At 71.6% G+C, this 55069-nt stretch carries 59 protein-coding genes and 1 pseudogene (1 of these 60 cut by a window edge); 27 read left to right on the top strand and 33 right to left on the bottom strand.

The window, feature by feature from the left end:
• A pseudogene (locus NE234_RS26485) lies at positions 1-953 on the top strand (ISAzo13 family transposase); the annotation flags it as partial.
• A 144-nt stretch (positions 954-1097) separates the two neighbouring features.
• Here the strand turns inward: NE234_RS26485 and NE234_RS26490 are convergent.
• The 4 genes from NE234_RS26490 to NE234_RS26505 all read right to left on the bottom strand — a co-directional run bounded on the left by NE234_RS26490 (position 1098) and on the right by NE234_RS26505 (position 4203).
• The gene (locus NE234_RS26490; protein ID WP_252783360.1) at positions 1098-2333 is read right to left on the bottom strand and encodes an RNA polymerase sigma factor; all 1236 of its coding nucleotides are present in this window, start codon (positions 2331-2333) and stop codon (positions 1098-1100) included.
• Positions 2330-2653 carry a YciI family protein gene (locus tag NE234_RS26495; protein ID WP_252783361.1) on the bottom strand — a complete coding sequence of 108 codons (324 nt, stop codon included), beginning with the start codon at positions 2651-2653 and terminating at the stop codon, positions 2330-2332. Before NE234_RS26495 ends, NE234_RS26490 begins: the two co-directional genes overlap by 4 nt.
• A 50-nt stretch (positions 2654-2703) precedes the next feature.
• Complete coding sequence (locus tag NE234_RS26500; protein WP_252783362.1) at positions 2704-3327, bottom strand: dihydrofolate reductase family protein; 624 nt, start codon at positions 3325-3327, stop codon at positions 2704-2706.
• Positions 3328-3519: 192 nt separating this feature from the next.
• A complete protein-coding gene (locus NE234_RS26505; RefSeq protein ID WP_252783363.1) occupies positions 3520-4203 on the bottom strand; it encodes a TioE family transcriptional regulator in 684 nt (227 codons plus the stop codon).
• 90 nt (positions 4204-4293) lie between these two features.
• Between NE234_RS26505 and NE234_RS26510 the strand changes: the two genes are divergently transcribed.
• Positions 4294-5469: an erythromycin esterase family protein gene (locus tag NE234_RS26510; RefSeq protein ID WP_252783364.1), complete on the top strand. Its 1176-nt coding sequence runs from the start codon at positions 4294-4296 to the stop codon at positions 5467-5469.
• A 168-nt stretch (positions 5470-5637) separates the two neighbouring features.
• On the opposite strand, the gene NE234_RS26515 is transcribed toward NE234_RS26510, so the two are convergent.
• The gene (locus tag NE234_RS26515) at positions 5638-6273 is read right to left on the bottom strand and encodes a TetR/AcrR family transcriptional regulator (RefSeq protein WP_252783365.1); all 636 of its coding nucleotides are present in this window, start codon (positions 6271-6273) and stop codon (positions 5638-5640) included.
• A gap of 144 nt (positions 6274-6417) precedes the next feature.
• Here NE234_RS26515 and NE234_RS26520 point away from each other — a divergent pair, with 144 nt between their 5' ends.
• The gene (locus NE234_RS26520) at positions 6418-7152 is read left to right on the top strand and encodes an SDR family NAD(P)-dependent oxidoreductase (protein ID WP_252783366.1); all 735 of its coding nucleotides are present in this window, start codon (positions 6418-6420) and stop codon (positions 7150-7152) included.
• A 17-nt stretch (positions 7153-7169) separates the two neighbouring features.
• Complete coding sequence (locus NE234_RS26525) at positions 7170-7793, top strand: NADPH-dependent F420 reductase (RefSeq protein ID WP_252783367.1); 624 nt, start codon at positions 7170-7172, stop codon at positions 7791-7793.
• Positions 7794-7809: 16 nt separating this feature from the next.
• Here NE234_RS26525 and NE234_RS26530 read toward each other — a convergent pair whose 3' ends face one another.
• The 4 genes from NE234_RS26530 to NE234_RS26545 form a co-directional block, all read right to left on the bottom strand.
• Positions 7810-7986, bottom strand: coding sequence for a hypothetical protein (locus tag NE234_RS26530; RefSeq protein ID WP_252783368.1), 177 nt, complete (start codon positions 7984-7986; stop codon positions 7810-7812).
• A 330-nt stretch (positions 7987-8316) separates the two neighbouring features.
• On the bottom strand, positions 8317-10707 hold the full coding sequence (locus NE234_RS26535; RefSeq protein WP_252783369.1) for an ATP-binding cassette domain-containing protein: 2391 nt from the start codon (positions 10705-10707) through the stop codon (positions 8317-8319).
• Between the two features lie 242 nt (positions 10708-10949).
• Positions 10950-11402, bottom strand: a complete 453-nt coding sequence (locus NE234_RS26540; RefSeq protein WP_252783370.1) for a pyridoxamine 5'-phosphate oxidase family protein — start codon at positions 11400-11402, stop codon at positions 10950-10952.
• A gap of 131 nt (positions 11403-11533) precedes the next feature.
• Complete coding sequence (locus NE234_RS26545; protein ID WP_252783371.1) at positions 11534-11944, bottom strand: VOC family protein; 411 nt, start codon at positions 11942-11944, stop codon at positions 11534-11536.
• A 146-nt stretch (positions 11945-12090) separates the two neighbouring features.
• Here NE234_RS26545 and NE234_RS26550 point away from each other — a divergent pair, with 146 nt between their 5' ends.
• On the top strand, positions 12091-13164 hold the full coding sequence (locus NE234_RS26550; RefSeq protein ID WP_252783372.1) for a tyrosine-type recombinase/integrase: 1074 nt from the start codon (positions 12091-12093) through the stop codon (positions 13162-13164).
• A gap of 73 nt (positions 13165-13237) precedes the next feature.
• Here the strand turns inward: NE234_RS26550 and NE234_RS26555 are convergent, their stop codons facing one another.
• On the bottom strand, positions 13238-14161 hold the full coding sequence (locus NE234_RS26555) for an alpha/beta hydrolase (RefSeq protein ID WP_252783373.1): 924 nt from the start codon (positions 14159-14161) through the stop codon (positions 13238-13240).
• 54 nt (positions 14162-14215) lie between these two features.
• Between NE234_RS26555 and NE234_RS26560 the strand changes: the two genes are divergently transcribed.
• Positions 14216-14677 carry a MarR family winged helix-turn-helix transcriptional regulator gene (locus tag NE234_RS26560; RefSeq protein ID WP_252783374.1) on the top strand — a complete coding sequence of 154 codons (462 nt, stop codon included), beginning with the start codon at positions 14216-14218 and terminating at the stop codon, positions 14675-14677.
• A gap of 34 nt (positions 14678-14711) precedes the next feature.
• On the opposite strand, the gene NE234_RS26565 is transcribed toward NE234_RS26560, so the two are convergent.
• The 4 genes from NE234_RS26565 to NE234_RS26580 form a co-directional block, all read right to left on the bottom strand.
• Positions 14712-15437 carry a DUF3159 domain-containing protein gene (locus NE234_RS26565; RefSeq protein WP_252783375.1) on the bottom strand — a complete coding sequence of 242 codons (726 nt, stop codon included), beginning with the start codon at positions 15435-15437 and terminating at the stop codon, positions 14712-14714.
• A complete protein-coding gene (locus NE234_RS26570; RefSeq protein ID WP_252783376.1) occupies positions 15434-15685 on the bottom strand; it encodes a hypothetical protein in 252 nt (83 codons plus the stop codon). The genes NE234_RS26565 and NE234_RS26570 overlap by 4 nt, the downstream gene beginning before the upstream one ends.
• A gap of 112 nt (positions 15686-15797) precedes the next feature.
• Positions 15798-16283, bottom strand: coding sequence for a hypothetical protein (locus tag NE234_RS26575; RefSeq protein ID WP_252783377.1), 486 nt, complete (start codon positions 16281-16283; stop codon positions 15798-15800).
• Between the two features lie 38 nt (positions 16284-16321).
• Positions 16322-16993: a DJ-1/PfpI family protein gene (locus NE234_RS26580; RefSeq protein ID WP_252783378.1), complete on the bottom strand. Its 672-nt coding sequence runs from the start codon at positions 16991-16993 to the stop codon at positions 16322-16324.
• Positions 16994-17179: 186 nt separating this feature from the next.
• On the opposite strand from NE234_RS26580, the gene NE234_RS26585 reads away from it, so the two are divergent.
• Positions 17180-18127, top strand: a complete 948-nt coding sequence (locus NE234_RS26585; protein WP_252783379.1) for a GlxA family transcriptional regulator — start codon at positions 17180-17182, stop codon at positions 18125-18127.
• A 223-nt stretch (positions 18128-18350) separates the two neighbouring features.
• Here NE234_RS26585 and NE234_RS26590 read toward each other — a convergent pair whose 3' ends face one another.
• A complete protein-coding gene (locus tag NE234_RS26590) occupies positions 18351-18683 on the bottom strand; it encodes an ArsR/SmtB family transcription factor (protein ID WP_252783380.1) in 333 nt (110 codons plus the stop codon).
• Between the two features lie 99 nt (positions 18684-18782).
• Between NE234_RS26590 and NE234_RS26595 the strand changes: the two genes are divergently transcribed.
• Entirely contained in the window at positions 18783-19517 is a 735-nt protein-coding gene (locus NE234_RS26595) for an SDR family oxidoreductase (RefSeq protein WP_252783381.1), read from the top strand.
• Positions 19518-19601: 84 nt separating this feature from the next.
• On the opposite strand, the gene pdxR is transcribed toward NE234_RS26595, so the two are convergent.
• Positions 19602-21092 carry a MocR-like pyridoxine biosynthesis transcription factor PdxR gene (gene pdxR / locus NE234_RS26600; protein ID WP_252783382.1) on the bottom strand — a complete coding sequence of 497 codons (1491 nt, stop codon included), beginning with the start codon at positions 21090-21092 and terminating at the stop codon, positions 19602-19604.
• Between the two features lie 69 nt (positions 21093-21161).
• On the opposite strand from pdxR, the gene NE234_RS26605 reads away from it, so the two are divergent.
• Both NE234_RS26605 and NE234_RS26610 read left to right on the top strand, forming a co-directional pair.
• On the top strand, positions 21162-21773 hold the full coding sequence (locus NE234_RS26605; protein ID WP_252783383.1) for a LysE family translocator: 612 nt from the start codon (positions 21162-21164) through the stop codon (positions 21771-21773).
• Positions 21770-22531 carry a B3/B4 domain-containing protein gene (locus NE234_RS26610; RefSeq protein ID WP_252783384.1) on the top strand — a complete coding sequence of 254 codons (762 nt, stop codon included), beginning with the start codon at positions 21770-21772 and terminating at the stop codon, positions 22529-22531. Before NE234_RS26605 ends, NE234_RS26610 begins: the two co-directional genes overlap by 4 nt.
• Positions 22532-22579: 48 nt before the next feature.
• Here NE234_RS26610 and NE234_RS26615 read toward each other — a convergent pair whose 3' ends face one another.
• From NE234_RS26615 to NE234_RS26645, 7 genes are all read right to left on the bottom strand, one after another.
• Positions 22580-23212 carry an ABATE domain-containing protein gene (locus NE234_RS26615; RefSeq protein ID WP_252783385.1) on the bottom strand — a complete coding sequence of 211 codons (633 nt, stop codon included), beginning with the start codon at positions 23210-23212 and terminating at the stop codon, positions 22580-22582.
• Between the two features lie 69 nt (positions 23213-23281).
• Positions 23282-24679 (bottom strand): NAD(P)/FAD-dependent oxidoreductase, encoded by a 1398-nt coding sequence (locus NE234_RS26620; protein WP_252783386.1) that lies wholly within the window; start codon positions 24677-24679, stop codon positions 23282-23284.
• A gap of 7 nt (positions 24680-24686) precedes the next feature.
• The gene (locus NE234_RS26625; RefSeq protein WP_252783387.1) at positions 24687-25520 is read right to left on the bottom strand and encodes an ABC transporter permease; all 834 of its coding nucleotides are present in this window, start codon (positions 25518-25520) and stop codon (positions 24687-24689) included.
• On the bottom strand, positions 25517-26371 hold the full coding sequence (locus NE234_RS26630; protein ID WP_252783388.1) for an ABC transporter permease: 855 nt from the start codon (positions 26369-26371) through the stop codon (positions 25517-25519). Before NE234_RS26630 ends, NE234_RS26625 begins: the two co-directional genes overlap by 4 nt.
• A gap of 3 nt (positions 26372-26374) precedes the next feature.
• The gene (locus NE234_RS26635; protein ID WP_252783389.1) at positions 26375-27598 is read right to left on the bottom strand and encodes a polyamine ABC transporter substrate-binding protein; all 1224 of its coding nucleotides are present in this window, start codon (positions 27596-27598) and stop codon (positions 26375-26377) included.
• Complete coding sequence (locus NE234_RS26640) at positions 27595-28728, bottom strand: ABC transporter ATP-binding protein (RefSeq protein WP_252783390.1); 1134 nt, start codon at positions 28726-28728, stop codon at positions 27595-27597. The genes NE234_RS26635 and NE234_RS26640 overlap by 4 nt, the downstream gene beginning before the upstream one ends.
• Positions 28725-30155 carry a gamma-aminobutyraldehyde dehydrogenase gene (locus NE234_RS26645; protein WP_252783391.1) on the bottom strand — a complete coding sequence of 477 codons (1431 nt, stop codon included), beginning with the start codon at positions 30153-30155 and terminating at the stop codon, positions 28725-28727. The genes NE234_RS26640 and NE234_RS26645 overlap by 4 nt, the downstream gene beginning before the upstream one ends.
• Before the next feature lie 153 nt (positions 30156-30308).
• Between NE234_RS26645 and NE234_RS26650 the strand changes: the two genes are divergently transcribed.
• Together NE234_RS26650 and NE234_RS26655 are read left to right on the top strand one after the other, a co-directional pair.
• On the top strand, positions 30309-30812 hold the full coding sequence (locus tag NE234_RS26650; protein WP_252783392.1) for an Lrp/AsnC family transcriptional regulator: 504 nt from the start codon (positions 30309-30311) through the stop codon (positions 30810-30812).
• A gap of 14 nt (positions 30813-30826) precedes the next feature.
• On the top strand, positions 30827-32182 hold the full coding sequence (locus NE234_RS26655; RefSeq protein WP_252783393.1) for an aspartate aminotransferase family protein: 1356 nt from the start codon (positions 30827-30829) through the stop codon (positions 32180-32182).
• A 139-nt stretch (positions 32183-32321) separates the two neighbouring features.
• Here NE234_RS26655 and NE234_RS26660 read toward each other — a convergent pair whose 3' ends face one another.
• The 3 genes from NE234_RS26660 to NE234_RS26670 form a co-directional block, all read right to left on the bottom strand.
• Positions 32322-32840 carry a GNAT family N-acetyltransferase gene (locus tag NE234_RS26660; protein WP_252783394.1) on the bottom strand — a complete coding sequence of 173 codons (519 nt, stop codon included), beginning with the start codon at positions 32838-32840 and terminating at the stop codon, positions 32322-32324.
• A gap of 92 nt (positions 32841-32932) precedes the next feature.
• Complete coding sequence (locus NE234_RS26665) at positions 32933-33535, bottom strand: helix-turn-helix domain-containing protein (RefSeq protein WP_252783395.1); 603 nt, start codon at positions 33533-33535, stop codon at positions 32933-32935.
• Positions 33536-33719: 184 nt separating this feature from the next.
• The gene (locus tag NE234_RS26670) at positions 33720-34676 is read right to left on the bottom strand and encodes a DMT family transporter (RefSeq protein WP_252783396.1); all 957 of its coding nucleotides are present in this window, start codon (positions 34674-34676) and stop codon (positions 33720-33722) included.
• A 553-nt stretch (positions 34677-35229) separates the two neighbouring features.
• Between NE234_RS26670 and NE234_RS26675 the strand changes: the two genes are divergently transcribed.
• The 5 genes from NE234_RS26675 to NE234_RS26695 all read left to right on the top strand — a co-directional run bounded on the left by NE234_RS26675 (position 35230) and on the right by NE234_RS26695 (position 39453).
• On the top strand, positions 35230-35688 hold the full coding sequence (locus tag NE234_RS26675; protein ID WP_252783397.1) for a PaaI family thioesterase: 459 nt from the start codon (positions 35230-35232) through the stop codon (positions 35686-35688).
• A 70-nt stretch (positions 35689-35758) separates the two neighbouring features.
• Positions 35759-36421, top strand: a complete 663-nt coding sequence (locus NE234_RS26680; protein WP_252783398.1) for a TenA family transcriptional regulator — start codon at positions 35759-35761, stop codon at positions 36419-36421.
• Positions 36422-37147 carry a hypothetical protein gene (locus NE234_RS26685; protein WP_252783399.1) on the top strand — a complete coding sequence of 242 codons (726 nt, stop codon included), beginning with the start codon at positions 36422-36424 and terminating at the stop codon, positions 37145-37147. It begins immediately after the preceding gene.
• Between the two features lies 1 nt (position 37148).
• Complete coding sequence (locus NE234_RS26690; RefSeq protein WP_252783400.1) at positions 37149-38234, top strand: methyltransferase; 1086 nt, start codon at positions 37149-37151, stop codon at positions 38232-38234.
• A gap of 13 nt (positions 38235-38247) precedes the next feature.
• The gene (locus NE234_RS26695; RefSeq protein ID WP_252783401.1) at positions 38248-39453 is read left to right on the top strand and encodes an acyl-CoA dehydrogenase family protein; all 1206 of its coding nucleotides are present in this window, start codon (positions 38248-38250) and stop codon (positions 39451-39453) included.
• A gap of 93 nt (positions 39454-39546) precedes the next feature.
• On the opposite strand, the gene NE234_RS26700 is transcribed toward NE234_RS26695, so the two are convergent.
• The 3 genes from NE234_RS26700 to NE234_RS26710 all read right to left on the bottom strand — a co-directional run bounded on the left by NE234_RS26700 (position 39547) and on the right by NE234_RS26710 (position 42514).
• Positions 39547-40287: a hypothetical protein gene (locus NE234_RS26700; protein ID WP_252783402.1), complete on the bottom strand. Its 741-nt coding sequence runs from the start codon at positions 40285-40287 to the stop codon at positions 39547-39549.
• An 87-nt stretch (positions 40288-40374) separates the two neighbouring features.
• A complete protein-coding gene (locus NE234_RS26705) occupies positions 40375-41208 on the bottom strand; it encodes a pentapeptide repeat-containing protein (RefSeq protein WP_252783612.1) in 834 nt (277 codons plus the stop codon).
• A 112-nt stretch (positions 41209-41320) separates the two neighbouring features.
• Positions 41321-42514 carry a thiolase family protein gene (locus tag NE234_RS26710; protein WP_252783403.1) on the bottom strand — a complete coding sequence of 398 codons (1194 nt, stop codon included), beginning with the start codon at positions 42512-42514 and terminating at the stop codon, positions 41321-41323.
• 158 nt (positions 42515-42672) lie between these two features.
• On the opposite strand from NE234_RS26710, the gene NE234_RS26715 reads away from it, so the two are divergent.
• The 3 genes from NE234_RS26715 to NE234_RS26725 all read left to right on the top strand — a co-directional run bounded on the left by NE234_RS26715 (position 42673) and on the right by NE234_RS26725 (position 45006).
• Positions 42673-43110, top strand: coding sequence for a winged helix-turn-helix transcriptional regulator (locus NE234_RS26715; RefSeq protein WP_252783404.1), 438 nt, complete (start codon positions 42673-42675; stop codon positions 43108-43110).
• 70 nt (positions 43111-43180) lie between these two features.
• Positions 43181-44281, top strand: a complete 1101-nt coding sequence (locus NE234_RS26720; protein ID WP_252783405.1) for an LLM class flavin-dependent oxidoreductase — start codon at positions 43181-43183, stop codon at positions 44279-44281.
• Between the two features lie 104 nt (positions 44282-44385).
• Complete coding sequence (locus NE234_RS26725) at positions 44386-45006, top strand: FMN reductase (protein WP_252783613.1); 621 nt, start codon at positions 44386-44388, stop codon at positions 45004-45006.
• 1 nt (position 45007) lies between these two features.
• Here the strand turns inward: NE234_RS26725 and glgC are convergent, their stop codons facing one another.
• The gene (gene glgC, locus NE234_RS26730) at positions 45008-46243 is read right to left on the bottom strand and encodes a glucose-1-phosphate adenylyltransferase (protein WP_252783406.1); all 1236 of its coding nucleotides are present in this window, start codon (positions 46241-46243) and stop codon (positions 45008-45010) included.
• A 71-nt stretch (positions 46244-46314) separates the two neighbouring features.
• Between glgC and glgA the strand changes: the two genes are divergently transcribed.
• The 3 genes from glgA (at position 46315) to NE234_RS26745 (ending at position 48841) form a co-directional block, all read left to right on the top strand.
• Positions 46315-47496, top strand: coding sequence for a glycogen synthase (gene glgA, locus NE234_RS26735; RefSeq protein WP_252783407.1), 1182 nt, complete (start codon positions 46315-46317; stop codon positions 47494-47496).
• A 155-nt stretch (positions 47497-47651) separates the two neighbouring features.
• Positions 47652-48446, top strand: coding sequence for an AraC family transcriptional regulator (locus NE234_RS26740; RefSeq protein WP_252783408.1), 795 nt, complete (start codon positions 47652-47654; stop codon positions 48444-48446).
• Positions 48447-48553: 107 nt separating this feature from the next.
• Positions 48554-48841, top strand: coding sequence for a hypothetical protein (locus tag NE234_RS26745; RefSeq protein ID WP_252783409.1), 288 nt, complete (start codon positions 48554-48556; stop codon positions 48839-48841).
• 98 nt (positions 48842-48939) lie between these two features.
• Here the strand turns inward: NE234_RS26745 and NE234_RS26750 are convergent, their stop codons facing one another.
• Positions 48940-50250: an MFS transporter gene (locus tag NE234_RS26750; RefSeq protein ID WP_252783410.1), complete on the bottom strand. Its 1311-nt coding sequence runs from the start codon at positions 50248-50250 to the stop codon at positions 48940-48942.
• Positions 50251-50334: 84 nt separating this feature from the next.
• On the opposite strand from NE234_RS26750, the gene NE234_RS26755 reads away from it, so the two are divergent.
• The 3 genes from NE234_RS26755 to NE234_RS26765 all read left to right on the top strand — a co-directional run bounded on the left by NE234_RS26755 (position 50335) and on the right by NE234_RS26765 (position 51663).
• Positions 50335-50667 carry an ArsR/SmtB family transcription factor gene (locus NE234_RS26755; RefSeq protein WP_252783411.1) on the top strand — a complete coding sequence of 111 codons (333 nt, stop codon included), beginning with the start codon at positions 50335-50337 and terminating at the stop codon, positions 50665-50667.
• 107 nt (positions 50668-50774) lie between these two features.
• Positions 50775-51206, top strand: coding sequence for a VOC family protein (locus tag NE234_RS26760; RefSeq protein ID WP_252783412.1), 432 nt, complete (start codon positions 50775-50777; stop codon positions 51204-51206).
• A 43-nt stretch (positions 51207-51249) separates the two neighbouring features.
• On the top strand, positions 51250-51663 hold the full coding sequence (locus NE234_RS26765; protein ID WP_252783413.1) for a MerR family transcriptional regulator: 414 nt from the start codon (positions 51250-51252) through the stop codon (positions 51661-51663).
• Positions 51664-51677: 14 nt separating this feature from the next.
• Here the strand turns inward: NE234_RS26765 and NE234_RS26770 are convergent, their stop codons facing one another.
• Positions 51678-52976 carry an alpha-amylase family protein gene (locus NE234_RS26770; protein ID WP_252783414.1) on the bottom strand — a complete coding sequence of 433 codons (1299 nt, stop codon included), beginning with the start codon at positions 52974-52976 and terminating at the stop codon, positions 51678-51680.
• Positions 52977-52987: 11 nt separating this feature from the next.
• Complete coding sequence (locus NE234_RS26775; protein WP_252783415.1) at positions 52988-53470, bottom strand: MarR family winged helix-turn-helix transcriptional regulator; 483 nt, start codon at positions 53468-53470, stop codon at positions 52988-52990.
• 29 nt (positions 53471-53499) lie between these two features.
• Here NE234_RS26775 and NE234_RS26780 point away from each other — a divergent pair, with 29 nt between their 5' ends.
• On the top strand, positions 53500-55069 hold the 5' portion of the coding sequence (locus tag NE234_RS26780; RefSeq protein ID WP_252783416.1) for an FUSC family protein. The gene runs 41 nt beyond the window's last position; 1570 of the gene's 1611 nt are visible here — the first part of the coding sequence; its start codon is at positions 53500-53502; the stop codon falls past the right edge of the window.

Below are 55069 nucleotides of genomic sequence, written 5' to 3' on the forward strand. Positions count from 1 at the left end.
AGGCCCTGCCGATCACCGCGCATACCGAACACGGAGCCTGGAACTACAGCATCGCCCCCGAAGGCGGCACCGCAGCCCCACCGCGCGCAGACCAGCGAGCCGCGGCTCGCGCCCAAACCCTCGCGATCCTCGCCGACCCCCGCCTGACCGGCATGAGCAGCGACGACCTCCACGCGCTGCGCTCACGGCTCGCCCCGGCCCAGGAGGCTCGGGCCGAGCAACACCGCTACGTACTGCGCGGCGGCCGACGCGTCGCCACCACCGGCCGCAGCCGAGCCCTGCTCTCGAACTCCGACGAGGTCCTGATCACCGTCATCTACCTGCGGCAGCTCTGCCCGCAGAAGGTGCTGTGTGACCTGCTCGGGATCAACCCGGTCACGATCGGCCAGGCGATCAAAGCCACCCGCCAGCTCCTGGACGAGGAGAAGATCAGCATCACCCCGACAGTCGTCCGCTACTTCACCCGAGCAGACGACCTACGCGCCTGGGGCGCCGGCACCAACCCTGTCGCGCACGTCCCGGCGCACCCGACCCGCCATGCCTTGACCGACCCACGTCTGACCGGCATGAGCCGCGACGCACTGGACACCCTGCTCGAGAAACTGATCGTGCCCTACGCCGCAGCGATCGAACAGCGCCGCCACCGCCAACGCGGCGGAAACCGACGCCCCGGCACCCGCGGCGGAGTCTTCCGCCAGAAGATCACCGACGGCGACCGGATCCTCGCCACCATCCTCTACCAACGCCGAATCTGCACGCTCGACACCCTCGCCGAACTGTTCGACATCTGCAAAAGCACCCTCTGGAACGCGATCAAAGACGTCCTGCCCGTCCTCGACAGCCACCACCCCGCCATCACCCCCGCCGACCACCGCTACGCCTCGGCCGCCGACCTCCTCGCCTCGACCGACACACCACCAGAGCATCCCGGCCCCGGAAAACCAGCATGTTGATTCTTGGCGGCCACGATGGACGATGCAGGTCTGCACCAGCGCCTGCGGCCAGACGTGGGAGACCGCGTCCGGCAGGTCGGAAAGCCCGTCACAGACGGCAGAAGGGGACCGTCGGCTGAGCGTTTTGACCAGGACCGGTGGGCGCTACCGCAGTTGATCGCGGCGGCGGGTCAGGTAGGCGGTCTCGGCGGTGTTGCCGGCCAGCTCGATGGCTTTGTCGTAGGCCGCGCGCGATTCATGACCGCGGCCCAGCCGGCGCAGCAGGTCGGCGCGGGTGGCGTGATAGGCGTGATAGCCGGGCAACCTGTGCTCAAGACGGTCGACGGCCGCCAGTGCCACCTCCGGACCGTCGAGTTCGGCGACCGCGATGGCCCTGTTGAGGGCGATGATCGGCGAGGGCTCTAGGCGGAGGAGCTGGTCGTAGAGGGCGAGGATCTGCGACCAGTCGGTGTCGCGTATGTCGCGGGCGGAGGTGTGCACGGCGTTGATCGCCGCGAGAATCTGGTAGCGGCCCGGAGCCACCCCGGCGGCGGCAGCGACGAGGCGCTCGCGCACCAGCCGATGGCCCTCGGCGATCAGCGCCGCGTCCCAGGCCCCACGGTCCTGCTCGTCGAGAGCGACCAGTTCGCCGCCGGCCGAGACCCGGGCGGGGCGGCGGGCCTCGATGAGGAGCATAAGCGCCAGCAGCCCGGCCACCTCACCGTCGTCCGGCAGGAGGGCACGGATCAGGCGAGTGAGCCGGATCGCCTCGGCGGTCAGGCCGGGACGTACCGGATCGGTGTCGGGGCCGGTCGCCAGGTAGCCCTCGTTGAACACCAGGTACAGGACGGCGAGTACGCCGGAGACACGCGTCGGCAGATCCTCGGCGGACGGCACCCGATAGGGGATGCGCGCCGCCCTGATCTTGGCCTTCGCGCGGGTGATCCGCTGCCCCATGGCACTCTCGGCCACCAGGAAGGCGCGGGCGATCTCGGGCACTGTCAGACCACCGACCATGCGCAGCGTCAGCGCCAAACGGGCTTCCATCGCGAGCGCCGGGTGACAGCAGGTGAAGATCAGCCGGAGCCGGTCGTCGTCGATGACGCCGACAGGCTCGGGCGGGTCGGCGTCGTACACCATCCGAGCCTCCTTGTGCTTGTCGTCGCGCTTGTTCTCGCGCCGGAGCCGGTCGATGGCCTTGCGGTTGGCGGTGGTGGTCAGCCACGCGCCGGGATTGGGCGGTACGCCGTCGGCCGGCCACCGCTCGACGGCGGTCGCGAACGCCTCGGCGGCCGCCTCTTCGGCGATGTCGAGGTCACCGAAGCGCCTGGTCAGGGCGGCGGTCACCCGGGCCCACTCCTCGCGGTGGGCCCGGGTGACCGCCTCCTCGACATCGCTCACAGGAACGGCCGCACCTCGATCTTCCGATCGCAGACCTTCGACGCCTCGGCGGCGAGCTTGAGCGCCACATCCAGATCGGGGGCCTCCCACACCCAGACGCCGGCGAGGTACTCCTTCGACTCCACGAAAGGCCCGTCGCTGATCACCGCCTGCTCGCCCCGGTTGTCGATGACCGTGGCCGTGTCGGTGTCCGCGAGTCCGCCCGCGAAGACCCAGTAGCCCTCGGCGATCAGTCGTTCGTTGAACGCGCTGATGGCAGGCTGCCTGTCGGTGCTGCCGGGATTGCTCTTGTCGTCGATCACGGAAACCAGGTACTGCATCTGAATCCTCCTGTGGTGCAAAGACAGCGTGGTCCGGTGGTCAGGGGACTTCAAGCCGTTGCCGCATGGCTCGGGCGCCCGGCCGGCCGGTAGACCTGGATCGTCACGCCCTTGGAGTCGACTCGCGACTCGACCAGGTCGAGCGTGCGATCCGGGCCCGCGTCGGGGAACAGCCGCGCGCCCTGGCCGACGACCACCGGGATGGTGATCAGAGTCATCTCGTCGACCAGATCGTTCTCCAGCAACCACCGGGTCAGGATGCCACTGCCGTGCACCTGCAGCTCGCCCCCCGGCTCGGCCTTCAGTTCTCGGAGGGCGTCCGCGACGTCTCCGGACAGGACGGTCGTGCCCGACCACACCGGATCGGTGAGCGTGCTCGACGCCACGTACTTGGGTCGTGTGTTCAACGCCTCCACGACGGACTCCCAGCCAGGGGCATCCCGGGCCGTAAGGGTCCCCCATGAACCGGCGAACAGCTCGTAGGTCCGTCGGCCGAACAGGAACGCGTCGGCGTGCCGGTAGGTCTGGTTGATGAACGCGTGGGTCTCGTTGTCGCCCTTCCCCAGAGCCCATCCGCCGCGCTCGAATCCGTTCCTGCGGTCCTCATCCGACGCGTGGCCGTTTCCCTGCATCACTCCATCGACGGTGACCTGGGTCATGGTCGTCAGCTTCATGGTCGCGGTTCCTTCACGTTGGCGCCGCCCCTTGTGGAGGGCCTCACCCCTGCTACGAACACCACCGCCCCGATCCGACACCGCCTCCCGGATTTCTTTGAAGAACTTCCTGAAGCCAATGCCCCCAGGCGACTGACCGACCCCAGCCGGCGCCCGGGTACGGCGCGTACCGCTTGCGACGATCTGCCGGCCTCAGGATTCGCGGACGCGAAGGTACGCGTCCAGGTCGGCGGCGCCCTTGAGCATGGCGCGGCCCCGGGCGGACAGGCGGGCCTGCCAGTCGCGCAGCGTCGACTCCAGCGGGGCGACGCCTCCGGCGGAGCGGACCTGGGCGATCAGCGGGGCGATCTGCTCGAGCAGGTAGCCGCCCCGTCTGAGCTGGTGGGCCAGCCGGACGTCCCGTACATCGGCCGCGCTGTAGATCCGGTAGCCCGTCTGCGGATCACGGCGCGGCCGGACCAGCCCGGCGTTCTCCCATTTGCGCAGAGTGGCAGGGCGCAGGCCGAGTCGCTTGGCCAGCGGGCCGATGAACGTGTCGCCGCGTTCCTGCGGTACGGGGGCCAGATCGCGGAGTGCGGCTTCGACGGCCTGGAGGGTGCGGCGGTCGTCGAGGAGCTGGCCGTGGCTCTCGTCGATGAGCCGCAGCGCGTCCTCGATGGCACCACGGTTGACCGCCTGCATGATCGACGTGGCCGTCTGGTGACCGTGCCCGCGTACGAGGGCGAGGAACGCCCGCAGGGCGTGCGCGTGCAGGGGCGTGTAGGTGCGGTAGCCGTGGGTGGTGCGCTCGGCGGCGGGCAGGATGCCGGCGTCCTCGTAGTTCCTGATCGCCTGGGTGGACAGGCCGTGCTCGCGCGCCAGGTCCACTGGCCTCATGGATGCACCACCGATTGAAGGTTCATGGCGTCTGACGGCGAATCTCGGCGGGAAAGTCTACACCGAATGTTCAACGATACCGTTGAGGGAATGGACATCAAGGACACGGCCCGGCCGCTGGACGGCGCGGGCGTCTCGGCGTTCCTGCGGTCGCTTCCCGCCAAGCCCCTGCTGCTCGGCCTGGGCGAGGCCAGGCACTTCGTGGGGGAGCTGGGGGAGGTGCGCAACGAGATCTTCCGGCACCTGGTCGAGCACGAGGGCTACCGGTCATTCGCCATCGAGAGCGACTGTCTCATGGGCCTCGTGGTGGACGACTACATCACGACGGGCGCCGGCACGCTCGACGACGTCATGGAACGCGGCTTCAGCCACGACTTCGGCACCTCCCCGGCCAACCGCGACCTCGTGCGGTGGATGCGGGCGTACAACGAAGAACATGACGAAAAGCTGCGGTTCTTCGGGTTCGACGGCCCGCTGGAGTATTGGGCGGCGAGCCCGCGCCAGGCGCTCACGGCCCTCTACGCCCTCCTCGACGGTCCACTGCCCCGCACTGTGGTGACCAGGGAGACCCTCGACGCGCTGCTCGGCCCGGACGACCGCTGGTCGAACGAGGCCACGGCGATGGATCCGTCCCAGTCGATCGGCCGGTCCGCCGACGCGCAGCGGCTGCGGCTCATCACCGACGACCTGGTGGCGCTGCTCGAAACGCAGGCGCCGCAGCTGAGCCCGGAGGCCAGGGCGCGGGCGGCGCTGTACGCGCGAACCGCCACCGGTCTGCTCCGCTACCACTACTGGATGGCCGACGCGTCCCCGGCGCGGTGGACCCGGCTGTCGGCCCTGCGGGCCGCGATGATGGCCGCCAACCTGCGTGCCGTCGCCGAGAACGGCCCGGCCCTGGTCTTCTCCTCCAACCTCCACCTGCAGCGGACCAAGAGCGTCATGCCCTTCGGTGACCAGCGGCTGGAGTGGTGGAGCGCAGGGGCGATCATCGGAACGCGGATGGGCGACCGGTACGCCTTCCTGGCCTCGGCCCTCGGCACGGCCGGCGACGACACCCCTTCCCCGGACACCATCGAGGGCATCCTGTCCACGCTTCCGTGGGACCACGCTCTCATCGACACCCGCCGCCTGGCCGAGACCATCACGAGGCCCGCCCCGCGCGTCTCCCGCGATTTCGCCTATTTCCCGCTGGATCCGGCGCAACTCGACATGATCGACGGCATCGTCTTCCTCAAGCAGGCCGTCAGGCTGCGCCCGCTGGGCTGACAGGCGTGCGTGGGAAGCCGACCCGCAGGCCGGCGTCGCCAGGCGACCGAGGAGCGGGGAGCGGGCCGTGCCGAGGACGTCGACGTCCTCGGCACGGCCCGTCGGCCACGCCACAGGTCAGCTGCCGCGCATGCGTCCCGATACGGCGCGGAACGCGACCGGGACGCGTCAAGTCAGGGGGCCAGCGCCGGCTACCTGCTCGCCGTGGCGGCGCTGCTGGTCATCGCCGACTGCGGCGGGGATGGCGTTGTCGATGAGGACGGCGGCGATGGCGGCGGCGGTGGGGAAGGCGTCGGTGTTGAGGACCCGGGTGCGGGCCGCGGCGCCGTCGATGAGCAGGGCGAGCTGCTCGCCGAGCTGTTCGGGGTCGGCGGCGCCGGCTTCGCGGGCGGTGTCGGCGAGCCGCGCGGCGACGGCTTTCTTGTAGTCGCGTGCGTACTGGGACGCGGGGTGCTGGGGGTCGTGGAGTTCGACGGCGGCGGCGATGTAGGGGCACAGGGGGGTGGTGGGGGGGACGTCGAAGGCGGCGAGGAGCCGTTCGCGGGGCGTGAGGTCGGTGCGGTCGAACACGCTGGACAGAACGGAGGGGTCGAACCGGCGCAGGTACTCGGCGACGATTTCGTCCTTGCTGGTGAAGTGCTGGTAGGCCGTGCGCTTGGACACCTCGGCCGCCGCGCAGAGCTCGTTCATGCCGGTGCGGTTGATGCCCTGCTCGCGGAACAGCTGCTGGGACGCACTGAGGATGCGCTCGCGGGCGCCCCGGCCGCGACGGCGGCCCTTGGGGCCCTTCTCCAACTCCGTCATGGGTCCATCGTACGCCGACTGGGTAACGACCGGTGTACATAGTTTGCGCCCCGGTCGCCCACCCCGTACGGTAAGCACACAGATCGGTGTACATAACACCGTCACCCCTGGTGCGCACGGCACCACCGACCCAAGGGAGCGACTATGGGAAAGCTCGACGGCAAGGTCGCGGTCATCACCGGCGGCACCAGCGGCATGGCGCTGGCCGGCGCGAAGCTGTTCGTCGATGAGGGAGCACACGTCTTCATCACCGGCCGCCGGCAGGAGGCCCTGGACGAGGCCGTGGAGCAGATCGGCCGCAACGTCACCGGCGCCCGGGGCGACGCTGCCGACCTGGACGACCTGGACCGCCTGTACGACACCGTCAAGCGGGAGAAGGGAAGCCTCGACGTGCTGTGGGCCAGCGCCGGAGGGGGCGAGCCCGCCCCGCTCGGCGAGATCACCGAGGCTCAGTTCGACACCTGGTTCGGGCTCAACGCCCGCGGCACCCTGTTCACCGTCCAGAAGGCCCTCCCGCTCTTCAACGACGGCGGCTCCATCCTCATGACCGGCTCCAACGCCTCCCTCGGCGCCTTCCCCGGCTGGAGCGTCTACGCCGGCAGCAAGGCCGTCCAGCAGGCATGGGCCCGCGTCTGGCTCAACGAGCTCAAGGACCGCCGCATCCGCGTCAACGTCCTGACCCCCGGCCAGGTCGCCACTGCCAAGCAGGAAGAACTCTTCGACGAGGCCACCAAGCGCCAGTTCGAGTCCCTCATTCCCCGCGGCCAGATGGGCCGCCCCGACGAAATCGCCAACGTCGCCCTCTTCCTCGCCTCCGACGACTCCAGCTACGTCAACGGCATGGAACTCGTCGCCGACGGCGGCACCACCGCCATCTGAACCGAACAGGACATGTCATGAGCAACATCAGCATCATCGGCACCGGGAACATGGCCCGTACCATCGGCGCGCGGGCGCTAGCGGGCGGCAACACCGTCGAGGTCATGGGCCGCGATCAGTCCAAGGCCGATGGCCTGGCCAAGGCTCTCGGCGGCGGCGCCACGACGGGAGAATGGGGCACCGCCCCGACGGGGGACATCGTCATCGTGGCCCTGTTGTACAACAGTGTCGTGCCGGTCGTCGCCCAATACGGAGACGCTCTCGCGGGCAAGGTCATCGTCGACATCAGCAATCCCTTCAATTCCACGTTCGACGGGCTAGCCCACCGCGAGGAGACCTCGATCGCGCAGGAAGTCGCCAAGGCGGCCCCGGCCAGCGCCAGCGTGGTGAAGGCGTTCAACACCGTCTTCCGTCATGTCCTGGAGAAGGGGCGGCCCGACGTCTTCATCGCCGGCGACAATGCGCAGGCCAAGGCAAGTGTGGAGGCGTTCATCGAGAGCCTCGGGCTGCGCCCGCTGGACGTCGGCGGCCTGAAAATGGCGCACTGGCTGGAAGGAGCGGGCGTGGTCACCGTGGGCCTCGCCAACCACGGGGTGGGGAACTTGGACTTCGCCCTCAGCATCACCGAACTTGCCGTCTGAGCAAACGGTTGACGGATCAGGGGTCCTGGCCGGGGTCCGGGGCCTTCCGGCCGCGCGGCCCCGCGACCGTGGCGTGTAGCCGCGTTTCCGCGACCTTTCGCGCCTCCGACACCTGCCTGGCCGGCACCGACACCCCGGGCAGCAGCACCCGGTGACGGCGCAGCCAACCCACCGCCTGGTTGAACAGCGCCACCGGCCCCTCGGCATGCGTCCAGGCCCGCCCGCGCAGGAAGGTGCGGAACCGCCGCGACCACTGTCACCTGTGCTGGACCCCATGATCACCGGCTTAGCGTTGACCGCTGTACCGACGTTCCCCGAGGCCGTATGTGGTCGATGACGTCTGGCGTGAGGTGCGCGTCGACGACGGGGCTAGAGGTCTGCGCCACGTGGCCGGGTCGGCGAGGCATCGGGCGGCTCTGCTCGGCCCGATGACGAAGTCGTCCGGCGCGCCCGCCGGCTGAGCGCGCCCGTCCGGCTCGGCCCGGTCGCCGGAGCGAGCCGGACGGAGCCGGACGGGCGTCGATCAGGCGCCGACGTAGGCCGCGAGGTGCTCGCCGGTGAGGGTGGAACGGGCGGCGACGAGGTCGGCGGGTGTGCCCTCGAAGACGATCCGGCCGCCGTCGTGACCGGCGCCGGGGCCGAGGTCGATGATCCAGTCGGCGTGCGCCATGACCGCCTGATGGTGCTCGATGACGATCACCGACTTGCCCGAGTCGACGAGCCGGTCGAGCAGGCCGAGCAGTTGCTCGACGTCAGCGAGGTGGAGCCCGGTGGTCGGCTCGTCCAGGACGTACAGCCCGCCCTTCTCGGCCATGTGGGTGGCCAGCTTGAGACGCTGCCGCTCGCCGCCGGACAGTGTCGTCAGCGGCTGGCCGATGACGAGGTAGCCGAGCCCGACGTCGGCGAGCCGGTCGAGGATGGCGTGTGCGGCCGGTGTGCGCGCCTCGCCCGTGCCGAAGAACTCCCTGGCCTCGGCGACCGACATCGCGAGCACCTCGCTGATGTCGCGGCCGCCGAAGTGGTACTCCAGCACCGCCGCCTGGAACCGCTTGCCCTCGCACTCCTCGCAGGTGGTGGCGACGCCGGCCATGATCGCCAGGTCGGTGTAGATGACGCCGGCGCCGTTGCAGTTCGGGCAGGCACCCTCGGAGTTGGCGCTGAACAGCGCCGGCTTCACGCCGTTGGCCTTCGCGAACGCCTTGCGGATCGGGTCGAGCAGTCCGGTGTAGGTCGCCGGGTTGCTCCGGCGTGAACCACGGATCGCGCTCTGGTCGATCGAGACCACGCCCGCCCCGGCGGGGATCGACTCGTGCACGAGCGAGCTCTTGCCGGAGCCGGCGACGCCGGTGATGACGGTGAGCACCCCGAGCGGGATGTCGACGTCGACGTCGCGGAGGTTGTTCGCCGTCGCTCCGCGGATCTTCAGGGTGTCGGTGGGCTTCCGCACCGTGTCCTTGAGGGCGGCCCGGTCGTCGTAGTGGCGGCCGGTGATGGTGTCGCTGGCCCGCAGCTCATCGACGGTGCCCTGGAAGCAGACGGTGCCGCCCCCCGTACCGGCGCCGGGCCCGAGGTCGACGATGTGGTCGGCGATCGCGATGACCTCGGGCTTGTGCTCCACGACGAGCACCGTGTTGCCCTTGTCCCGCAGCCGGAGCAGCAGTTCGTTCATCCGCTGGATGTCGTGGGGGTGCAGGCCGGCGGTGGGCTCGTCGAAGACGTAGGTCACGTCGGTGAGTGAGGAGCCGAGGTGGCGGATCATCTTGACGCGCTGGGCCTCGCCGCCCGACAGCGTCCCCGACGCCCGGTCGAGCGAGAGGTAGCCCAGGCCGATCTCGACGAACGAGTCGAGGGTCTCCCGCAGGGAGGTCAGCAGCGGAGCCACCGACGGCTCGTCGAGGCCGTGGACCCATTCGGCCAGGTCGCTGATCTGCATCGCGCAGGCCTCGGCGATGTTGACGCCCTTGATCCGCGAGGACCGGGCCGTCTCGCTGAGCCGGGAGCCGCCGCACTCGGGGCAGGCGGTGAAGGTGACCGCCCGGTCCACGAACGCCCGGATGTGCGGCTGCATCGCCTCCTTGTCCTTGGACAGGATCGACTTCTGGACCCGGGGGATCAGCCCCTCGTAGGTCATGTTGACGCCTTCCATCTTGATCCGGGTCTGCTCCCGGTAGAGGAAGTCGTGCAGCTCTTTCTTGGTGTAGTCGCGGATCGGCTTGTCCGGGTCGAGGTAGCCCGAGGCGGTGAAGAGCTTGTAGCTCCAGCCGCCGGCCTTGTAGCCCGGGACGGTGATCGCGCCCTCGTTGAGCGACTTGGAATCGTCGAAGAGCTCGGACAGGTCGATGTCGGAGACCTTGCCCCGTCCTTCGCAGCGTGGGCACATGCCGCCGGTGATGGTGAAGCTGCGGTCCTCCTTCCCGTCTTTTCCGGAGCGCTCGGAGGTGACCGAGGCCGTTCCGCTGACCGACGCGACGTTGAACGAGAACGCCTGCGGCGAGCCGATGTGCGGCTTCCCGAGCCGGCTGTACAGGATGCGCAGCAGCGCGTAGGCGTCGGTCGCGGTGCCGACCGTGGAGCGGGGATCGGTGCCCATCCGCTGCTGGTCGACGATGATCGCGGTCGTGATCCCGTCGAGTACGTCGACGTCGGGCCGCGCCAGCGTCGGCATGAAGTACTGCACGAAGGAGCTGTAGGTCTCGTTGATCAGCCGCTGCGACTCCGCGGCGATCGTGCCGAACACCAGCGAGCTCTTGCCCGAGCCGGACACGCCGGTGAACACCGTCAGCCGGCGCTTCGGGATCTCGACGCTGATGTCCTTGAGGTTGTTCACGCGCGCGCCGTGCACCCGGATCAGGTCGTGGCTGTCGGCCACGTGGGACGCAGGCGCCTGTGTGTCCGTCCTCGTGGCAATGCTCATCGTGTCTCCATCCATCGGGCGGGCCGCCTCCGGGGTCGCCGTCGGCGTCGCCTGGCTCAGTCTGACCGGCTTCGAGTCGTAGGTTCGGTTCTGTCCTTGCCGGCGTGGTCGCGGCGATGGCCACCGCCGGCCGGGCCGGGGCGGCGCCCGTACGGCCGACGCCGACGCACGCGACCGAGCATCCCACGCGGTCTCGTCGGGAAGGAGGTGAGCGCGGCCACGCGGCGCGCCCGGCCGAGGCGTCAGACCAACCAGCGGCCGTCGCGCATCAGTTCGCGGTCGTCCAGTTCGTTCTCCTCGCGCCACGCCTGGATCCGGCGCGGGAGGACGCGGAACCAGCGGTACGGCGTGGTCAGCGTACGTGGGTCGAAGCCGGTGCGGGCGGCGAACCGGTCACCCCGCTCCTGCGGCAGCGCGTCGAGCTCGAGGATCTCGACCTCGCCCTCGATCATGGACACGTCGCGGGTGGGGCCCAGCCCCAGCCGAGTGGACCGGGCGGCGGCCAGGTTCCTTCCGGTCCGGCTGTCCGTCGGCGTGGCGAGCAGCAGCGCCTCGCCGTCCCAGTCGAAGGACAGCGGAACGAGATACGGGGCACCGTCCGCGGAGGCACTGGCCACCCAGATGTCCGTGTCGTTGGCGAGCCGGTGCTCGGTGTCGCGACGACGTTGGGCGCGGGAGCGAGGGTCGGCAGTCATGGGTCCTGAGATAGGTCGGGGACGTTGCGGTCGGGAACGGTGGACGTGGCCGTGCGGCCGCCACCGGCGTCGGGCGCCGGCTCCGTCACGGCGCCCTCCATGCCGGCATGACCGGTACGGAGGGCGGTGGCTCAGCGGATCTCGTTGATGCGGATCATGTTGCCCGCGGGGTCGCGGAAGGCGCAGTCACGGATCCCGTACGGCTGCTCGGTCGGCTCCTGGACGACCTCGGCGTCACCGGCCTGGAGCCGCTCGAACGTGCCGTCGAGGTCGTCCGTGGCCAGGACGATGATGCCGTAGGTCCCCTTGGCCATCATCTCGCTGATCGTGCGGCGCTCGTCCTCGGTGATGCCGGGGTCGGCGGCCGGCGGGTGCAGCACGATGGACGTGCCGGCCTGGCCCTTGGGGCCCACCGTGATCCAGCGCATCGTGCCGTGGCCGACGTCGTTGCGGACCTCGAAGCCGAGCGTGTCGCGGTAGAAGGCCAGGGAGGCGTCCGGGTCATCGTGAGGCAGGAAGGTGTTGTGAATCGTGAGGTCCATGGCCGTAAGGCTAGGTGCGGTCGGCGACCCCGCGCTTCTCGATTCCTGATCGGTCTGGTCACCTGGTACGAGGCGTAGGAGGGGGTCACCGCGGTCGTACGCGCCGGTCGAAGGAGGTGGCCATCGGATGACAAGATGGTCCGCCGATGGCTGAAGACGAATCTCAGGGGACGGCGCCGAGCCCCGACCGGATCCGCGGAGGCGGCGTGCCGGCCCGGCCGGCGTCGGCCGCCGGGGGCGCGCTGCGCGACTGGGGGAGTCCGGGCCTGCCGTCGGCGTATGACCCGGAGCGCGACCCGTACCGCGTCTATCTGGACCGGCTGGACAGCGAGCAGTCGCGGCGGACGATGCGCGGCTGTCTTGACCGTATCGCCCGGATCGTCGCCATGGACGAGAACGTGACCGGGGCCGGGCGCCCGTGGTGGTTGCTCCGCTATGAGCACACGACGCGTATCCGCGCCGAACTGCGCGCCAGAACGGGGGAGGACGGGCGGCCGGCCTACTCCCCGTCCTCGATCAACAAGCATCTCGTCGCGCTGCGGCAGGTGCTGCGCGAGTGCTGGCGGCTGGGGCTGATGACGGCCGAGGACTACCAGCGCGCCGTGGACCTGAAGTCGGTGGAGGGGAGCAGGCTGCCGAGCGGCCACCACATCCCGGACCGTTCCCTGGCCGCCGCCCTGGCCGTGTGCGACGCCGATCCCTCGCCCGCCGGGCGGCGGGACGCGGCACTGCTCGCCGCGCTGTACACCACCGGCGCCCGGCGGGGGGAGATCGCCGGGCTGGCGGTCGGCGACTATGACCCGGCGGAGCGATCCCTGCGGGTTCGCGGCAAGCGCGACAAGGAGCGGCTGGTCTTCGTGACGGTCGAGGCGGCCGCGCGGCTGGACGCGTGGATCGCCGTTCGCGGCCGCGGGCCGGGGGCGCTGTTCCCGCCGATCAGCAGGATGGGCCGGTGCCGGATCCGCGATGGGGCCCTGGCCCATCCCACGGGGCAGGCGATCGCCGGCATTCTCGCCCGCCGGCTGGCGGAGGCGGGCGTCCCGTCGCACACGCCCCACGACTTCCGGCGGACCTTCATCGGCGAACTGCTCGACGCCGGAGTCGACCTGGCCACGGCGCAGCAACTCGTCGGTCACGCCTCACCGGCCACGACGGCACGCTATGACCGCCGTCCCGAGCGGCAGCGCCGGGACGCCGTCGACCGGCTTCGCCTGCCCTGATCGGCAGCGACACGCCGGGTGCCCGCCGAAGGGATCCGGGGGAGTCACAGCCCGTGTGAGGCCGGAGGCGCGACTACTCCACCGACGTGTGCGCCGTGCCTTCGGCGTGGACGCGCTGGGTGAGGAAGAGAGCCGCACGGTCCAGTGCCTCGTCGGCCTCGTCCAGGAGGCCGGCGAACGACTGGAACACGTGCGGCACGTCGGCGGTGACGTCCAGGATGACGTCCACTCCGGCTTCTCTCGCACGCGCGGCCAGGCGCGTGGAGTCGTCCAGGAGGATCTCGTTGGTGCCGACCTGGATCAGTATCGGGGGGAAGCCGGTCAGGTCGGCGAGGACGGCCGGGCTGAGCAGGGGCTGGTGCGGGTCGGCTCCCGCGAGGTACATGGCCCCGGTGTGTTCGACGGCCGCGCGGGTGAAGATCGGGTCGATGCCCTCCTTCGTGTTCATGCTCTCGCCCGTACGGGTGGCGTCGAGGCCCGGGGAGAACGCCACGAGGGCGGCGGGGAGCGGAAGGCCCGCGTCGCGGGCGGCGAGGCAGGTGGTGACGGCGAGGCCGCCGCCGGCGGAGTCACCGGCGAACGCGATGGCCGAGGGATCTGCGCCGCTGTCGAGGAGGGCGCGGTAGGCGCTCAGGGTGTCCTCGATCGCGGCCGGGAACGGATGCTCGGGGGCGAGCCGGTAGTCCACCGAGTAGGCCCCGAAGCCGGTCTTGGCCACCAGGTGCCCCGTGAGCGACAGGGCGGTCTCGGGGGAGCCGAACACCCACCCGCCGCCGTGGAAGTACAGGATCGTCCCGGCGCGCGGCCCATCGCTCGGCTCGACCCGCAGCGCGGGGCGGCTCCCGAGCGTCGTCTGCGCGGTGCGGATGTCCCGGGGCACGAGCATCTGCGCCATCAGCGCCTTGAACCCGGTGCGGAGCGCCTCGACCGACCTGGGGCCATCAGGACGCGGCTGCCGCATCATCGCGTCGACCTTGGCGCGCTGTTCCCTGCTCATGGGTATGCTCTCCTCAAAGTAGCTTCCAGAGCACTATATGCCAAGGAATATAAGTTGAGTGACGCGGCCGACCTGCTGAACCTCTTCGCCGACCTGGTCCGATGCGAGACGCGCCTGTACAACGCCCTCAACGACCGCCTCCGGGAACGGCACGGGATCGTCACGTCACAGTTCGAGGCCCTGCGCTACCTGCGCGACCACCCGGGGTCCCGCGTGGCGGACCTCGCCGCCGAGTTCGCCATCGGCATCGGGGCGACCAGCAAGAGCATCGACCGTCTGGAGAGGCAGGGATGGGCCGTGCGTCAGCCGAATCCATCCGATCGCCGGTCCTCGCTGCTGGCCCTGACCCCCGACGGATCGCAACTCGTCGACGCGGCGGAGGCGACCGTCGCCGATGTGCTCGCCGAGCTGATCGGAGGCGCTCTCGACCATGCCGCGGTGACGACCGCCGCCCAGGCCTTCTCGAAGCTGCGCTCCGTACTCGAACGCGACCAGATCGGCACGCCCACGGGCTGACGATCTCGTGGCGTGCGGTCGGCGGCGTCCTCGGTCATCGGTCCTTCGCCGCCCGGCCGGCGGGATCTGCCGCGGCCGGGTACCGGTGGCGGGTCACGGCCATGCGGGACAGGACGATCGAGGCGGCCGTGACACCGGCCCACAGCGGTGCCATGAGGATGTGCAGGATCCCGAGCCAGGCGACCGCGGAGAGGCGGTAGAGGGCCGCCTGCGCGGCCAGGCTCGCGAAGCTCACCACGGAGATGACCAGGGTCGTCCGCGTATAGAAACGGTGGAGCGGCCGGTGCGAGCGCCAGTCCGGCGGGCCGCCCACGATCCGGTTCGCGACCAAGCCGGCCAGGGGGCGGCCGGCGAGGACGGACAGGAGGCAGGCCGCCGTCGCGGCGGCCGGAAGCAGCATCGGGAGGAGGAAGAACCCTCTCGCCTGCCCGGTGCCCGCCGCCGTCGCGGCGCAGAGCAGGGCGAGGAGCGCACCGAGCACCGCGTGTTTGACCTGCCGCCGGGCGCGCAGCCGCCAGCCGAGGACGAGGAGACCGGCGGCGACGGTCGCGATCAGGGCCGCCCGCAGTCCGCCGATGCCGTCGGCCACGACGAACACGAGGGTGGGGGCCGCCGTCGTCACCAGTGAGGAGACGCGGCCGCCCCGCCTGAGCGCCGCCGTCGCCGCCGCGCGCACGGCGGTGTCGTGCCGGGCCGGGGGTGACCCCGCGTCGGGGTGGTGATGGTTCTGTGACCGGGGCTCACTGGGCGAGGTCCTCATGACCGCCCTCGCGTCGGGGCGGCGTGCCGTCCGGAACCGGCAGGATCCGCCGCCGTGTGCGGCCTCCGGGCCTGCTCGTCGGCGCGATCCAGGGCGCGGAGCGCGAGCAGGCCGCCGATGCCGGGGACCACGGCGCACACCGCGATCCCGGTGGTCCGGCGCGGGTCGCGCCAGGTGGCGAAGACGCCGAAGAGCCAGGCGATGCCGTGCACGGGGCCGAAGATCGCGGCGATCTCCTGAACGTGCACGGTCGCCAGGTTGCCGAGCAGGACGGCGAGACTGACCAGTTCGACGGTCGCGGAGACGCGCAGCGGCCTGCGGGTGTGCCGTGACGTCGGTGTCGGGGGCGCGGTGATGGGGTCACACTCCTGTGGTGGAGCCGGGGCGGACGATCATCAGCACGGTGACCGTGGCCCACAGCAGGTTGAAGGTGCCGGTCAGCATGGCCAGCCGCTTGATCAGCGCGGGCTCGACGCCCGTCGCCGTCGCGGCGCTCATACCGTCGCCGGACAGGCCGGCGATGACGGTCTCCTGGGCCGGGAGCACCAGCAGCGCCAGCACGAGGGCGGCGGCGCCGGTCAGGATGATGGAGACGATCAGCCAGGGAGTGCCGAGGACGTGCAGGCTCCCGGCGGTCGCGAACCCGAAGACGGGAACGGCGAGGCCGACGACGGCGTAGACGCGGCAGATGCGGTGCAGCAGCCGCACGGCGGCGGTCGCCTCGGCCCCGCCGGACGCGCCGGCGGCCCTGCGGGCCGCGGCGGGGAACATGCTGCCCGCGACGGTGACCGGGCCTACGGCGATGACCGCCGCGAGTACGTGGAGGATGAGGAGGATCTTCGTCATCGCCGGGGTGTGCTTTCGGTCTGAGGGAGGGAACGGGGTCAGGCGCTCATCGGGACGGGCCCGAGGTCACGCCACACGACACCGCGGCGCTCGTGCTCGAACAGCCGCTCGACGGCCAGCGCGACCTTCGGCCCCACCTCCCGTTCCAGCAGGTACAGCCCCAGGTCCAGGCCGGAGGTGACACCCCCGGAGGTGACCAGGTCACCGTCGTCGACGACCCGGGCCCGGATGACGTCGACGCCGCTCGCGCCGAGCACGTCCAGACCCTGGTGATGGGTGATGGCCTTGCGCCCGCCGATGAGCCCGGCCATCGAGAGGATCAGCGAGCCGCCGCACACCGTGGCCACCGTGGTGTCGGGCGCGGCCATGGCCTTGCCCAGCAGGGCCGGGAGTCCGGTGGTCAGGGTGCGGCCGAGGACGGCGGGGATCGTGTCCTCCGCATCCTCGCCGGTGGGGTCGCCCTGGCCTGCGGGGAGTGATCGGCCGGCCGCGCCGGGGACGACGATCAGATCCGCGCGGTCGGGGTCCAGGGAGGCGGCGGCCGTCAGGGAGATGGCAGGGATCCCGCTCTGGACCTCCCTGGGCCCCTCGGCGGCGACCAGTTCGGCGTTCACCCGGTCGGTGAACATCCCGGCGGCGCTGAACACCTCGAACGGTGCGATGACATCCAGCGGGTCAAAGCCATCGAAAAGGACGAATTGGGCAAGCATCGATGTCTCGTCTCTGTCGTTCCGTCACTGCCGCGCTCACGCTAGGAGAGCCGACGTGCGCGGACCACAGGCTGGATCGACATATTCCAACAGATTCTCGCCAACTCGCTGATCTGCACATTCGACTTCATAGCCACTCGTAGCGCACGCCTGCGCTCTGGCCGGAATCCGGCGTACGCTGCGCTCGTGCATACGGTGGCGATCCTGGTGCTGGATCAGACGGTGGTCTTCGACATGGCCATTCCGGTGGAGGTGTTCGGCCGGGTCCGCCTGCCGGACGGGCGCCGTCCGTATCGGGTGCAGGCCTGCGGCGCGCAGCCACACGTGCCGACCGAGACCTTCACCATCCACCCGCCGTGGGGCCTGGAGGCGCTCGCGGACGCCGACACGATCATCGTGCCCGGCTGCGGCGAGACCGCCGGACCGCCACCGGCCGACGTCCTGGAGGCACTGCGCGACGCGGCCGCGCGCGGTACGCGCATCGCCTCGATCTGCGGCGGCGCCTTCATCCTGGCCGCCACGGGCCTGCTGGACGGTCTGGCCGCGACCACACACTGGACCGCCGCGCAGCGTTTCGCCGAAATGTTCCCCAAGGTCGAGGTGCGGCCCGACGTGCTCTACGTGGACAACGGGCAGTTGCTCACCTCGGCCGGCGCGTCAGCGGGCCTGGACCTGTGCCTGCACATGGTCCGCCGCGACCTGGGCTCGGCCGTCGCGGCCGACGCCGCACGCCTGGCCGTCACGCCGCTGGAACGCGAGGGCGGCCAGGCCCAGTACATCGTCCACGAGCGTCATCCGGTGCCCCGCGGCTCGCTGCTCGAACCGACACTGGCCTGGATCGAGGACCACCTGGGGGAGGACCTCACCCTGGAGGCCATGGCCGCCCGCTGCGGCATGAGCACCCGTACCTTCAGCCGCCGCTTCCGCGAGCACACCGGCACCACGCCCCTGCAGTGGCTGCTGCGGGCCCGGGTCAGGCGGGCGCAGTACCTGCTCGAGCACACCGACCACTCCGTCGAGCGGATCGCCGCCCAGGCCGGCTTCGGATCCGCGACGGCCTTCCGCGAGCGCTTCAAGCGCGTCGCCGGCACCACCCCGCAGGCCTATCGGGCCGCCTTCCGCGGCTCCCGCTGAACGACCACGGGGTCGGGGAACCTGCGGACAGCCGTTGGCGCTGAGGATGTCTTGTGGTGAGTGCGCCGTCTACCTCGATCGTGGCTTCTCCGGCACCACGCGCCGTAACCGCAACGGGCTCGACCAGGCGCCGGCCGCTACGGATCAGGTTCAGCTCGTCGTGATCGATCGCGTACGCCTGCACGCCGAGCCGGCGATCTGCTTTTGCATGCCGCGCCTCCTGTCAGGTTTCGATGAACTCGGAGGCGGTGTGGAGCACGGCGTTCAGCAAGCCGGGGAAACAGGCGTCCAGGTCGTCACGGCGCAGGCTGAGGATGCGCTGGGAACCGCGCACCCTGACCTGGATCACCCCGGATTCGCGCAGCACCCGCTGATGGTGGGAGAACGTGGACCGGCTGATCGTCAGGCCGGCCGTCTGCTGCAGCCGGGTGCACGACGATTCCCCCACCCGGTTCAGGGCGCGCACCATCAGCAACCGCGCAGGGTCGGCCAAGGCCGCCAGAACCTTCGGTAGTCGCAGGTCGGCCGTTGCGGGGTGAGCCTCATCGATCAGCACGATGCTCCCTTAGGGCGTCGTTCTGCCATCAAGTCGACGACTATCGTACTGTTCGATATCCATCGACGTATTCGTTGACTGTCGAATCGAGGTCATGACATGGACGACAGCAAGGTGGCATTGGTCACTGGAGGTTCTCGGGGGATCGGCGCGGCCATCGTGCGCCGACTGGCGGCCGATGGCATGCGGGTGGCCTTCACCTACGCCACCAAGCGGGACCGAGCCGAGCAGGTCGTCAACGAGGTGAACGCCCATCAGGGCCACGTGCTGTGCCTGGAGGCCGATGCGGCCGATCCCGCCGTCATCGCCGGGGTGGTGGAGCACACCATGGACAGATGGGGACGGCTCGATGTCGTGGTGGCCAACGCGGGCGTGGCCCGTGCGGGAGGCATCGACACCCTTCCCGCCGAGGAGATCGATCAGATGATCGACGTGAACGTGCGCGGGGTCGTGCACACCATCCGAGCGGTCCTGCCCCACCTCCGCGACGGCGGCCGCATCGTGACGATCGGCAGCGTGAACGCCGAGCGGGCCCCCTTCGCCGGGGCGGCTGCCTATGCGATGACCAAGGCGGCCGTCGCCGGCCTGGTCCGCGGCCTGGCCCGAGATCTGGGACCCCGCCGCATCACGGTGAACAACGTCCAACCCGGCCCCACCGCCAATGACAGCATGACCGTGGACGGTCCCGCCGCCCAGGCCATGACCAAATGGTTGGCACTGCCCAGGATCGGGACGCCGGAAGAGGTCTCGGCGCTGGTCTCCTACCTCGCCGGCCCGGAGGCCGCCTTCGTCACCGGCACCAGCCTCACCATCGACGGCGGCTTCGCCGCCTAGCCGACACCGTTTCGACGACGGCGGCGCTCATCTCGGCGCTACCGGCCGCCAGGTGACGGTGAGGGTCAGCGCCCTGCGGAGCCGTCAGCGCACACGGCGCAGCGCCTCGCCGATGACCGCCACGCCGTCGTCGATGGCGGTGGGGGCGCTCGCGGCGTAGCCGAGGACGAGTCCTGGGCGGCCGGGCCTTTGCCGGTGCCAGGAGAGCGGCTGTACCTTCACCCCGCGTGCGAGCGACGCGGCGGCGAGGTCGACGTCGCTGAACCCGGTGTCGAAGGTGATCGTCAGGTGCAGGCCCGCTGCGGCGCCGTGCACCGTCGCCTCCGGTAGCCGGGCTCTGATCGCGTCGATCATGGCGTTCCGGCGACGGCGGTGGCGTCTGCGCAGCAGTCGCAGATGGCGTTCCATCTCCCCTGACTCCATCAGGCGGGCCAGCACCAGTTGCGGCAGTACGGCGTTGCCGAGGTCGGCGAACCGCTTGGCGGCCACGACGGCGTCGCGGTACCTCGGCGGCGCGAGGAACCAGCCGATCCTCAGCGCCGGAGCCAGCAGCTTGGACACGCTCCCGGCGTAGCAGACGCGCTCGCCGAGCGTCGAGCGCAGCGCCGGAACCGGAGGCCGGTCATACCGGTGCTCGGCGTCGTAGTCGTCCTCGATGATCAGGCCGCCCTCATCGACCCATCGCATCAGTTCGCGGCGCCGATCGCCACCGAGCACCACGCCGGTCGGGAACTGGTGCGCAGGAGTGAGCAGGACGGCCGGTGCGCCTGTCGCGCGCAGTGCGCCGACATCCATCCCGTCGGCATCGACTGACACCGGTGGGGTGGCCAGCCGCCGGTTGTGCAGGTGCTGGCGGGCGCCCAGCGATCCGGGATCCTCCACCGCCACTTCGCCGATCCCGGCCTCGGCGAGCACCTCCCCGAGCAGTCCGAACGCTTGGGCCGTGCCGGCGGTGATGATCACCTCTGCCGGGTCGACGAGGATCCCGCGATTGCGGGCCAGCCAGTCCGCCACGGCGGCGCGCAACGCCGGCGATCCTCGTGGGTCTCCGTACCCGAGAGCGGTGGATTCCAGGTCGGCGAGCAATGAGCGTTCGGCACGCAGCCATGCGGCCCGCGGGAAGGCGGCCAGGTCGGGCACGCCCGGTGACAGGTCGATCCGTGCCGGGGCGGCTCGCAGCGAGTCGAAGACCTCGACGCCGGGCGACGTCGTGAACACCGCGTCCGTCGGCACGGCGCCCCCCGGAACGGGCCGCGGGCGCGCCGATGGCGTCCGGCCCGGAGCGCCGACGACGATCGTCCCGCTCCGGCCGCGCCCCGCGACGTAGCCTTCTTCGTTCAGACGCTGGTAGGCCTCGGTGACGACGCCGCGGGACACGCCCAGATCCCGCGCGAGCTGCCGGCTCGCGGGCAACCTGCTTCCCACGGTCAGGCGGCCGTCGCAGATCGCCGACCGGAACCGGTCGGCGAGCCATTCGGACAGCCCGCCGGCCCGCGCGTCCTCGACGCTCAGCTGAAGGAAATCGGAGCCGGCCGTTATGGACCCCCCGAAGGAGTCTTCTTTGGACCTGTCCATCGAGCCATTGTGGCGGCAGAGTTCCGGTCACGAGAACGGCCATCACCGGAACCCATCAGGAGATCCCTCATGAGCATCGCGTTCCTGGTGACCACGCTCATCGTGGTCGCCACGCCCGGCACCGGGGCGATCTACACGTTGTCGGCGGGACTGTCGCACGGCCGTCGTGCGAGCGTCGTCGCCGCGATCGGATGCACGCTGGGCACGGTTCCCCACATGGTGGCGGCGATCACCGGCGTGGCGGCGCTACTGCACACGAGCCAGACGGCGTTCCAGCTCGTCAAGTACCTCGGGGTGGCCTACCTGCTGTCCATGGCGTGGGCCACGCTGAAGGCCACGGATCCGATCCTCTCCAAGGAGGAGACCGCGCCGCGCCCGGCGGGACGCGTGATCGCCTCCGGCGTCCTGATCAATCTCCTCAACCCCAAGCTGACGATCTTCTTCTTCGCCTTCCTGCCGCAGTTCGTCGATGCCGGCCGGCCGGGCCACGTGCTGCGGATGCTGGAGCTGAGCGCCGTCTTCATGCTGGTGACGCTCGCGGTCTTCGCCGCTTACGGTGTCTTCGCCGCCTCGGTACGGGACCACGTGGCCGCGCGGCCGCGGCTGATGGCCTGGTTGCGCAGGGGCTTCGCCGGGTCCTTCGTCGCCCTCGGCGCCAAGCTCGCCCTCGCCGCCAGATGACCGCCGACCCCACCACGGACTCGCTCATGTACTTCCAGCATTCGGACGAGATCTGGTCCGATCACCCCCAACTCGTCGCCGGCGTGCTGACGGCGACGCGGATCACCGCCGACGCGGTCGTCGAGCCTCGGATCGAGGCGTTCACCATGCTCGCCAAGGCGCGGCTCGCAGGAGGCACGGAGGCCGACCTGCCCGAGATCCAGGCCTGGCGGCGCGCTTTCTCGACGATGGGACTCAAGCCCACGCGGTATCGATGCGCCTCGGAGTCGCTGCTGCGACGCTTCCGCAAAGACGGCGCCCTGCCACGCATCCACCCGTTGGTCGACCTCTGCAACGCCGTCTCGCTCGCCTTCGCGATCCCGGTCGCCGCGCTGGACGTCGCCAGGATCTCCGGCCACCTCGAAGTCCGGCACGCGGCCGGTGACGAGAGCTACCTGACACTGTCGGGCGAGCCGGAGAGCCCGGAGCCGGGAGAGGTGACCTTCGTCGACGCCGCCGGGCACGCGCACGCCCGGCGATGGACGAACCGGCAGAGCGGTCATTCGGCCGTTCGCGCCACGACCCGTACAGTCCTGATCGTCACGGAGGCGATGCATGCCTCGGCGGCCAAGGACGTCCCGGACCTCATCGCCACACTGGCGGAGGCGCTGAGCAGCGTCTGGCCGACCACGGTGCGGACCGCGACGTTGAGCCGCTCCGCGCCGCGCTTCGACCTTCCCGTCCAGCCGAGCGGGACCGAGGACGAGACGCCACGCTGACCGGCCCGCACCGTGCGCCGGGGCACGGTGACCTGACCGGCCGTTCGGTCACCGCTCGAGGGCCGAGGGCGAGCGGCGGTGGCGCCGGTAGTGACGCGCTGCGCGGACCCGGTTGCCGCAGGCGGTGGAGCACCACTCACGGCGCGGGTGGTCCTTGCGGAAGTACAGGACGCATCCGGGGGCCAGGCAGGCGCGCAGCCGCAGCCGGTCGGGGCGGCCGAACAGGTCGACGGCCTCTTCGGCGATGGCCGACACCGCCGCGGCGGGCGCCCGGCCGCCGGCGCGGATGAGGCGGGCGGGCGTTCCGCCGGGCGTCCACGTCAGCGCCGCCCACCGGGGCACCGCACCGGCGGCCTCGTTGACGACGGCGACGGCCGCCTCCAGGTCCCGGATCGGGGCCTTCGCGGCCGGCCGGGGGTCGCCGGTGGCCTCGGACGCGAGCCGCCGCAGGGCGTCGCGCAGCCGGAGCAGCCGCCGCGTCAGGTCCCCGGCGTCCTCCGCGGTCAGGTCGTCGAGGTCGGACGCGGTCATCGGCTCGAGGCGGGGGAGGACGGCCCGCAGCCACGCCGCGGTGCCGGCGGGCCCGTCGAGCGCGTCGTGCACGCCATCGCGGTCGCCCCAGACCGTGTTCATCAGCTCGATGGGCAGCGGTTCGCCCAGCAGTGGCGCGCTCGTTCCCATGGGCGCACCCTACCGCGCTTCTAACGGAACTCCCCGCGGCCATGCGTTACACGGCCACTCCGGGGCCGCTCAGGAGTCGAAGCCGACGCCCAGGTGGTCGAGGGTGCGCAGCCACAGGTTGCGGCGGCCCTGGCGGCGGTCGGCGCGGGCGAGCGACCAGCGGGTGAGCTGGATGACGCCGTAGCGCAGCGGCTCGGGCGGGAACGGCATCGGCTTGGAACGCACCATCTCCAGCCGGGTGCGCTCGGTCTCCGCGCCGGACAGCAGGTCGAGCATGACGTCGGCGGCGAACCGCGTCGCGCCGACGCCCAGGCCCGTATAACCGGCCGCGTACGCCAGCCGGCCGCCGTACGCCGTGCCGTAGAACGCGCAGAAACGGCTGCACGTGTCGATCATGCCGCCCCAGGCGTGGCTGAACCGCACCCCCTCCAGCTGCGGGAACGTCGCGAAGAAGTGCCGGGCGAGCGTCGCGAACGTCTGCGGGCGGCGTTCCAGCTCGGACGCCACCCCGCCGCGGAAGTGGTAGATGGCGTCATAGCCGCCCCACAGGATCCGGCCGTCCGCGGTGAGCCGGTAGTAGTGGAACTGGTTCCCGGCGTCGCCGACGCCCTGGCGGTTCCGCCAGCCGATCGACGCGCGCCGGTCGGCCGGCAGCGGCTCGGTGACCAGCACGTAGTCGTACACCGGAACGGCGAAGTGCCGGAGGCGGCGCAGGGGCCCGGCGAAGGCGCCCGTGCCCACCGCGACCTTCTCGGCCTCGACGGAGCCGTACGGCGTGCGCAGCCGCAGCCGGCCGTGGTGTTCGTCCTCGACCGCATCGACCGGGGTGCGCTCGTACAGCCGGACGCCGGCCGTCAGGCACGCCTGCCGCAGTCCCCAGGCGAGCTTGGCCGGATGCACCATCGCGACGCCGTCCCGGTCCCACAGCCCACCCTGGTAGGTGGGCGAGGCGATCTCGGCCTGGACGGCGCCGGCGTCGAGGAGCTCGGCGGGGCGGCCGAGGGCGGCGGACTCCTCGGCCAGTGTCCGCAGGCCGTCGAGCTGCCAGTCCTCCGTCGCGACGCTGAGCTCACCGGTGCGCTCGAAGTCGCAGTCGATGCCGTGGCGCCGCACCGTGTCCTCGATCCCGTCGAGGTTCTCCCGGCCGAGGCGCTCGAGGACGGGCATCTCCTCGCGCCAGCGGGCCAGGCCGTTGCCGAGCCCGTGGGTGAGGCTGGCCGCGCAGAACCCGCCGTTGCGGCCGGACGCGGCGCCGCCCGCCACGTCCGCCTCGACGACGACCACGTCCAGAGCCGGATCGCGTTCCTTGGCCCGCAGCGCCGTCCACAGTCCGGTGTAACCCGCGCCGACCACGGCCAGGTCGCAGGAGGTCGGGCCGACGAGCGCGGGCACGGGTTCGGGCGCCGCCGGGTCGGCCAGCCAGTACGGCGTGGGCTCGGCCTCGGCCAGGGCCGCCAGGACGTTCATCTCCGGATCACCGCCGCCTGCGGGCGAGCACCGCGTTGCCCACCGCGAGGAGGACACCCGCCAGGAAGATGAGGGTTCCCATGACGTTGACCTGCGGTGGCAGGCCGTTCTTCTGCGCTCCCCAGATCCACAGCGGGAACGTCAGGGTGGAGCCGCTGTTGAAGCTCGTGATGATGAAGTCATCGATGGACAGCGCGAAGGCCAGCAGCCCGCCGGCCAGCACCGCCGGGAAGATCATCGGCAGGGTGACGAGCCGGAACGTCGTCCAGCCGCTCGCGCCCAGGTCCTGCGCGGCCTCCTCCACGAACGGATCGAGCGTCAGCACCCGCGCCCGTACCGTGACCGCCACGAACGACAGCGAGAACATGATGTGCGAGACGAGGATCGTCAGGTAGCCGCGGCCCACGCCGAGCTGGACGAAGAACGACAGCAGGGACGCGCCCATCACCGTCTCCGGCGCGGAGATCGCCGCGAACTGCACGAGGTTCAGCGCGCCCTGCCCGCGGAACCGGAACCGTCCCAGGGCCAGGCCGATCAGCGTGCCGAGGACCGTCGCGCCGAGCGCCGCCAGGACCGCGATCGTGAGGGAGTTCACCAGCGCCGTCGTCAGGTCCGGCACCGCGAACAGCCTGCCGTACCACTTGAACGTGAAGCCCTGCCACGTCAGGTTCAGGCGCCCCTTGGCGTTGTTGAACCCGAACGCGATCATCACGGCGATCGGCAGGCACAGCCAGGCGATGATCAGCCAGGTGTAGGCGTACAGGACCCGGTCGCCCCAGCCGCGCCGGCCCCGCCCTGCCCGGACGGCGGGCCCGGCCTGCGTCATGGTGGAAGTCGTCATCGGGCCGCCACCTCCAGCACGTCCTCGGTGCCCAGCGCCCGCGCGTACGCGAAGATCCCGATCAGCAGGATCGCCATCAGCGCGAACGACAGCGCCGCGGCCTGGGGGTAGTCGTTGTTCACCAGGTAGAGGTTCTGGATGACGTTGCCGATCATCGTGTTGTTGGTGCCGCCGAGCACCGTCGCGTTGACGTAGTCGGCGCTGACCGGGACGAACGTCATGAGCACGCCCGCGAACACCCCCGGCACCGACAGCGGCAGCACCACCCGCAGGAACGCCTGCGCCCGGCCCGCGTACAGGTCCTGCGCCGCTTCGATCAGCCGCGGGTCCACGCGCTCCAGCGCCACGTAGATCGGCAGCACCATGAACGGCAGATAGTTGTAGGTGAGGCCGGCCACGACGGCGAAGCCGGTGGCGAGCACGTGGAAGTCCTGCGGCAGCAGCCCGGCGTTCTTCAGAGGGCCCAGGACGATGCCGTCATCGGCCAGCAGGAACTTCCAGGAGAACGTCCGCAGCACGAACGACACGAAGAACGGCAGCAACATCAGGAACAGGAACGTCGACTTGCGGCTGCCGCCGCGGAAGGCGATCCAGTACGCGGCCGGGTAGGCGAGCAGCACGCACGCCGCCGTCGCCAGCAGCCCGTACACCAGGGACCGGATCAGCTGGTCGTCGTAGGCCGAGAGGCTGTCGGTGTAGTTCTGCCAGTGCCAGGTGAGCTGGAAGCCGTTGACGACGTCGCCCTGCATGAGCGAGAACGACAGCATCACGACCATCGGCAGCACGAAGAAGATCGCGAGCCAGAGCCCACCGGGCAGGACCAGCAGGTACGGCGCGAGACGTCTGCGCATCGGTCACCCCGCCGTGATCTGCTGGAAGACCGCGTTGTACTGCTGCTCCTCCGCCGTGGTCATCTTCCGGTAGTGGTGCAGCCGGGCGTAGTCGGCGTCGGAGGGGAAGATCAGCGGGCTGTCCGCCAGGGTCTGCAGCGTCTTCTTCCGCGAGCCGGTGGCCTTGGCGGCCTCGGCCGCCAGGACGTCCTTGGCGCCCGGGACCGGGGTGACGTAGCTGACGATCTCGGCGAGCTGGGCGGCGACGTCCGGCCGGTAGAAGTAGTCCAGCAGCGTGAGGGCGTCGACGGGGTTCTCGGCGGTCTTGGGGATCGTCAGGTTGTCGGTCCAGATCGTGCCGCCCTCCTTCGGGATGACGAACTTCAGGTTCGACCCCTCCGAGAGGTTCTGCTGGAAGATGTCGCCGGAGTACGCCATGGACAGCCAGATGTCGCCGCGGGTGAGCGCGTCGATGTAGTCCTGGTCGAAGTACTTGCGGACGATCCCCTGGTCCCGCTGCTCCTTCAGCTTGGCGCCGGCCTTCTTCCAGTCGTCCGGCGTGGACCGCTCCGGGTTGACGCCGACCGCCATCATCCCGAAGTTGCCGATCTCCTGGACGTCGGACAGCATCCCGACCTTGCCCTTGAACTTCGGGTCCCACAGGTCGGCGAGGCTGGTGATCTCCCGGCCGGTCTTCGTCGGGTCGTAGGCGATCCCGGTGATCCCGGTCTGGTAGGGGACGCTGTAGACGTTGCCCGGGTCGAAGGACTCGTTCTTGTACGCGGCGCCGGCGTTCTTGGTGAAGTTCGGCATCTTGGAATGGTCCAGCGGCACGAGGTAGCCGAGCTCGGTGAGCTTGGTGAACGACACGCCGTTGGTAATGACCATCAGGTCGTAGCCGATCGACTGGTTCGCCTGCAGCTGCGGCTGGATCTTGCCGAACCACGACGGGTCGTCCTGGATGACCTCCCGGTAGGTCACCGAGATGCCGGTCTCCTTGGTGAACTGCTTCAGCGGGGTACGGCCCTTGTCCATGTACAGCGGCCAGTTGGCGAAGTTCACGTGGCCGTGCTTGGTCTTGCCGTTCCAGTACTTCTGGACGTCGCTCTGCTTGGCCGGGGCGGCCTTGGTGCCCTTGACGCCGCAGGCGGCCAGGCCGAGGCCGGCGCCCGCCAGCCCGAACATCCGCAGGACGTCGCGCCGGCTCCGTGTCATGCCGCGCAGGAGCCGGGGGTCGATCTCGTTCATGCTGCTCCGATCGCGTAGGAGTGGCGGGGCTCCCAGGAGAGCCAGACGGTGTCCCCGGACGCGGCGACGTCGTCCGCGGAGGAGGCGTTCTGCACGAAGACCACGACCTCGGCGCCGGTGGACGTACGGACCGTGTAGTTCGTGAACGTGCCGAGGTAGACGACCTCGGTGACGGTGCCGCGCAGCGCGCAGTCCTCCTCGTCCGGAGGGTGCAGCCCGATGCCGATCTTCTCGGGCCGTACGGTGAGCTCGACGGTCCCGCCGGCCTCCGCAGCGGCACCGGGGATCAGGATCCGCTCGCCGGGTCCCGGCTCGATGACGGCCGTGTCGCCGTCGGTACGGGCGACGGTGCCGGACAGCACGTTCGAGGTGCCGATGAAGCCGGCGACGAACGCGGTGGCGGGCCGCTCGTAGACCTGCCGCGGCGGGCCGAGCTGCTCGATCACGCCCTCGTTCATGACCGCGATGCGGTCCGACATCGTCAGTGCCTCGCCCTGGTCGTGGGTGACGTAGACGAAGGTGATGCCGACCTCGCGCTGGATGCGCTTGAGCTCGACCTGCATCGCCTGGCGCAGCTTCAGGTCCAGCGCGCCGAGCGGCTCGTCCAGCAGCAGCGCCCGCGGGCGGTTGACCAGCGCGCGTGCCAGCGCGACCCGCTGCTGCTGGCCGCCGGACAGCTCGCGCGGCCGGCGCTTCTCCCGGCCGGCGAGGTCCACGATCTCCAGCATCTCCCCGACGCGGCGGGTGACCTCGTCCTTGGGGGTGTTCTTGCGGCGCAGCCCGAACGCGACGTTCTCGAACACGCTCATGTGCGGGAACAGCGCGTAGGACTGGAAGACCATGTTGACGTCGCGGCGGTTGGGCGGCACGCCGACGACGTCGCCGCCGTGCAGGATGATCTGTCCCTCGGTGGGCTCGTCGAACCCGGCGATCATCCGCATCGTCGTCGTCTTGCCGCACCCGGACGGGCCCAGGAGGGAGAAGAACTCGCCTTCGGCGATGGTCAGGTCGACGCCCCGGACGGCGGTGACCGTCTCGCCGTGGGACTGGAAGCTCTTGACGACGCCGCGCAGCTCGATCGCGGCGACCTTCGCGGCGGTGGCGGCCTCGGTCTCGCGCAGCTCGGTCATTCCCCGGCTCCGATGTAGCTCATGACGTGCTTGATCCGCGTGTAGTCCTCGAAGCCGTACATCGACAGGTCCTTGCCGTAGCCGGAGTGCTTGAAGCCGCCGTGCGGCATCTCGGAGACGAAGGGGATGTGGGTGTTGATCCACACGGCGCCGAAGTCGAGTCGCTTGGACATCCGCATCGCCCGCCCGTGGTCGCGGGTCCACACGCTGGCGGCCAGCGCGTACGGCACGCCGTTGGCCATGCTGATCGCCTCGTCCTCGTCGGCGACGCGCTGGACGGTGATGACCGGGCCGAAGATCTCGCTCTGGATCATCTCGTCGTCCTGGCGCAGGCCGGTGACCACGGTCGGGGCGTAGAAGTAGCCGCGGTCGCCGACGCGTCCGCCGCCGGCCACGACCTCGGCGTGGGCGGGCGCCCGGTCGAGGAATCCGGTGACGCGGTCGAGCTGGTTCGCGTTGTTCAGCGGGCCGTAGAAGGCGTCCTCGTCGCTCGGCGGGCCGACCCTCGTGGCCTTGGCCCGCTCGGCGAGCGCGGCGACCAGGTCGTCGTAGACGCCGGGCGTGGCCAGGACCCGGGTGGCGGCGGTGCAGTCCTGGCCGGCGTTGAAGTACCCGGCCTCGGCGATGCCCTGCGCGGTCTTGGCCACGTCGGCGTCGTCGAAGACGAGCACCGGGGCCTTGCCGCCCAGTTCGAGGTGGACCTTCTTCAGCGAGCCGGCGGCCTGCCGGGCGACCTGCATGCCCGCCCGTACCGAGCCGGTGACCGAGATCATCTGCGGGATCGGGTGGCCGACCAGTTCGCGGCCGGTGTCCCGGTCGCCGCAGACGACGTTGAGCACGCCCGGCGGCAGGAACTCCGCGGCGATCTCGGCGAGCATGAGCGTGGTGACCGGCGTGGTGTCGGACGGTTTGAGCACGACCGTGTTGCCCGCCGCCAGCGCCGGCGCGATCTTCCAGGTCGCCATGACCATCGGGTAGTTCCACGGCGTGACCTGCGCGCAGACGCCGATCGGCTCGCGGCGGATCATGGAGGTGTGGTCGGTCATGTACTCCCCGGCCGAGCGTCCCTCCAGCAGCCGGGCGCAGCCGGCGAAGAACCGGAACTCGTCGGCCATGGGGCCGACCTCCTCGTCCCGGGTGAGCTGCAGCGGCTTGCCGGTGTTGCGGCACTCGGCCCGGACGAGGTCCTCGGCCCGGGCCTCGATGGCGTCGGCGATCCGTAGCAGAGCCAGGCTCCGCTCGCCGGGCGTGGCGTCGCGCCACTGTTCGAACGCCGCGGCGGCGGCGGTCATCGCCGCGTCGACGTCCGCGGGCCCCGACAGCGGCGCCTGGGCGTACGTCTCGCCGGTGCTGGGATCGATCACGTCGGACGTGCGGCCGTCCTTGGCATCGACGTGCTCGCCGCCCACGAAGTTCCGCAAGGTCACGGTCGGCCTCCGGGGTCTACAGGCTGTGATGAGCCGACCCTGGCAGAACGAATCTCCCAAAACAAGCGATTCCGTTGTTACGAATAGATTTCACGACGAAATCCTTGACTTCTGGAGCCGATCTGCCACGATGTCGCAGCAAGGGAGGTCGCGATGACCGACGATCAAGGGCCGCCCGCACGGCCGGTGGCGAACGGACGGCGCACGGGCAGCAACAGCCTCGACGAGACGTCCAAGAAGCTGATCGAGCTGCTCCAGGCGGACGGCCGCAGCTCGTACGCCGCGCTGGGCAAGGCGGTGGGCCTGTCCGAGGCCGCCGTACGGCAGCGCGTCCAGCGGCTGCTGGAGTCGGGCGTGATGCAGATCGTCGCGGTCACCGACCCGCTCTCGCTGGGTTTCTTCCGGCAGGCCATGATCGGCGTCCGCTGCGAGGGCGACCTGGAGAGCGTCGCCGACGCCCTCGCCGGCTTCCAGGAGATCGACTATGTCGTGATCACCGCGGGCTCCTTCGACCTGCTGGTCGAGATCGTGTGCGAGAGCGACGACCACCTGCTCGATCTCCTCGGCCGGATCCGGGCGGTGCCCGGGGTGGCCGGCACCGAGAGCTTCGTCTACCTCAAGCTCCGCAAGCAGACCTACGCGTGGGGAACCCGCTGAGAGAAAGCAGAAAGATGAACCTCCAGGACGCCGCCAAGCGCCATCTGTGGATGCACTTCACCCGGATGTCGTCCTACAAGGACGCCGACGTTCCCGTCATCGTCCGCGGGGAGGGCGCCTACGTCTACGACGACAAGGGCCGGCGCTACCTCGACGGCCTGTCCGGCCTGTTCGTGTCCCAGCTCGGGCACGGCCGCCGCGAGCTCGCCGACGCCGCGGCCGCCCAGGCCGGGGAGCTGGCCTACTTCCCCCTGTGGTCCTACGCCCACCCGGGCGCGATCGAGCTGGCCGAGCGGCTCGCCGCCCTGGCCCCCGGCGACCTGAACCGGGTCTTCTTCACGACGAGCGGCTCCGAGGCCGTCGAGTCGGCGTGGAAGCTGGCCCGCAACTACTTCAAGCTGATCGGGCAGCACGGCCGCTACAAGGTGCTCAGCCGCGACATCGCCTACCACGGCACCTCCATGGGCGCCCTGTCGATCACCGGCCTCGCCCCGATCAAGCACCCCTTCGAGCCCCTCGTGCCGGGTTCTGTTCGCGTGCCCAACACCAACTTCTACCGCGCGCCCGAGTACGGCGACTCCGCAGAGCGGTTCGGGCAGTGGGCGGCCGACGAGATCGAACGGGCCATCCTGCGGGAGGGCCCCGAGTCGGTGGCCGCCGTGTTCCTCGAGCCGGTGCAGAACGCCGGCGGCTGCTTCCCGCCGCCGCCCGGCTACTTCGAGCGGGTCCGCAAGATCTGCGACAAGTACGGCGTGCTCATGGTCTCCGATGAGGTGATCTGCGCGTTCGGGCGGCTCGGCCACTACTTCGGCGCCGAGCGGTACGGCTACCAGCCCGACATCATCACCTTCGCCAAGGGCGTCACCTCCGGCTACTCCCCGCTGGGCGGCATGATGGTCAGCGACCGGCTCGTCGAGCCGTTCGCCGACGGGCCGGCCACCTTCCTGCACGGCATCACCTTCGCCGGGCACCCGGTGTCCACCGCGGTCGCCCTGGCCAACCTCGACCTGTTCGAGAAGGAGAAGGTCCTCGACCACGTCCGCGAGAACGAGGCCGCCTTCCGCGCCACCCTGGAGAAGCTGACCGACCTGCCGATCGTGGGGGAGGTCCGCGGCGCCGGCTACTTCTACGGCATCGAGCTCGTCAAGGACAAGGACACCCGGGAGACCTTCAGCGGCGAGGAGTCCGAGTGGCTGCTGCGGGGCTTCCTGTCCTCCGCGCTGTTCGACGCCGGTCTCGTCTGCCGGGCCGACGACCGCGGCGACCCGGTGATCCAGCTGGCCCCGCCGCTGATCTGCGGCCAGGAGCACTTCGACGAGATCGAGCGGATCCTGCGCGCGACGCTGGCCGAGGCCTGGTCCCGGCTCTGAGCCGGCGGCAGGCCCTCCGGCCCGGCATCACCTCCTGACCTCTTGTCACCGAGGTGGTGCCGGACCGGCCCGCGCCGACCAGGCGATGCATTCGCTCGTTCCTCCACCGGCCGGTCCTTCCCGGCGCGTCCGGCCGGGCTCACCGCAGGCGCTTGTAGAAGAAGCTGCAGTCGCGCAGCGCGCCCGACGGGTCGCTCGCATAGTCCGGGACGACGCCGTACCGCGTCCAGCCTGCGGTGGTGTAGAGGCTCTCGGCGACGCTGCCGGTCTCGGTGTCCAGGAGCAGGAGTCCGGCGCCGAGCTCCGCGGCGGCACGCTCGGCGGTGGCCAGCAGCGCCCGGCCCAGTCCCCGGCCCCGCGCGTCGCGGTGGACCATCAGTTTGACCACCTCGGCGCGGTGCCGGCCGTTGGGCTTGGATTCCAGGGCGAGGCCGACGGTCCCGTCGACGCCCCGCGGGCCGGGGCAGGCCCACACGAGCAGGCTCCCGTCGGCCACGGCCGGGGTGCGCGCCCGCCACCAGTCGAGCGCGGCGCCGCGCTCGAACGGCTCCACGAAGCCGAGGGAGTGACCGCCGGCGACGGCGTCCAGCAGGAGGTCGGCCAGGTCCGGCACGCGGGCGGTGTACTCGGCGGCGGACAGGCGGGTGATGGGGTGCACCGGGGGATCTCCTTCGCCGGCCGGCGGTGGGGGAGGGGACTGGGTCAGCGGCCGCGGGGCACCCGAACCGGACTCTCGCGCGGTGGAGGACGTCACGGCAGGACCACCATCACGGCGTAGCGGACCGGCTCGGCTCCAGTGCAGCGGAAACGCGACCGGCCCCACAACCGGAACCGGAGGCAGTCGCCTTCGCCCAGCCGGTAGGTGTGCCCGTTCGCGCCGACCTCCAGGGCCCCTTCGAGCACCCAGATGTGCTGCTCCAGGCCGGGGACGGGCGGTCCGTCGTAGGAGATGTCCGCGCCCGGGGTCAGCAGGCCCTCGATGACCTCACCGCGAAGGCCGGGGTGCGGAGGCGACACCGACCGCCGTACGAAACCCGACGCCTCATCCCGCCACACGGCCTGCTCACCGGCTCGTACGACGTGGGGCGGGTCGGTCTCGACCTCGGCGAGGAGGCGTGACATCGTCCGCTCGTAGGCCGCGCACAGCCTGCCGAGCAGGGCGGCGGTGGGGCTGATCTCGCCGCGTTCCAACCGGGACAGGGTCGAACGGCTCACCCCCGTCCGGCGGGCCAGCTCCTCCAGCGACCAGCCGCGCTCGACGCGCAGCTCCGCCAGCCGGGCCGCCAGCCGGGCCGCCAGCCGGGCGTCCACCCCATCCGGCCCGCGCTCTTGGGCCAGGCCCTCATCTCCCATATATGGGAAGATATCCCAGAACTCGACACCGGCGGCCTAGCGCCGAGGGTTTTCGTCGCTCCGGCGACGCGGATCCTGGGCACTGGGCGACCGCCCGGCAGCATCTGGTGGACCTGAGCAGTGCGAGGAACACGAGCGTGGTGCGCGAGACCATCGGCTCGCGCACCACCCTCATCGGTGACCGTCAGCTTCGCGCCGGGCGTGATTCGGCGATCGCCAGGCCGGTGATGGCCGCCAGCAGCAGCGCTGTGCCGCCGACCGTGGCAACGGTGAGCCGTTCACCCAACAGCACGACCGCCAGTACCGCGGCGCTGACCGGCTCGATGAGCATCACCACCGCCGCGGTGGCCGCCCGCACGACGGCCGCGCCGGCGAAGTACAGCGGATAGGCGAGCGCCGTCGTGACGACGGCTACGTACAGGATCATCAGCAGGACCCGGCCGAGATGCGCCGTGTGCGGCCAGAGCCCTTCACCCCACGCGAAGGGAAGCATGATGGCCGCGCCGATGCCGAACGACCATACGGTCAGGGTGTAGGGATTCTCCCCGGTCCCGTGTCGCCCGGTCCAGCGGCCCAGGACGTTGGCCACGGCGTATCCGGCCGCCGACAGCAGCGCGAGCCCGACGCCGACGGGACGGACGACGCTCTGCTGATTTCCCAGGACGAGGATCGCGAGGCCGGCCAGGGCGCCGCCGACGGCGAGGAACCCGTCGCGTCCGAGGCGCTCGCCCAGGAACAGCCGCCCGCCGCCTGCGGCGAACACGGGAGCGGCGCCCAAGGTCACGATGGTGCCGACGGCCAGTCCGGTGTCCCGGACGGCGCCGAAGTAAGCGGTCTGGAACACCGCCAGGCCGATGCCCGTCCCCGTCGGCAGGAGCACCCGCCGACGTACCGGCTGGGGCGTGCGGGGTCTGCGGGAACGGCGCAGTGTCCGTGCCGCGACCAGCAGCGCCATTCCCGTAAGGAAGCGCCAGAAGGAGATCGCCATCGGCCCCAGGTCACTCGACCTGTAGACGACCTCCACTGCGGCCCCGGTCGTCCCCCAGGTGGACCCGGCGATCGCGAGATAGATGAGTCCGCGTGGCGCCGAGCGTGGAGCGCTCAGTACGGCGGACGGCGTCGTAACGGCAGTTTTCGACACAGAATCTCCAGACGGAGCAGATCGGTCGTGGTCGCCTGCGCGGGCACGACCGGACGGCACGTCGATACGCTCATCGACGTGCGGTGTCGATCGCGACCCGTCTAGAGGGTCGGAGGCGCAAGCGCTGCCGTACACATGGGCTTCACTTTAAGCCAACGGCACGGCAGGCCCCATGAGCCGCGGCCCGGGAACGGGACGACCCGCGCGTCGCCGCCGGATCGCTGGCCGGATCCGGTCTGCGCGGCCGGCCGCGTCCCGGCCGGCAGTCGATATTCGGGCCATCTGTAAAAGATGGGGCGTTCGCTCCCAATCATGTGGCGCGCGATCCGGGACCCGTGGAATTCACGAGAACGGCCGTGATTCACCGCGCCAGAGGCGTTGGGCCACCGTGCGCGTACATAGAGTGGACGGATCGGCGTCATCGTTGACTTGACAAAGATCATGAAGTCATTGAATCTGTCGGGCGAGGCCCGGTGCCTCGCCGACGCGAATTCCGGACGGACGGGCTTCGAGGGCCGAGGCCTGTTGAAGTATCAACGAAAGCGACTCGTGCGTGCCTGAGACGAACACGACGGAAGAGACCATCTTCGACCGCCTGGGCGACCGACCGCAGGTCGCGGCGCTGGTCGACTGGACGCTGCTGAAACTCGACAAGAGCTCGGATTCGATCCATCTGTCGTTCACCGCGACCGAGGCTTTCACGAATCCCGGCGGAAGCGTCCACGGCGGATTCATCACGGCCATGCTCGACGAGTGCATGGGCTCGGCCATTGTCGGGCTCACCGACGCGCGGTTCCTGCCCGTCACCATTTCGATGTCGACCGACTTCATCAAGCCGGTTCCCGTGGGCCGGATCTTCGGCGAAGGCCGTATCACCTCAATGGGCAATACGTCCGCTTTTCTCGAGGCGAGGCTCATGGACCAGGCCGGCCGGCCCCTGGCCCGGGCGATCGGGACCTACCGCCTGACACCCTTCCCCAGCAGCCCGGACCACGGCTCCGGGTCCCGGTAGCGGTCCCGCCGCCTCGCAGATCACGCCGCCCTCGCCCGCCCAGCGAGCCCCGAAGGATGGAACGCCGCGCATGAGCAATTTCGAGAAACTGCTGTCCGCCACCGACAGTGAGTTCAGGAGCGAGATCGAGAACAACCCGCTGATCGAACTCGTCCTCGGCGGCGGGATGAAGCGCGAGCACTACGTCAGCTATCTGCGCGAGACGTACCACATGGTCCGCCACACCTCCCGGATGCTGTCGCTGGCCGGGGCGCGTCTCGGCGACGAGTACCGCGGGCTGCGGGACTGGTTCTTCGACCAGGTCCGCGAGGAGAACAACCACGACCTGTTCTGCGTCAACGACCTGCGGAACCTGGGCGAGGACGTCGACCGGGTCCTGGCCGTCCCGCCGATGCCCGGCTCCTGGGGCCTGGTCGCGCAGAACTACTACATGGCGACCTACGGAAGCCCGCTGGGCATCCTCGGCGTGGCCAGCCTGACCGAGGGGCTCGGCGCGGACCTGGGCAAGGTGATCGCGGACACGCTCAGGCAGCAGTACGGCCTGGAACGCGACCAGGTGACCTTCATCAGGAGCCACGGCGGGTTCGACGCCCGGCACATCGAGGACGTCAAGAAGGCCGTCGACGAACTGCTGATCGGGGACTCCGACCTCGACGAGGTCATCCAGGGCAGGCGGATGACGATCCACTACTACGGCCAGATGTTCCGTGACGTGATGAGCGCGACCTCCTAGATGATCACCTACGACGGTCTCCACCTGGAAGACGACGCGATCCTCGCCAACCGCGACGTGACGTCCCCGATCACCCTGGTCGCCGCCCCCGCCGACGAGTCGGTCCTGCGGGAAGTGCGCAAGTACCAGACCTACGAGATCCAGGACGTGCACGAGCACGATGAGTACCGGGAATTCCTGGAGAAGGCCCTCAAGCCGCTCGGGCTCTACAGCGAGGACTTCCTTCCCAGCACCGCGTCGAGCTGCTACAAGGTCACCTACCGCGATCAGGCGGTGGCCATCTTCCGGCTCACGCCGGTCGCCCCGGACTCGGTGTTCCACCGGACGATCCCCGGAGCGTCCGGCAGGAGGATCCTCCAGGTCAACAACGTCGCGGTCGAGCAGACCTACCAGGGTGATCTCCTCCTGGGCATCATCCTGAAGAACTGCGCCCTGCTGTCGTACACCAAGGGGTTCGACTTCGTCGCCGGGCTGGTCCGGCACGAGGTCCTCCCCCTGTTCGTCGACTTCGGAACGCTCCCGGTCCGGCACGAGCCCCTGCACCTGCTGGGGGACACGGCCATCTGCGACTACGTCACCTACTTCAGGACCGACCGCAGGGAGCACATCGACTACGCCCTCGCCCGCAGCTACCACTACTTCCACCGGAAGGTCACGATGAAGAGCATCGCCGCCGACGTGAAACGGTCGGCCACGCGCGCGACGGACGAGCTCGGGAGCGCGTGAGGTGGGCTCGACGGATCAGGACGCCGCCACGACCACGGCCGGCGGCACGGCCGCCGGTTCGAGCGGGCGGCCGGCGCCGGCCCGCCTCATGCAGACGGTCATGCACGCGTTGGCCGCCAAGACCGTCTACGCGGCCGCCGAGCTGGGCCTGGCCGACCTGCTCGACGACGGGCCCCTGACAACGGCCGAACTGGCCGAGCGCACCGGCGCGCACGGGCCGTCGCTGCGGCGGCTGCTGCTGGCCCTGGCCGGGATGGGGCTGGTGACCCAGACCGCGACGGACCGGTTCGAGCTGGCCGAGGCCGGGCGGCCCCTGCGCAAGGACGCCCCGGACTCCATCCGCGAACTCGTGCGGATGATGTGCGGCCCGGCGGTCTGGCGGAGCTGGGACGAACTGGTGCCCAGCGTGCGCACCGGAGAGCCGGCCTGGGATCTGGCGCACGGGGTCTCCTGGATCGAGTACTACGCGCGCGAGCCCGAGGAGGCGGCGACGTTCAACCGGGCCATGGCCGAGCACACCCGGGACGCCGCGCCCGGCATCCTCGCCGCCGCCGACCTGTCGCGCTTCGGCACGGTCGTCGACGTCGGCGGCGGCGACGGCACCCTGCTCTCCCACGTCCTGCGAGCCCATCCGGGCGTACGGGGCGTGGTGTTCGACGTGCCGACCGGCCTGGCCGCGACGGCCACGACGCTCGCCGAAGCCGGTGTCGCCGCGCGGTGCGAGGTGGTCAGCGGCGACTTCTTCGTCTCGGTGCCCGCAGGCGCCGACGCCTACCTGCTCAAGCAGATCCTCCATGACTGGGACGACGAGCGCGCCACCGCGATCCTCCGCAACGTCCGCGCCGCGGTGCCGCCGGGCGGCCGCCTGTTCGTGATCGAACGGGCCGTGCCCGAGCGCGTCACTCCCGGCGACCCCGCCGAGATCCGGGACCTGCTGCTGGACCTGCACATGCTCGTCGCCACCGGCGGCCGGGAGCGCACGGAGCGGGAGTTCGAGCGGCTGCTCGACGCCGCCGGGTTCGAGCAGGTCCGGCTGACCGCCCTTCCCCGCTTCGACTTCCGGGTGATCGAGGCGACCCCGGCCTGAGGAGGCACCGCGCATGACGCTCCCGACCGACACCACGGTCCTGGACGGCCCGGCGATCCTGGCGGCCGCCCGCGCCGTCGCCCCGGTCCTGCGCGAGGAGGCCGAGGCGGGTGAACGCGGCCGCCGGCTGACGCCGCGCGCGGTGGAGGCGCTGCGCTCGACGGGCGTGTTCCGCATGGCGATGCCGCGTGCCTGGGGCGGGCCGGAGGTCGACATCCGCACCCAGACCGAGATCATCGAGGAGTTGTCCGCGGCCGACGGGGCGGCCGGCTGGTGCGCCATGATCGGCTCGGACGGCGGCTTCTACACCGCGCCTCTGGAGGACTCCGTCGCCCGCGGGCTCTACCCCGACCTGGACATGATCACCGCGGGCTGGATCGTCCCGGCCGGCCGGCTGCACCGGGTGGCGGGCGGCTACCGGCTGGAGGGCCGCTGGCAGTTCGGCAGCGGCTGCACGCACGCCGACGTCATCATCGGCGGCGCGCTGGTGTGCGAGGACGGTGCCCCCGTGATGACGGAGGACGGGCGGCCGGAGACCCGCGTCGCGATGCTGCCGGCCGGGGAGTTCGAGATCCTCGACACCTGGCACACCACCGGGCTGGCCGGCAGCGGCAGCCATGACTACGCCGTCGAGGGCGCGTTCGTCCCGGCCGAGCAGACCTTCCGGTTCGGCGACCTTCGCCGCCGCCGGCGCGCCGGCACCCTCTACGCCTGGCCGGGCATGTTCTTCGCCAACCTCCCCGGGGTGCCGCTGGGCATCGCCCGCGCCGCGCTGCACTCCGCCGAGCAGATCCTGGCCGACAAGATGCTCGTCCCGGAGATGCGCCCGGCGCGCGAGGACCCGCGGGTACGCGCCGGCGTCGCCCAGGTCCACGCGATGGTCGGCGCCGCCCGCAGCTACCAGTACGACGTCCTGGGCGAACTGTGGTCGACGCTGGAGACCGGCGCCGAGCCGTCGCTGCGCCTGCGGGCCGCGCTGGTCGGCGCGCACATGCACACGATCCGGACCTGCCGCGACGCCGTACGCCTCCTCGCGGACGTCGTCGGCAGCGCCTCGATCTACCGGCGCTGCCCGCTCGAGCGCCACCAGCGCGACCTGACCACGATCGGGCAGCACCTCATGGGCCAGCCCAAGATCATGGAGATGGCGGGCGCGCTGTGGCTGGGGGTCGACAAGGCCCTGGCCCGGCACCCGCTGTCGGCCGAGGGCCTGATCTGACGGCCCGCGCGCATCCGGCCGGGAGCCGGACGGGCCGCCGCACCGCCGTCGACCGCCGGTCGCCCACCACGGCGGCCCCGCACCGGCCGACTTCTACCGCTTGCCGCGGGTGGGTCTCGCCCGTGCCAGTTCGGTCCAGCGCCTGAGTTCTTCCCGATGGGACCCCGTCCGCGTCGCGCGAGCGACCGCGGCGGCCGTCGCCTCGTCGGCGGGACCGCCACGGTACAGGAGCGTCAAGGGCCAGACGGGTTCGCGCGCGTCGGCGCCGTCGAAGGGATGCCAGTCCCACGGGGCGTCGAAGCGCCACGCCCGACCCGCCGCATCGGCGACCTCATCGCCGCCGGCGAGGAAGGCGTACGGCCGGAACAGCAGGTCGAGGGCGATCGGCATGTCATCGTCCGGATCGATCTCATACCCCTGTTCGACATCCAACTCGTCCAGCTCGGCATCGTAGGACCGGCCCGCGCGCAGGACGGCCACGTGCCGGCGAGGGCGTGGCAGGCGCCCGGTCTCCAGAGGCGGGTCGTAATGCTCGACCGACACCACGTGCACGGTGGTGGGCGGGATCCCGACGCGGCAGGTCGCGCCGACGACGAGACGTTGTGCGGCCGGCTCCGTCCGGAACAGCTCGTCGTCCCACTCGTACGAGGCCGGGTCGCCGACCAGTGCGACCTGACCGTTCCAGTCCACCCAGTCGCAGTCCGGATCCACCGACCACCACGGCCACTCGACCACCACGTGGGGGTCGTGCGCCGTCGGCACTCTGGTGACCCGGGCCTCGGTGTAGGGGCAGGAGACCCTGAGGATGTCCCCGGTCCGGTAATCCCGCTCCACGGTCGGCCTTTCCTCAGTCATGGACCCCGGTTCGCGCCCGGCGCGCCGGATCGTACGGGCCCGGCCGGTGACGGGTGGCCGCGCGGGTCACCAGTGCGCCGGGCGGCTCAGGGCGGACGGCAGCCGCGTGGCGGCGTCGCCGCGGGCGGCGTTGACCTGGGCCTGGGTCAGGAAGATCGCGCCGGTCAGGTCCGCTCCCCGCAGGTCGGCGTCGCGCAGGTCGGCCCCGATCAGGTCCGCCGTGCGCAGGTCGGCGTCCCGCAGGTCCGCGGCGATGAGGTAGGCCCCGCGCAGGTCGGCGCCGCGCAGGTCCGCGCCGCGCAGCCGCGCCCCCATGAGGTCGGCGCCCCGGCGGTTCTTGCGGCGGCCGGGCACTCCGGCCCGTACGAGCTCGCTGGCGCGCAGCAGGAGCGGATTGACCCGGGCGCGGTGCGCGGCGACGTCCGCCTCGGCCAGTTCCTCGGCGCCGGCGCGGGTGAGACGTCGCGTGTCGGTCAGCGTCCGGCGCAGCTCGTCGTGGACCGGGCGGGCGGCGGGCAGCGCGAGCGCCTCGGTGAGGTACCACAGGATCTCGTGGAGCTGCCGCATGACGGCGAACACCGCGAACATCCGCCGGGCGGTGCCGGGCGACTCCCTCCAGTCGTGTCCGGCGAAGGTGACCTGGCTGACCTGCTGCCCGGCGCCGAAGCAGTCGAAGACGGTGCAGCCGGAGAAGCCCTTGTCGCGCAGGTCGGCGTGGATGCCGCAGCGGAAGTCGGCGTTCAGGTTCGGGCAGGGCCGCCCGGCGTCCTTGTCGATGGCGAAGCCGGCCGAGGCCGCGAACGGCAGCGCCACGCAGCACAGCCCCTGGCAGCGTCCGCAGTCGGCGCGCAGGTCCGTACGGGCCGTCGTGAGGGGGATGGTCTGGCGTTCGCGGGGCAACGGCGCGCTCTCCTGGCTCGGCTCGGCTCCGGGCGCGGCGCCCGGCACGGACCTTCATTGTCCGGGACCTGGCGCCGTGCCGGAGCCCGCGTGCCGTTCAGTGGCGTTCGGCTCAGAGGCGTTCGACGATGGTCGCGTTGGCGAGGCCGCCGGCCTCGCACATCGTCTGCAGGCCGTAGCGCCCGCCGCGCTGTTCGAGGACCGACAGCAGCGTGGTCATCAGGCGTGCGCCGCTGGCTCCCAGCGGGTGTCCCAGGGCGGTCGCCCCGCCGTTGACGTTGACCTTGGCCGGGTCGGCGCCGGTCTCGGCGAGCCAGGCGAGCACGACGCTGGTGAAGGCCTCGTTGACCTCGAACGCGTCGATCTCCTCCAGCGACAGGCCCGCGCGGTCCAGGACCTTGCGCGTCGCGGGGATGATGCCGGTGAGCATGAGCAGGGGGTCGTCGCCGACCACGGCGAAGGAGTGCAGGCGGGCGCGGGGCCGCAGCCCGAGCCGCCGCGCCGTCGCGCCGCTGGTGATGAGGACGGCGGCGGCGCCGTCGTTGACGGGCGAGGAGTTGCCCGCGGTGATCCGCCAGTCGAGGTCGGGGAAGCGCTCCTGCCACACGTCGGCGCGGAACGCCGGCCGCAGGCCGGCCAGGATCTGCGGCGTGGTGCCCGGCCGTACGGACTCGTCGTGGGTGACCTGCACGGGCGTGCCGTCGGCCGAGGGCGCCTTGAGAGGGGAGACCTCGCCGGCGAAGCGGCCCTCCTCCCACGCCCGCGCGGCGCGGTGGTGGCTCTCGGCGGCGAAGGCGTCCAGCCGTTCACGGGACAGGTCCCAGCGCTGGGCGATCAGCTCGGCGCTGACGCCCTGCGGCACCAGGCCGCCCGGGTAGCGCTCGGCCACGCCCGCGCCGAGGAAGTCACGTCCGGCGGTCTGGCTGCCGATCGGCACCCGGCTCATCGACTCGACGCCGGAGGCGATCACCACGTCGTACGCCCCGCTGATGACGCCCTGGGCCGCGAAGTGGATCGCCTGCTGGCTGCTGCCGCACTGGCGGTCCACCGTGACGGCGGGCACCGACTCCGGCAGCCCGGCCGCCAGCGCCGCCCACCGCGCGGTGTTGGCGCTCTGCTCGCCGATCTGGCCGACGGCTCCGCTGATCACGTCGTCGACGGCGGCCGGGTCGATCCCGGTCCGTTCCAGCAGCGACCGGATCACGTGCGCGTGCAGGTCGACGGGGTGCATCCCCGACAGGGCGCCGCCCGGCTTGCCCTTGCCGATCGGCGTGCGGACCGCGTCGACGATGACCGCGTCGTTCATGAGACATCCCCTCACTCGCCATCGAAGCTACTGACGGGTATACCGTCCAGAGTTGGATTTCACAACCCACTGATCGCGGGCGTCACCGTGTCCGGGGGGTAGGTTGGGCCGCAGGACCGGCCGGTGCGCCGACGGCGCCGAGCGAGGAGGGCAGCCCCGTGGCCGTACGCGGCCGTCAGTGTTCGATCGCCGACGCGCTGGCCGTGATCGGCGAGAAGTGGAGCCTGCTCGCCCTGCGGGAGATCCTGCTCGGCGAGCGGAGGTTCGACCAGATCGCCCGCAACACCGGCGCCAGCCGCGACATCCTCGCCGCGCGGCTGCGGACGCTGGTGGACGCCGGGGTACTGACGAAGCGCCGGTACGAGGAGCACCCGCCGCGCTATGAGTACGTGCCGACCGAGGCCGGGCGGGCGCTGCAGCCGATCCTGCTGAACCTGATGGACTGGGGCGACCGTTACGTCGCCGAGGGCCCGCCGCCGACGGTCTGGCGCCACTCCTGCGGAGCGGACCTGCGCCCGCAGACGGTGTGCGCGCACTGCGGTGAGCCGGTGACGGAGGAGGGGGTCAGCCCGGTCCGTCTCGGCCCCGTCCGGTGACCCGCGGGGGAATGGGCGACGGGGAACGTTGCTATCGTTGAAGATTCAATCAGCATGGAAGGGTCGCGTCATGCAGTTCGGGATCTTCACGGTCGGCGACGTCACGCCGGATCCGACCACCGGCAGGACGCCGAGTGAGCATGAGCGGATCACGGCGATGGTGACGATCGCGCGCAAGGCCGAGGAGGTCGGTCTGGACGTGTTCGCCACCGGCGAGCACCACAACCCGCCGTTCGTGCCCTCGTCCCCGACGACGATGCTGGGCTACATCGCGGCCTGCACCGAGCGGCTGATCCTGTCGACCGCGACCACGCTGATCACCACGAACGACCCGGTGAAGATCGCCGAGGACTTCGCGATGCTCCAGCACCTGGCCGGCGGGCGCGTCGACCTGATGCTGGGCCGGGGCAACACCGGCCCCGTCTACCCCTGGTTCGGCCAGGACATCCGCCAGGGCATCCCCCTGGCGATCGAGAACTACGCGCTGCTGCACCGGCTCTGGCGCGAGGACGTGGTCGACTGGAAGGGCCGCTTCCGCACCCCGCTGCAGGGGTTCACCAGCACGCCCCGGCCGCTGGACGGCGTCCCGCCGTTCGTCTGGCACGGCTCGATCCGCAGCCCGGAGATCGCCGAACAGGCCGCCTACTACGGCGACGGATTCTTCGCCAACAACATCTTCTGGCCCAAGGAGCACTTCCAGCGGCTCATCAGCCTGTACCGGGAGCGTTACGCTCACTACGGGCACGGCACGCCCGAGCAGGCGATCGTCGGCCTGGGCGGGCAGGTGTTCATGCGCAAGAACTCCCAGGACGCCGTACGGGAGTTCCGCCCCTACTTCGACAACGCCCCCGTGTACGGGCACGGCCCGTCGCTGGAGGAGTTCACGGCCGAGACGCCCCTCACCGTCGGCAGCCCCCAGCAGGTCATCGACAAGACCCTGACCTTCCGCGAGCACTTCGGGGACTACCAGCGCCAGCTGTTCCTCATCGACCACGCCGGACTGCCGCTCAAGACCGTCCTGGAGCAGCTGGACCTGCTCGGCGAGGAGGTCGTCCCGGTGCTGCGTGAGGAGTTCGCCGCCAGGCGGCCGGCCGGGGTCCCCGACGCGCCCACCCACGCCTCCCTGCTGGCCGCCCGCGGCACCGAGACCCCGGCCGAGGCGGCCTCATGAGCGAGCCGAGCGAGCGGATCGAGCAGCACGGCGCCGCCGGGGACTCCTCCGGCGAAGCAGGCCGCACGAGCGAGCGAAGCGCCTCCTCGGGCGGAGTAGGCCGTATCGACCCGCTGCGGGTCGTCGCGGTCTCGGCGGGCCTGGGCACGCCGTCCTCGACCCGGCTGCTGGCCGACCGCCTGGCCGCGGCCACCCGCGAGCACCTGACCGAGGGCGGGCGCCCCGCCGAGGTCACGGTGGTCGAGCTGCGCGACCTGGCCACCGACATCGCGAACGCCATGGTCACCGGGTTCCCCGGCGCCCGGCTGCGCCCGGCGATCGAGGCGGTCACCGGCGCGGACGGCCTGATCGCGGTCACCCCGATCTTCTCGGCCTCCTACAGCGGGCTGTTCAAGTCGTTCTTCGACGTGATCGACAACACCGCCCTCGCCGGACGCCCCGTCCTGATCGCCGCGACCGGGGGCACCGCCCGCCACTCGCTCGCCCTCGAGCACGCGCTGCGGCCGCTGTTCACCTACCTGCGCGCGATCACGGTCCCCACCGCGGTGTACGCCGCGCCGGAGGACTGGAGCTCCGGCGGCGACGGCACCGGCGACCTGACGGCCCGGATCGGCCGCGCGGCGGGCGAGCTGGCCGCCCTGATGGGCGACCGCCCGTCCACCCCACCACAGGAAGAGGCCGTCGTGCCCTTCGCGGAGCAGCTGGCGGCCCTGCGCCCGGAGTGACTCAGCCCGGCACGATCTGGTTCTTGCCCAGGACCCGTACGCCGCTCGCGGTGACGGTGAAGTGCTCCCGGTCGTAGTCCTCATCGACGCCGATCCGGGCGCCGTCGGGGATGACGACGTTCTTGTCGATGATGGCGTTGCGGACGACGGCGCCGCGCCCGACCCGTACGCAGTCCATCAGGACCGAGCCGTGCACGGAGGCGCCCGCGTCGACATACACGCCGGGGGACAGGATGGAGCGCTCGGCCACCCCGCCGGCGACGATGACGCCGGGGGAGACCATCGAGTCGACGGCGTACCCGCGCCGCCCCTCCTCGTTGAACACGAACTTGGCCGGCGGCAGCGGGTCGTGACCGGTGTAGATCGGCCACTCCTGGTTGTACAGGTTGAACACCGGGTGGATGGAGATCAGGTCCATGTGCGCCTCGTAGAAGGCGTCCAGGGTCCCCACGTCGCGCCAGTACCCGCGGTCACGGTCGGTGGAGCCGGGCACCTGGTTGTCGGCGAAGTCGTAGACCTGCGCGCGGCCGGCCTTGACGAGCTTGGGAATGATGTTCCCGCCGACGTCGTGCTTGCTGGACAGATCGGCGGCGTCCTCCTTGACCACGTCGACGAGGACCTTGGTGTCGAAGACGTAGTTGCCCATGGAGGCGTAGACCTGGTCGGGCGCGTCCGGCAGGCCCACCGCGTCCTTGGGCTTCTCCCGGAACGCCGCGACACCGACGCCGTCGGGCTCCGTCTCGATCACCCCGAACTGGTCGGCGAGGGACAGCGGCTGGCGGATCGCGGCGATCGTGACCCCCGCGCCGGACTCGATGTGCTGCTCGACCATCTGCCGCGGGTCCATGCGGTAGATGTGGTCGGCGCCGAAGACGATCACATGGTCGGGCCGCTCGTCCTCGATCAGGTTGAGGTTCTGCAGGATCGCGTCGGCCGAGCCGGCGAACCACCGCGGCCCCAGCCGCTGCTGGGCGGGCACGGGCGTCACGTAGTTCCCCAGCAGCGTCGACATCCGCCACGTACGAGACACGTGCCGGTCCAGGCTGTGGTTCTTGTACTGCGTCAGCACCACGATCTTGAGGTAGCCGGCGTTCGCCAGGTTGGACAGCACGAAGTCGATCAGCCGGTACATTCCGCCGAAGGGCACCGCGGGCTTGGCCCGGTCGGCCGTCAGCGGCATCAGCCGCTTGCCCTCCCCGCCCGCCAGCACCATCGCCAGGACATGAGGTCTCGCCATGGCCAGACCTTAGCCCTCCCACCAGCGTTGAAACAGGACGAGGAGGCATATTCGGCACTACGCTGCCGGGCATGCGCGTCGACCTGCTCACTCGTGAATACCCGCCGGACGTCTACGGAGGCGCCGGAGTCCACGTCGAGTACCTGGCCCGGGAGCTGCGCCGGCTGTGCGACCTGCGGGTCCACTGCTTCGACGGCGAACGTACCGAGCCCGGCGTGACCGGCTACCGCGTCCCGGAGCCGCTGCGGGCGGCGAACCCGGCCCTGCAGACGCTCGGCGTCGACCTGGAGATGGCCGCCGGCGCCGGGGGAGCGGACCTGGTGCACAGCCACACCTGGTACGCGGGCCTCGCCGGCCACGTCGCCAAGCTCCTGCACGGCGTCCCGCACGTGGTCACCACCCACAGCCTCGAGCCGCTGCGGCCCTGGAAGGCCGAGCAGCTCGGCGGCGGGTACGCGGTCTCCTCCTGGGCCGAGCGCACCGCGATCCTGGCCGCCGACGCGATCGTGGCCGTCTCCGAGGGCATCCGCCGCGACGTGCTCGCCTGCTATCCCGAGGTCGACCCCGGCCGGATCACGGTCCTGCACAACGGCATCGACACCGACCAGTACACCCCGGACCACGGCACCGACGTGCTCACCCGCCACGGCATCGACCCCGAGCGCCCGTCCGTGGTCTTCGTCGGGCGCATCACCCGCCAGAAGGGCCTGCCCTACCTGCTGCGGGCCGCCCGCTCCTTCGACCCGGCCGCCCAGCTCGTGCTGTGCGCCGGGGCGCCCGACACCCCGGAGATCTCCGCGGAGGTCGAGGGGCTCGTCGGGGAACTGCGCCGCGACCGCGGCGGGATCGTGTGGATCGAGCAGATGCTGCCCCGCCCCGAGGTCGTGCAGATCCTCAGCCACGCGACCGTGTTCGTCTGCCCGTCGGTGTACGAGCCGATGGGCATCGTCAACCTGGAGGCCATGGCCTGCGAGGCGGCCGTCGTCGCCACCGCGACCGGCGGGATCCCCGAGGTCGTCGCCGACGGCGAGACGGGACTGCTCGTCCCGATCGAACAGGCCGCCGACGGCACCGGCACGCCCGTCGACCCCGACCGCTTCGCCGCCGACCTCGCCGAACGCGTGAACGCGCTGCTCGCCGACCCCGGGCGCGCCGCCGCGATGGGCGCGGCGGGCCGCCGCCGGGCGATCGAGCACTTCTCCTGGTCCCAGATCGCCCGCCGCACCCACGACCTGTACGCCTCCCTCACCTGACACCGTCCCCACGTGCGGAGTACGGGATTACCCGGATCCCCCGGAGGCCGTTCACCGGGGAGACTGTGCCCCGTCACCGGTGAAAAGGGCGGGCGATGGTGAATGGCATCGGGGGAGTCATACTGGAATGCCCGGATCCGGGGTGCGAGCCCCGCATGGTGGCGGCACGGCCGGCACCCGTGCTGCGCGGCCACGTCGCCGGGTACGCCGGGCTGCGCGTCGACGCCGACCGGCCGCTGCGGGGTCGCGCCGTGGCCGGCTGCGGGGTGACGCTGTTCCTCGACTTCGCCGCCTCGGTACGGGTGGTGAGCGGGCCGGGCCGTCCCCTGCGCGTCCAGGCCTCGCATGTCACCGGCCTGCACGACCGTCCCGTCCTGTTCGAGCAGCACAGCCGCCACCGGGGAATGGCCGTCGAGCTCACCCCGCCCGGGGCGTACGCGCTGTTCGGCGTGCCGATGCGGGAGCTGAGCAACACGACCGTGGACCTGGCCGACCTGCTGGGGCGCCGCGCGGAGCGGCTCACCGGACGGCTCCGTGACGCGCCGGACTGGGCGACGCGGTTCGCGCTCCTGGACAGTGTGCTGCCGGCCTGGTTCGGCGCCGGGCCGCAGCCGGCGCCGACGGTGCTGCGGGCGTGGCGGCTGCTGCGGCGGACCGGCGGCACGGTGAGCGTCGCCACGCTGGCCGAGGAGGCCGGGGTGACCCGCCGCTGCCTGGAGATGCGTTTCGCCGAGCAGATCGGGCTGCCGCCCAAGACGATCGCCCGTCTCCTACGGTTCGAACGCGCCGCGCGCCTGCTCACCGCGCCGGCGGGACCGCCGCCGGCGCGGATCGCCGCGGTGTGCGGCTACGCGGACCAGGCGCACCTCACCCGGGAGTTCCGCGGCCTGGCGGGCCGCACGCCCACCGCGCTCCGCGCCGAGCACGCCGCCGCGACCACGGTCCGCTGATCACGGTCCGCACTCGCCTGGGAACGCTTCGCATTCGTTCAAGACCCGCGGAGGGGGCCGCGCCTAGCGTTCGAGGTGGGAATTCCCCCGGACGAAAGGGTCCGCTCATGCGAATACCGAAGATCACGGCGGCGGCCGCCGTCGCGGGCGCGCTGGTCACCGCCGGCGTCGTCGTCGCGTCCCCCGCGAGTGCGGCGCCGGCCCAGGGGACGCTCACCCTCCGCTGCAACCACCCCTGCAGCGACCCGCCCGGCCCCGGCTGGCGCTACATCGACAACTACTACTGGGCCAGCAGCTGCATCGAGGTCGGCAACCGCGGCATCAACAACCGCTCCTGGTCCAAGTACCAGTGCTACGGCAGCACCTGGACCAATTACGACCTCTGGGTGATCTGATCAACCGTCGGTGACGGGCGGGCGCCCCCCTCGGCTGCCCGCCCGTCACCGGTCTCCGCTCTCACGGCCGGTGGCCCGGTACCCGTGGTCGCGCCGGGTCACCCGGCGGCGCGGTCGCCGACCGGGCACGGCGCGGCCGGTGCCGGGGCGGCGGGTGCCGGGGCGGCGGGTGCCGGGGCGGCCGCGGGGCGGGCGGTCCGCGACCGTACGGCTTCGGACACGGCCGCGATCAGGGACAGGGCGATGACGGCGGCGCCGTAGGCGGTCGCGGTCGCCCGCAGGCCGAATGACGGCACCGCGGTCCCGGCGACGACGGCGGGCACGCTGAAGGCCAGGTAGCTGACGACGTACACCGAGGCGAACAGCTCCGCCCGCTGCCCGGTGCCCGCCAGGGCCGCCACGGACCGGAACGCCCCGAGGAACGCGGCACCGAACCCGCAGCCCGCGATGGCCGTTCCGATGAAGAACAGCGACGTCGAGGCGGTGCCCAGTGCCAGGAGCGTCACGGCGGTCCCGGCGGCCAGCGCGGCCGACCCGGCGGCCATGACCCGCTGCGGCGCCCGGTCGCGGACGAGCACCGAGACCACGGCGCCCGCCCCGGTCAGGGCGGTGACGACGAGCCCGCCGACCAGGTGGTTGCCGATGTGCAGCACGCCCGCGGCCAGTGAGCCGCCCAGGGACAGGTACAGCCCGCCCAGCGCCCAGGTCGCCACCAGGCAGGGCGCGACGGCCAGGAAGGCCGCGCGGGCGGGGGCCGGGACGGCCGCCCGGGGCCGCAGGGACGCCAGCGCGCCGGGGCGCGGGGTCACCAAGTCGGGAATGAACGCCATCACGGCCGCCAGGACCACGAAGACCGCGGTGAGCACCGCGAAGACCAGGGTCGTCGGCGCGGGGGCGTACTGCACCAGCGCTCCGCTGCCCAGCGCGCCGGCGGCCAGGCCCAGGGAGGGGGCCACGCTGTTGACCAGGGAGCCCAGCCGCGCGCCGGGCTGCAGGTCGACCAGGCCGGCGCTGATGGCACCGGTCGCGGCGCCGGTCGCCAGGCCCTGGACGACGCGCGCGGCCAGGAGCGTCCCGACGTCGCCGGCGGTGAGGAACACGACCATGGCGACGGTCTCGGCCAGCAGCGCGGCGATCAGCACGGGCCGGCGGCCGAGGAAGTCCGACAGCCCGCCGACGGTCAGCAGCGCGATGAGCAGGGCGAGGGCGTAGACGGCGAAGACGGCCGTGAGGGTGGTCGCCGAGAATCCCCACCGGTGCTGGTAGACGACGTAGAGCGGGGAGGGGGCGCTCGCGGCGCCCATGAAGGCCAGCAGGGTCGCCCCGAGCAGCCAGAAGCCGGCCGCGCGCGGCAGGCGCCGGGCCGCACGGGCGGCCGCGGGCGTGACGCGGTCGTCCACTGTGGACATTGCGATGCTCCTCCAATAGTTCCAAAATCTTCGAACTATTGGAGGCTACTCCGGCCCGGCCCACTGTTCAACTATTATCGAACCATGCGGCCCGGATCGACACGTGAGCTCGCCCATCCCGACGCGGCGGACCTCGTCCTGACCGACGTGCTGTTCGCGCTCAGCGACCCGGCGCGCCTGGAGATCACCCGCCGGCTCGCCGAGGGGCCCCTCGAGGTCGCGGCCTGCCAGCCCACCGGCGGCGACCTCCCCAAATCGACCCTGTCCCACCACCTGAAGACGCTGCGCGAGGCCGGTGTCATCCGCAACGTCCCCCACGGCCGGCAGCGCTACGTCAGCCTGCGCCGCGACGACCTGGAGCAGCGGTTCCCCGGCCTGCTCGCCGCCGTCCTGCGCCCGGCCCCCGCCGGCGAATGACCCCCTGACCGCCGCCACGGCCCCGGCGGGCGATCCCGCCACCGCCACCGCAACGCCGCTCGCGCCGCAACGCCGCCCGCGAACGCCGATCGAAAGGACGACCCGCCGTGTCCACGCTCGACTCCCCGATCCCGCGCTTCCACCTGGCCGTGCCCGTCGACGACCTGGAGGCCGCCCGCGTCTTCTACGGCGAGGTCATCGGCTGCGCGCAGGGCCGCAGCGCCGACACCTGGATCGACTGGAACCTGCACGGCCACCAGTTCGTCACCCACCTGGCGCCCCGCCGCGCCGAACGCGTGCACAACCCCGTCGACGGCCACGACGTTCCCGTGCCTCACTTCGGCCTGATCCTGACCATCCCGGAGTTCCACCGGCTCGCCGAGCGGTTCCGCGCGGCGGGCACCACGTTCGTCATCGAGCCGTACCTGCGGTTCGAGAGCCTGCCCGGCGAGCAGTGGACGATGTTCCTGCTGGACCCGGCGGGCAACGCCCTGGAGTTCAAGGCGTTCGCCGACGACGCGCAGGTCTTCGCCGTCTGAGCCCCGCGCCGCCGCCGGCCGGGGTGGGCCTACGCTGGGCGGCATGCCGGATCCCGCACCACTGCTGACCATCGGGCAGGTCGCCGAGCGAACGGGCCTGAGCGTGCACGCGCTGCGCTTCTACGAGCGTGAGGGCGTGCTGGTCGACCCGGTGCGGCGCGACCCGGGCGGCCGGCGCCTCTACAGCGAGAACGACGTCGACTGGCTGACGGTCTGCGTCATCCTGCGGGCCTCGGGCATGCCGCTGCCGGCGATCCGCCGCTACACCGAACTGGTCCGGGAAGGGGACGGCAACGAGGAGGAACGCCTCACCCTCCTGCGCGCCCACCGGGAACGGCTCACCGCCCAGATCGGCGACCTGGCACGGTGCCTGGACCTGGTCGACCACAAGGTCGGCGTGTACGAGGACGTCCTCGCCGGCCGGGCGGCGCCGTGCCGTCCCGCGTCCGCGGGCTGAGGACCCGGCACGGCCTACCGGTCGCGGGTCGCGATCGCCCAGCCGGCCGCCGGCAGGCTCACCCGGTTCCCCTCGATCCGCCCGGGCCCGGCGGCGTGCCGCCATGGGCCCGCCGACAGGTCGGCCTCGGCGGGATCGTCCGCGGCGTTCAGCGCGACCGCGACGCCCTCGTCGCCTTCCGCGGCCATGTAGACCAGCACGGTGTTGGTCAGCGCCGTCACCGTCGTACGGGCGCGGACCAGCCACGGGTGTCGCCGACGGAACCCGATGAGGTCCTGGTGGAGCCGGTAGTGGGGACGGCCCTGCCCGGACAGTTCGGCCGGGTCGTCGGGGAACGCCGGCCGGATCGCGTCGTCGCCGCCCTCACGCTCCTCCTTGATCCCGCGGAACGCCTGCTCGTCCCCGGAGTAGATCGCGGGGATCCCGCCGACCGTGCACAGGATCACCAGGGCGTGCTCCAGGTGCCGCGGGTCGTCCAGGCGGCTGGCGATCCGCGTGACGTCGTGGTTGCCGACGAAGGTGTAGGGCGCGAAGGTCTCCAGGAGGGTGTTGTGCCGTTTCAGCGCCCAGGCCAGCTCGAACAGGTTGCGGTCGTTGAGCGAGCTCCAGATCGCCTTCCACAGCTCGTACTGGGTGACCGAGTCCAGTCCGCCGTCGGTGACGTAGGCGGCGTAGTCGCCGTGGATGACCTCGCCCATCAGCCAGGCGCCGGGGAACCGCGCCCGGACCCGGCCGGTGACGGTGCGCCAGAACCGCGGCGGCACGGCGTAGGCGGCGTCCAGCCGCCAGCCGGAGACGCCGCGCTCGAGCCAGTGCGTCATCACCTCGGTGACGTAGTCGGCGACCTCGGGCTCGTCGTGGTCGAGCGCGACGAGCCGGTGGTGGCCCTCGAAGGTCTCGTAGCCGCCGCCGGGCGCGGGACGGAACCAGGAGGCGTACCGTGAGCGCGGCCCGTGCGCGGCCACGTCGGCGAAGGCGGGGAAGCCCCGGCCGACGTGGTTGAACACCCCGTCCAGCAGCACCCGGACCCCGCGCTCGGACGCCCGCTCGATCAGCCGCAGCAGGTCCTGTTCGGTGCCCAGGCGCGGGTCGACACGGAAGTGGTCGACGGTGTCGTAGCCGTGGGTCTCGGAGGCGAACACCGGGCCGAGCGCCAGCCCGTTGCAGCCCAGGTCGATCAGGTAGTCCAGCCAGCCCTCCAGGCGGGACAGCCGGGGCACCGGCGGCGCGCCCGGCGGCAGGGCCCGGCGTTCGGCGCCGGTGAAGCCGAGGGGGTACACGTGCCACCAGATGGCGTGGTCGGACCAGTGCATGGCGGATCCCGTCAGTGGTCGGTGGGCCGGCCGCCCGGGCGGCCGGGGTGGGAAGGGTCGCCGGCGAGCCGCTCCATCAGCGCCCCGGCCAGCCGCAGCACCTGGCGTTCGGTGTCCGAGAGCCCGGCCATCGCCGAGGCCAGCCACGCGTCGCGCTCGGCCATGTCGCGGGCCAGCGCGGCGGTGCCCGCCGGGGTGATGGCCAGCACCGACTGGCGGCGGTCGCGGTCGTCCCGGATCCGGGTGATCAGGCCGGCCCGCTCCAGCTCGGCGAACACCCGGGTGAGGGACTGCGGCCGCTGGTACTCGGCGGCGGCGAGCTCCCCGGCGGTGGCCGGCCCGTGCCGGTGCAGGTGGCCGAGGACCCCGAGCTTGTTGGCGCTGAGCGCCCCGGGCGCGCGCGCCGCGCGCAGCCGCCGCCCGAGCCGCGTCACGCCCTGACGCACCTGCGCGGCGCCGTCCAGGAGGTCGGCACCCTCATCCGTCGCGCTCACATTGCTACGCTATCACTTAGTATCCCGCCATGAGCGACAAGCCGATACGGCGTTCCACGGCTCTCATCTCGTACGCATCTCTTACCGTCCACGCCTGCCTCTCCGCCGTCCAGCGCCTCGATCCGGGGCTGACGGCGCTGCGGGCGACCGCCGTCGGCATGACCGCGACCCTGGCGGCGTACGGGTCGGCGCTGCTGCTCGAGCACGCCGCGCACCTGCACGTGGACACCCTCATCCAGGCGGTCGCGCTGACGCTGACCCTGTCGCGCGCCGGGTCCGGCACCGGCGTCGCCGACCGGCTCATCGCCCTGGCGGTCCTGCCGCCCCTGGCCGTCGCGGCGGCCGAGACCTCCCGGCTCATGGCCGGCCACCGCGTCGCCGGCGACGCGGTCTTCACCGTCCTGCTCGCCGCCACGATCGCGGTACGGCGGTTCGGGCCGCGCGCGACCAGGGCCGGGACCCTCGCGGTGCTGCCGCTGGTCGCCGTGCTCGTCGTGCAGGTGCCCGGCGTTCCGCCCGCCGGTCACGGGCAGGACCTGTGGGCGGCGCTCGTCGCGCTGCTCGCCGCGTCGTGGGGGCTCACCGCCCGGTGGGCCGCGGAACGCACCGGGTTCACCCGCCCGGCCGCCCCGGCGTACACGCCACCGGCCCGGGCGGGCGGCGGGCGGCGGCCGTCCGCGAGCACGCGCATGAGCCTGCAGATGGCCGGCGCCGTCGGCGCCGCCTTCGTCGCGGGTCACGCGGCGTTCGCCGAGCACTGGACGTGGGTGGTGCTCACCGCGTTCGTCGTGTGCAGCGGCGCGCGGGGCCGCGCGGACGTCCTGCACAAGGGAGTGCTGCGCACCGCCGGCGCGGCGGCCGGCACCGCGGCCGCCACGGTGATCGCCGGCACGTTCGGCGTGCACGACCACCGCACGGTCGTCGTGATCTTCGTTGTCCTGGCCGCGGCGACCTGGCTACGGCATTTCGGGTACGCCTACTGGGCCGGGTGCGTCACCGCGGTCCTGGCCCTGCTGTACGGCTACTTCGGGCAGTCCGCCCCGGGTCTGCTGGGCACCCGCCTGGAGGCGATCGCCGTCGGCGCCGTCCTGGGCGTGGCGGCGTCCTGGCTGATCCTGCCGATCCGGTCCGCCGACGTACTGCGCCGCCGCACCGCGGACGCGCTGGCCGTGCTGGGGGACTTCCTGGCCGCCGCGCGCCGGGATCCGGCCCGGCTGGCCGACGACCAGGTCAGGTTCGACGGCGCCGTACGGCGGCTCGAGCAGATCGCCGGACCGCTGCGGGCCCACCGCGCCCTCCACGGCCTCCATCACCCCGGCCGCTCCCATCCCGCCGACGCGATCGACGCCGTGCGCCGGTGCGCCGCGCCGGTCCACGCCATCGCGCGATGCGCGGCCGAGCACCACGCCGTGCTGGACGCGCCCGGTGTGCTCCGCATGCACGCCGCCGTCGCGGCCGACCTGACCCGGGCCCGCCTCGCGGTCGGGCGCCGCGCCCTTCCCGGACGGCCCCCGCCCGCCCGGGACGAGACGGTCCCCACGGCGCCGGGATCCCCGGCCGACCGCGTACGCGCGGCGCTCACCGAACTCGACGCGGCGC

The organism is Actinoallomurus rhizosphaericola (assembly GCF_024055675.1).
Taxonomy (GTDB): domain Bacteria; phylum Actinomycetota; class Actinomycetes; order Streptosporangiales; family Streptosporangiaceae; genus Actinoallomurus; species Actinoallomurus soli.

Excerpts from the sequence above, each read along its gene's own strand:
- NE234_RS26495 (WP_252783361.1), bottom strand. The coding sequence starts at position 2,653 with ATGCAGTACCTGGTTTCCGTGATCGACGACAAGAGCAATCCCGGCAGC.
- NE234_RS26500 (WP_252783362.1), bottom strand. The coding sequence starts at position 3,327 with ATGAAGCTGACGACCATGACCCAGGTCACCGTCGATGGAGTGATGCAG.
- NE234_RS26505 (WP_252783363.1), bottom strand. The coding sequence starts at position 4,203 with ATGAGGCCAGTGGACCTGGCGCGCGAGCACGGCCTGTCCACCCAGGCG.
- NE234_RS26510 (WP_252783364.1), top strand. The coding sequence starts at position 4,294 with ATGGACATCAAGGACACGGCCCGGCCGCTGGACGGCGCGGGCGTCTCG.
- NE234_RS26515 (WP_252783365.1), bottom strand. The coding sequence starts at position 6,273 with ATGACGGAGTTGGAGAAGGGCCCCAAGGGCCGCCGTCGCGGCCGGGGC.
- NE234_RS26520 (WP_252783366.1), top strand. The coding sequence starts at position 6,418 with ATGGGAAAGCTCGACGGCAAGGTCGCGGTCATCACCGGCGGCACCAGC.
- NE234_RS26525 (WP_252783367.1), top strand. The coding sequence starts at position 7,170 with ATGAGCAACATCAGCATCATCGGCACCGGGAACATGGCCCGTACCATC.
- NE234_RS26535 (WP_252783369.1), bottom strand. The coding sequence starts at position 10,707 with ATGAGCATTGCCACGAGGACGGACACACAGGCGCCTGCGTCCCACGTG.
- NE234_RS26540 (WP_252783370.1), bottom strand. The coding sequence starts at position 11,402 with ATGACTGCCGACCCTCGCTCCCGCGCCCAACGTCGTCGCGACACCGAG.
- NE234_RS26545 (WP_252783371.1), bottom strand. The coding sequence starts at position 11,944 with ATGGACCTCACGATTCACAACACCTTCCTGCCTCACGATGACCCGGAC.
- NE234_RS26550 (WP_252783372.1), top strand. The coding sequence starts at position 12,091 with ATGGCTGAAGACGAATCTCAGGGGACGGCGCCGAGCCCCGACCGGATC.
- NE234_RS26555 (WP_252783373.1), bottom strand. The coding sequence starts at position 14,161 with ATGAGCAGGGAACAGCGCGCCAAGGTCGACGCGATGATGCGGCAGCCG.
- NE234_RS26565 (WP_252783375.1), bottom strand. The coding sequence starts at position 15,437 with ATGAGGACCTCGCCCAGTGAGCCCCGGTCACAGAACCATCACCACCCC.
- NE234_RS26575 (WP_252783377.1), bottom strand. The coding sequence starts at position 16,283 with ATGACGAAGATCCTCCTCATCCTCCACGTACTCGCGGCGGTCATCGCC.
- NE234_RS26580 (WP_252783378.1), bottom strand. The coding sequence starts at position 16,993 with ATGCTTGCCCAATTCGTCCTTTTCGATGGCTTTGACCCGCTGGATGTC.
- NE234_RS26595 (WP_252783381.1), top strand. The coding sequence starts at position 18,783 with ATGGACGACAGCAAGGTGGCATTGGTCACTGGAGGTTCTCGGGGGATC.
- pdxR (WP_252783382.1), bottom strand. The coding sequence starts at position 21,092 with ATGGACAGGTCCAAAGAAGACTCCTTCGGGGGGTCCATAACGGCCGGC.
- NE234_RS26605 (WP_252783383.1), top strand. The coding sequence starts at position 21,162 with ATGAGCATCGCGTTCCTGGTGACCACGCTCATCGTGGTCGCCACGCCC.
- NE234_RS26610 (WP_252783384.1), top strand. The coding sequence starts at position 21,770 with ATGACCGCCGACCCCACCACGGACTCGCTCATGTACTTCCAGCATTCG.
- NE234_RS26615 (WP_252783385.1), bottom strand. The coding sequence starts at position 23,212 with ATGGGAACGAGCGCGCCACTGCTGGGCGAACCGCTGCCCATCGAGCTG.
- NE234_RS26620 (WP_252783386.1), bottom strand. The coding sequence starts at position 24,679 with ATGAACGTCCTGGCGGCCCTGGCCGAGGCCGAGCCCACGCCGTACTGG.
- NE234_RS26625 (WP_252783387.1), bottom strand. The coding sequence starts at position 25,520 with ATGACGACTTCCACCATGACGCAGGCCGGGCCCGCCGTCCGGGCAGGG.
- NE234_RS26630 (WP_252783388.1), bottom strand. The coding sequence starts at position 26,371 with ATGCGCAGACGTCTCGCGCCGTACCTGCTGGTCCTGCCCGGTGGGCTC.
- NE234_RS26635 (WP_252783389.1), bottom strand. The coding sequence starts at position 27,598 with ATGAACGAGATCGACCCCCGGCTCCTGCGCGGCATGACACGGAGCCGG.
- NE234_RS26640 (WP_252783390.1), bottom strand. The coding sequence starts at position 28,728 with ATGACCGAGCTGCGCGAGACCGAGGCCGCCACCGCCGCGAAGGTCGCC.
- NE234_RS26650 (WP_252783392.1), top strand. The coding sequence starts at position 30,309 with ATGACCGACGATCAAGGGCCGCCCGCACGGCCGGTGGCGAACGGACGG.
- NE234_RS26655 (WP_252783393.1), top strand. The coding sequence starts at position 30,827 with ATGAACCTCCAGGACGCCGCCAAGCGCCATCTGTGGATGCACTTCACC.
- NE234_RS26665 (WP_252783395.1), bottom strand. The coding sequence starts at position 33,535 with ATGGGAGATGAGGGCCTGGCCCAAGAGCGCGGGCCGGATGGGGTGGAC.
- NE234_RS26680 (WP_252783398.1), top strand. The coding sequence starts at position 35,759 with ATGAGCAATTTCGAGAAACTGCTGTCCGCCACCGACAGTGAGTTCAGG.
- NE234_RS26685 (WP_252783399.1), top strand. The coding sequence starts at position 36,422 with ATGATCACCTACGACGGTCTCCACCTGGAAGACGACGCGATCCTCGCC.
- NE234_RS26695 (WP_252783401.1), top strand. The coding sequence starts at position 38,248 with ATGACGCTCCCGACCGACACCACGGTCCTGGACGGCCCGGCGATCCTG.
- NE234_RS26710 (WP_252783403.1), bottom strand. The coding sequence starts at position 42,514 with ATGAACGACGCGGTCATCGTCGACGCGGTCCGCACGCCGATCGGCAAG.
- NE234_RS26720 (WP_252783405.1), top strand. The coding sequence starts at position 43,181 with ATGCAGTTCGGGATCTTCACGGTCGGCGACGTCACGCCGGATCCGACC.
- glgC (WP_252783406.1), bottom strand. The coding sequence starts at position 46,243 with ATGGCGAGACCTCATGTCCTGGCGATGGTGCTGGCGGGCGGGGAGGGC.
- glgA (WP_252783407.1), top strand. The coding sequence starts at position 46,315 with ATGCGCGTCGACCTGCTCACTCGTGAATACCCGCCGGACGTCTACGGA.
- NE234_RS26740 (WP_252783408.1), top strand. The coding sequence starts at position 47,652 with ATGGTGGCGGCACGGCCGGCACCCGTGCTGCGCGGCCACGTCGCCGGG.
- NE234_RS26745 (WP_252783409.1), top strand. The coding sequence starts at position 48,554 with ATGCGAATACCGAAGATCACGGCGGCGGCCGCCGTCGCGGGCGCGCTG.
- NE234_RS26750 (WP_252783410.1), bottom strand. The coding sequence starts at position 50,250 with ATGTCCACAGTGGACGACCGCGTCACGCCCGCGGCCGCCCGTGCGGCC.
- NE234_RS26755 (WP_252783411.1), top strand. The coding sequence starts at position 50,335 with ATGCGGCCCGGATCGACACGTGAGCTCGCCCATCCCGACGCGGCGGAC.
- NE234_RS26765 (WP_252783413.1), top strand. The coding sequence starts at position 51,250 with ATGCCGGATCCCGCACCACTGCTGACCATCGGGCAGGTCGCCGAGCGA.
- NE234_RS26770 (WP_252783414.1), bottom strand. The coding sequence starts at position 52,976 with ATGCACTGGTCCGACCACGCCATCTGGTGGCACGTGTACCCCCTCGGC.